General features: G+C 30.0%; 54 protein-coding genes, 3 tRNA genes and 1 pseudogene (2 of these 58 cut by a window edge). 20 read left to right on the top strand and 38 right to left on the bottom strand.

All coding sequences use genetic code 11. The features are described 5' to 3' along the window. The 3 genes in view from AT682_RS04170 to AT682_RS04180 are tightly spaced (at most 8 nt apart) and all read right to left on the bottom strand, a layout consistent with a single transcriptional unit that may run on beyond the window. Positions 1 to 991: the 5' portion of a DHH family phosphoesterase gene (locus AT682_RS04170; protein WP_002882855.1), read on the bottom strand. It extends 56 nt beyond the left edge of the window; the window shows 991 of its 1,047 coding nt (coding positions 1-991); it begins with the start codon at positions 989 to 991; its stop codon lies beyond the left edge, outside the window. A gap of 8 nt (positions 992 to 999) precedes the next feature. Beyond that, positions 1,000 to 3,174, bottom strand: coding sequence for a flagellar biosynthesis protein FlhA (gene flhA / locus AT682_RS04175; RefSeq protein ID WP_002882857.1), 2,175 nt, complete (start codon positions 3,172 to 3,174; stop codon positions 1,000 to 1,002). Next, entirely contained in the window at positions 3,161 to 3,571 is a 411-nt protein-coding gene (locus AT682_RS04180; RefSeq protein WP_002852609.1) for an Rrf2 family transcriptional regulator, read from the bottom strand. The genes flhA and AT682_RS04180 overlap by 14 nt, the downstream gene beginning before the upstream one ends. Positions 3,572 to 3,746: 175 nt before the next feature. Between AT682_RS04180 and rpsO the strand changes: the two genes are divergently transcribed. After that, entirely contained in the window at positions 3,747 to 4,019 is a 273-nt protein-coding gene (gene rpsO, locus AT682_RS04185; RefSeq protein ID WP_002852579.1) for a 30S ribosomal protein S15, read from the top strand. Positions 4,020 to 4,104: 85 nt separating this feature from the next. On the opposite strand, the gene ftsK is transcribed toward rpsO, so the two are convergent. Together ftsK and flgL are read right to left on the bottom strand one after the other, a co-directional pair. Further along, positions 4,105 to 6,945, bottom strand: coding sequence for a DNA translocase FtsK (ftsK, locus tag AT682_RS04190; protein WP_032595338.1), 2,841 nt, complete (start codon positions 6,943 to 6,945; stop codon positions 4,105 to 4,107). Between the two features lie 109 nt (positions 6,946 to 7,054). After that, positions 7,055 to 9,307 (bottom strand): flagellar hook-associated protein FlgL, encoded by a 2,253-nt coding sequence (gene flgL, locus AT682_RS04195; protein WP_002882860.1) that lies wholly within the window; start codon positions 9,305 to 9,307, stop codon positions 7,055 to 7,057. 181 nt (positions 9,308 to 9,488) lie between these two features. On the opposite strand from flgL, the gene AT682_RS04200 reads away from it, so the two are divergent. Next, a tRNA-Leu gene (locus tag AT682_RS04200) sits at positions 9,489 to 9,575 on the top strand. Between the two features lie 10 nt (positions 9,576 to 9,585). Further along, a tRNA-Gly gene (locus AT682_RS04205) sits at positions 9,586 to 9,660 on the top strand. A gap of 29 nt (positions 9,661 to 9,689) precedes the next feature. Here AT682_RS04205 and abc-f read toward each other — a convergent pair. From abc-f to pheS, 10 genes are all read right to left on the bottom strand, one after another. Then, on the bottom strand, positions 9,690 to 11,621 hold the full coding sequence (gene abc-f, locus AT682_RS04210; RefSeq protein WP_002883715.1) for a ribosomal protection-like ABC-F family protein: 1,932 nt from the start codon (positions 11,619 to 11,621) through the stop codon (positions 9,690 to 9,692). 3 nt (positions 11,622 to 11,624) lie between these two features. Continuing rightward, positions 11,625 to 12,914 carry a sensor histidine kinase gene (locus AT682_RS04215; RefSeq protein WP_016818238.1) on the bottom strand — a complete coding sequence of 430 codons (1,290 nt, stop codon included), beginning with the start codon at positions 12,912 to 12,914 and terminating at the stop codon, positions 11,625 to 11,627. Beyond that, positions 12,908 to 13,570: a response regulator transcription factor gene (locus AT682_RS04220; protein ID WP_002883730.1), complete on the bottom strand. Its 663-nt coding sequence runs from the start codon at positions 13,568 to 13,570 to the stop codon at positions 12,908 to 12,910. The genes AT682_RS04215 and AT682_RS04220 overlap by 7 nt, the downstream gene beginning before the upstream one ends. Continuing rightward, positions 13,557 to 15,140 (bottom strand): phosphoglycerate dehydrogenase, encoded by a 1,584-nt coding sequence (gene serA / locus AT682_RS04225; protein WP_002883732.1) that lies wholly within the window; start codon positions 15,138 to 15,140, stop codon positions 13,557 to 13,559. Before serA ends, AT682_RS04220 begins: the two co-directional genes overlap by 14 nt. Then, positions 15,137 to 15,625 carry a hypothetical protein gene (locus tag AT682_RS04230; protein ID WP_002883733.1) on the bottom strand — a complete coding sequence of 163 codons (489 nt, stop codon included), beginning with the start codon at positions 15,623 to 15,625 and terminating at the stop codon, positions 15,137 to 15,139. The genes serA and AT682_RS04230 overlap by 4 nt, the downstream gene beginning before the upstream one ends. Beyond that, positions 15,625 to 17,295 carry a 30S ribosomal protein S1 gene (gene rpsA / locus AT682_RS04235; RefSeq protein ID WP_002883734.1) on the bottom strand — a complete coding sequence of 557 codons (1,671 nt, stop codon included), beginning with the start codon at positions 17,293 to 17,295 and terminating at the stop codon, positions 15,625 to 15,627. Before rpsA ends, AT682_RS04230 begins: the two co-directional genes overlap by 1 nt. 131 nt (positions 17,296 to 17,426) lie before the next feature. Further along, a complete protein-coding gene (gene ispH / locus AT682_RS04240) occupies positions 17,427 to 18,260 on the bottom strand; it encodes a 4-hydroxy-3-methylbut-2-enyl diphosphate reductase (protein ID WP_002857098.1) in 834 nt (277 codons plus the stop codon). Beyond that, positions 18,250 to 19,536 carry a 3-phosphoshikimate 1-carboxyvinyltransferase gene (gene aroA, locus AT682_RS04245; RefSeq protein ID WP_002883257.1) on the bottom strand — a complete coding sequence of 429 codons (1,287 nt, stop codon included), beginning with the start codon at positions 19,534 to 19,536 and terminating at the stop codon, positions 18,250 to 18,252. The genes ispH and aroA overlap by 11 nt, the downstream gene beginning before the upstream one ends. Next, positions 19,533 to 21,854, bottom strand: coding sequence for a phenylalanine--tRNA ligase subunit beta (pheT, locus tag AT682_RS04250; RefSeq protein WP_002883256.1), 2,322 nt, complete (start codon positions 21,852 to 21,854; stop codon positions 19,533 to 19,535). Before pheT ends, aroA begins: the two co-directional genes overlap by 4 nt. Further along, a complete protein-coding gene (gene pheS / locus AT682_RS04255) occupies positions 21,851 to 22,843 on the bottom strand; it encodes a phenylalanine--tRNA ligase subunit alpha (protein WP_002883255.1) in 993 nt (330 codons plus the stop codon). Before pheS ends, pheT begins: the two co-directional genes overlap by 4 nt. Before the next feature lie 122 nt (positions 22,844 to 22,965). On the opposite strand from pheS, the gene AT682_RS04260 reads away from it, so the two are divergent. Continuing rightward, the gene (locus tag AT682_RS04260; RefSeq protein WP_002857192.1) at positions 22,966 to 23,331 is read left to right on the top strand and encodes a histidine triad nucleotide-binding protein; all 366 of its coding nucleotides are present in this window, start codon (positions 22,966 to 22,968) and stop codon (positions 23,329 to 23,331) included. Positions 23,332 to 23,360: 29 nt separating this feature from the next. Here AT682_RS04260 and thiJ read toward each other — a convergent pair whose 3' ends face one another. Beyond that, a complete protein-coding gene (gene thiJ, locus AT682_RS04265) occupies positions 23,361 to 23,930 on the bottom strand; it encodes a DJ-1 family glyoxalase III (RefSeq protein ID WP_002852508.1) in 570 nt (189 codons plus the stop codon). After that, positions 23,923 to 24,102 carry a hypothetical protein gene (locus tag AT682_RS04270; RefSeq protein ID WP_011812746.1) on the bottom strand — a complete coding sequence of 60 codons (180 nt, stop codon included), beginning with the start codon at positions 24,100 to 24,102 and terminating at the stop codon, positions 23,923 to 23,925. Before AT682_RS04270 ends, thiJ begins: the two co-directional genes overlap by 8 nt. An 82-nt stretch (positions 24,103 to 24,184) precedes the next feature. Between AT682_RS04270 and AT682_RS04275 the strand changes: the two genes are divergently transcribed. Next, on the top strand, positions 24,185 to 24,928 hold the full coding sequence (locus AT682_RS04275; RefSeq protein WP_002852595.1) for an amino acid ABC transporter permease: 744 nt from the start codon (positions 24,185 to 24,187) through the stop codon (positions 24,926 to 24,928). Continuing rightward, the gene (gene glnQ, locus AT682_RS04280) at positions 24,921 to 25,649 is read left to right on the top strand and encodes an amino acid ABC transporter ATP-binding protein (protein ID WP_002883253.1); all 729 of its coding nucleotides are present in this window, start codon (positions 24,921 to 24,923) and stop codon (positions 25,647 to 25,649) included. Before AT682_RS04275 ends, glnQ begins: the two co-directional genes overlap by 8 nt. Positions 25,650 to 25,676: 27 nt before the next feature. Here the strand turns inward: glnQ and AT682_RS04285 are convergent, their stop codons facing one another. From AT682_RS04285 to pgp2, 4 genes are all read right to left on the bottom strand, one after another. Continuing rightward, positions 25,677 to 27,143: an alanine/glycine:cation symporter family protein gene (locus tag AT682_RS04285; RefSeq protein ID WP_002865337.1), complete on the bottom strand. Its 1,467-nt coding sequence runs from the start codon at positions 27,141 to 27,143 to the stop codon at positions 25,677 to 25,679. A gap of 103 nt (positions 27,144 to 27,246) precedes the next feature. After that, positions 27,247 to 27,714: a tRNA (cytidine(34)-2'-O)-methyltransferase gene (locus AT682_RS04290; RefSeq protein ID WP_002883252.1), complete on the bottom strand. Its 468-nt coding sequence runs from the start codon at positions 27,712 to 27,714 to the stop codon at positions 27,247 to 27,249. 2 nt (positions 27,715 to 27,716) lie between these two features. After that, positions 27,717 to 28,703 carry an alanine racemase gene (alr, locus tag AT682_RS04295; RefSeq protein ID WP_002867456.1) on the bottom strand — a complete coding sequence of 329 codons (987 nt, stop codon included), beginning with the start codon at positions 28,701 to 28,703 and terminating at the stop codon, positions 27,717 to 27,719. Continuing rightward, a complete protein-coding gene (gene pgp2 / locus AT682_RS04300) occupies positions 28,704 to 29,681 on the bottom strand; it encodes a cell shape-determining L,D-carboxypeptidase Pgp2 (RefSeq protein WP_002883251.1) in 978 nt (325 codons plus the stop codon). A 155-nt stretch (positions 29,682 to 29,836) separates the two neighbouring features. Between pgp2 and AT682_RS04305 the strand changes: the two genes are divergently transcribed. From AT682_RS04305 to AT682_RS04320, 4 genes are all read left to right on the top strand, one after another. Then, a complete protein-coding gene (locus AT682_RS04305) occupies positions 29,837 to 30,307 on the top strand; it encodes a hypothetical protein (RefSeq protein WP_002867455.1) in 471 nt (156 codons plus the stop codon). Positions 30,308 to 30,392: 85 nt separating this feature from the next. Next, positions 30,393 to 30,812: a copper chaperone PCu(A)C gene (locus AT682_RS04310; RefSeq protein WP_002856967.1), complete on the top strand. Its 420-nt coding sequence runs from the start codon at positions 30,393 to 30,395 to the stop codon at positions 30,810 to 30,812. A 3-nt stretch (positions 30,813 to 30,815) separates the two neighbouring features. Beyond that, positions 30,816 to 31,268: a hypothetical protein gene (locus tag AT682_RS04315; RefSeq protein ID WP_002882819.1), complete on the top strand. Its 453-nt coding sequence runs from the start codon at positions 30,816 to 30,818 to the stop codon at positions 31,266 to 31,268. After that, positions 31,265 to 31,825, top strand: a complete 561-nt coding sequence (locus AT682_RS04320; protein ID WP_002882820.1) for an SCO family protein — start codon at positions 31,265 to 31,267, stop codon at positions 31,823 to 31,825. Before AT682_RS04315 ends, AT682_RS04320 begins: the two co-directional genes overlap by 4 nt. 6 nt (positions 31,826 to 31,831) lie before the next feature. On the opposite strand, the gene cysM is transcribed toward AT682_RS04320, so the two are convergent. The 3 genes from cysM to ciaB form a co-directional block, all read right to left on the bottom strand. Continuing rightward, entirely contained in the window at positions 31,832 to 32,731 is a 900-nt protein-coding gene (cysM, locus tag AT682_RS04325) for a cysteine synthase B (RefSeq protein WP_002882821.1), read from the bottom strand. A gap of 126 nt (positions 32,732 to 32,857) precedes the next feature. Next, the gene (hupB, locus tag AT682_RS04330; protein WP_002859562.1) at positions 32,858 to 33,154 is read right to left on the bottom strand and encodes an HU family DNA-binding protein; all 297 of its coding nucleotides are present in this window, start codon (positions 33,152 to 33,154) and stop codon (positions 32,858 to 32,860) included. Positions 33,155 to 33,255: 101 nt separating this feature from the next. Then, a complete protein-coding gene (gene ciaB, locus AT682_RS04335) occupies positions 33,256 to 35,088 on the bottom strand; it encodes an invasion protein CiaB (RefSeq protein WP_002882825.1) in 1,833 nt (610 codons plus the stop codon). A gap of 61 nt (positions 35,089 to 35,149) precedes the next feature. Here ciaB and AT682_RS04340 point away from each other — a divergent pair, with 61 nt between their 5' ends. Continuing rightward, positions 35,150 to 35,563 carry an acyl-CoA thioesterase gene (locus AT682_RS04340; RefSeq protein ID WP_002853544.1) on the top strand — a complete coding sequence of 138 codons (414 nt, stop codon included), beginning with the start codon at positions 35,150 to 35,152 and terminating at the stop codon, positions 35,561 to 35,563. A gap of 39 nt (positions 35,564 to 35,602) precedes the next feature. Here the strand turns inward: AT682_RS04340 and kcuS are convergent, their stop codons facing one another. The 9 genes from kcuS to cheB' form a co-directional block, all read right to left on the bottom strand. Then, positions 35,603 to 35,800 carry a KCU-star family selenoprotein gene (kcuS, locus tag AT682_RS04345; protein ID WP_002867452.1) on the bottom strand — a complete coding sequence of 66 codons (198 nt, stop codon included), beginning with the start codon at positions 35,798 to 35,800 and terminating at the stop codon, positions 35,603 to 35,605. After that, positions 35,781 to 37,892: a carbon starvation CstA family protein gene (gene cstA / locus AT682_RS04350; RefSeq protein WP_002882826.1), complete on the bottom strand. Its 2,112-nt coding sequence runs from the start codon at positions 37,890 to 37,892 to the stop codon at positions 35,781 to 35,783. Before cstA ends, kcuS begins: the two co-directional genes overlap by 20 nt. Positions 37,893 to 38,059: 167 nt before the next feature. Further along, positions 38,060 to 38,989, bottom strand: a complete 930-nt coding sequence (gene prsA / locus AT682_RS04355) for a ribose-phosphate pyrophosphokinase (protein ID WP_002856539.1) — start codon at positions 38,987 to 38,989, stop codon at positions 38,060 to 38,062. 107 nt (positions 38,990 to 39,096) lie between these two features. After that, positions 39,097 to 39,756, bottom strand: coding sequence for an amino acid ABC transporter permease (locus AT682_RS04360; RefSeq protein ID WP_002853290.1), 660 nt, complete (start codon positions 39,754 to 39,756; stop codon positions 39,097 to 39,099). Between the two features lie 10 nt (positions 39,757 to 39,766). Further along, positions 39,767 to 40,519, bottom strand: a complete 753-nt coding sequence (locus AT682_RS04365) for an amino acid ABC transporter permease (protein ID WP_002853332.1) — start codon at positions 40,517 to 40,519, stop codon at positions 39,767 to 39,769. 1 nt (position 40,520) lies between these two features. Next, positions 40,521 to 41,300: a bifunctional adhesin/ABC transporter aspartate/glutamate-binding protein PEB1a gene (peb1A, locus tag AT682_RS04370; RefSeq protein ID WP_002865903.1), complete on the bottom strand. Its 780-nt coding sequence runs from the start codon at positions 41,298 to 41,300 to the stop codon at positions 40,521 to 40,523. 21 nt (positions 41,301 to 41,321) lie between these two features. Then, a complete protein-coding gene (gene pebC, locus AT682_RS04375) occupies positions 41,322 to 42,050 on the bottom strand; it encodes an amino acid ABC transporter ATP-binding protein (protein ID WP_002865902.1) in 729 nt (242 codons plus the stop codon). Between the two features lie 136 nt (positions 42,051 to 42,186). Then, a complete protein-coding gene (cheR, locus tag AT682_RS04380) occupies positions 42,187 to 42,975 on the bottom strand; it encodes a CheR family methyltransferase (protein ID WP_002865901.1) in 789 nt (262 codons plus the stop codon). 15 nt (positions 42,976 to 42,990) lie between these two features. Next, positions 42,991 to 43,545: a CheB methylesterase domain-containing protein gene (gene cheB' / locus AT682_RS04385; RefSeq protein WP_002853972.1), complete on the bottom strand. Its 555-nt coding sequence runs from the start codon at positions 43,543 to 43,545 to the stop codon at positions 42,991 to 42,993. Positions 43,546 to 43,710: 165 nt separating this feature from the next. Here cheB' and rpiB point away from each other — a divergent pair, with 165 nt between their 5' ends. Genes rpiB through ychF form a run of 6 tightly spaced genes read left to right on the top strand, consistent with a single transcriptional unit; the run spans position 43,711 to position 48,188 of the window. Continuing rightward, a complete protein-coding gene (gene rpiB / locus AT682_RS04390) occupies positions 43,711 to 44,148 on the top strand; it encodes a ribose 5-phosphate isomerase B (protein WP_002853618.1) in 438 nt (145 codons plus the stop codon). After that, positions 44,148 to 44,480, top strand: coding sequence for a membrane protein (locus AT682_RS04395; RefSeq protein WP_002853247.1), 333 nt, complete (start codon positions 44,148 to 44,150; stop codon positions 44,478 to 44,480). The genes rpiB and AT682_RS04395 overlap by 1 nt, the downstream gene beginning before the upstream one ends. After that, the gene (gene apt, locus AT682_RS04400) at positions 44,477 to 45,025 is read left to right on the top strand and encodes an adenine phosphoribosyltransferase (protein ID WP_002882505.1); all 549 of its coding nucleotides are present in this window, start codon (positions 44,477 to 44,479) and stop codon (positions 45,023 to 45,025) included. Before AT682_RS04395 ends, apt begins: the two co-directional genes overlap by 4 nt. Positions 45,026 to 45,043: 18 nt before the next feature. Next, on the top strand, positions 45,044 to 45,640 hold the full coding sequence (locus AT682_RS04405) for a DedA family protein (RefSeq protein ID WP_002882504.1): 597 nt from the start codon (positions 45,044 to 45,046) through the stop codon (positions 45,638 to 45,640). Then, positions 45,637 to 47,088 carry a leucyl aminopeptidase gene (locus AT682_RS04410; RefSeq protein ID WP_002882503.1) on the top strand — a complete coding sequence of 484 codons (1,452 nt, stop codon included), beginning with the start codon at positions 45,637 to 45,639 and terminating at the stop codon, positions 47,086 to 47,088. Before AT682_RS04405 ends, AT682_RS04410 begins: the two co-directional genes overlap by 4 nt. After that, on the top strand, positions 47,085 to 48,188 hold the full coding sequence (ychF, locus tag AT682_RS04415) for a redox-regulated ATPase YchF (RefSeq protein WP_002854108.1): 1,104 nt from the start codon (positions 47,085 to 47,087) through the stop codon (positions 48,186 to 48,188). The genes AT682_RS04410 and ychF overlap by 4 nt, the downstream gene beginning before the upstream one ends. A 21-nt stretch (positions 48,189 to 48,209) precedes the next feature. On the opposite strand, the gene argH is transcribed toward ychF, so the two are convergent. The 5 genes from argH to AT682_RS04440 are packed head-to-tail and all read right to left on the bottom strand — an operon-like array spanning position 48,210 to position 55,707. Continuing rightward, positions 48,210 to 49,592, bottom strand: coding sequence for an argininosuccinate lyase (gene argH, locus AT682_RS04420; protein ID WP_002853598.1), 1,383 nt, complete (start codon positions 49,590 to 49,592; stop codon positions 48,210 to 48,212). A 9-nt stretch (positions 49,593 to 49,601) separates the two neighbouring features. Then, a complete protein-coding gene (pckA, locus tag AT682_RS04425) occupies positions 49,602 to 51,176 on the bottom strand; it encodes a phosphoenolpyruvate carboxykinase (ATP) (RefSeq protein ID WP_002882501.1) in 1,575 nt (524 codons plus the stop codon). Between the two features lie 12 nt (positions 51,177 to 51,188). Next, positions 51,189 to 52,988, bottom strand: coding sequence for a biotin/lipoyl-containing protein (gene pycB / locus AT682_RS04430; RefSeq protein WP_002882499.1), 1,800 nt, complete (start codon positions 52,986 to 52,988; stop codon positions 51,189 to 51,191). A gap of 31 nt (positions 52,989 to 53,019) precedes the next feature. Beyond that, positions 53,020 to 54,360 carry a sodium-dependent transporter gene (locus AT682_RS04435; RefSeq protein WP_058207851.1) on the bottom strand — a complete coding sequence of 447 codons (1,341 nt, stop codon included), beginning with the start codon at positions 54,358 to 54,360 and terminating at the stop codon, positions 53,020 to 53,022. A gap of 12 nt (positions 54,361 to 54,372) precedes the next feature. Then, a complete protein-coding gene (locus tag AT682_RS04440; RefSeq protein ID WP_016818236.1) occupies positions 54,373 to 55,707 on the bottom strand; it encodes a sodium-dependent transporter in 1,335 nt (444 codons plus the stop codon). A gap of 231 nt (positions 55,708 to 55,938) precedes the next feature. On the opposite strand from AT682_RS04440, the gene atpE reads away from it, so the two are divergent. From atpE to AT682_RS04460, 3 genes and pseudogenes are all read left to right on the top strand, one after another. After that, positions 55,939 to 56,277, top strand: coding sequence for a F0F1 ATP synthase subunit C (gene atpE / locus AT682_RS04445; protein ID WP_002882516.1), 339 nt, complete (start codon positions 55,939 to 55,941; stop codon positions 56,275 to 56,277). A 35-nt stretch (positions 56,278 to 56,312) separates the two neighbouring features. Then, positions 56,313 to 56,398: transfer RNA gene (locus AT682_RS04450), tRNA-Leu, on the top strand. 1,044 nt (positions 56,399 to 57,442) lie between these two features. Next, positions 57,443 to 57,671: pseudogene (locus AT682_RS04460) on the top strand (type II toxin-antitoxin system HicA family toxin) (it continues 1 nt past the right edge of the window).

Here is a 57,671-nt window from a genome sequence, read left to right on the forward strand (position 1 = left end):
TAATTTGAGCCTTAATATAATTATAATTTATTCCATCTTTAAATGTCGCAAAAAGTCCACCACTAGCATTTTTATGTCCACCGCCACCTACTAAATTTTTAGCCATTAAACTTACATCTATTTTTCCATTTGCACGAAAACTTAAGGTTTTTCTAGAACTAATATCAATAAAAAAGTCATAATCAGGATTTTTTACTAAAAAATCATTTCCAATAACAGAAGTATTGCCTATATTTGAAGTTAAGATGCCTTTATGGCCTTCATATTCTATACTGAAATTTTCTTTTAGCTCACTTAGTTTTTCAACTACAAAATAAGAAATTAAATTAGAAAGAGTATCATCATTTTTTCTGGCAAAATAATCCTTTTTTATAAAATGAGTAGCATTATCGAGTAAAATATTTGCATTTTCTTTTCCTATAAATTTCCAAGCCTTATCAAGCAAGAAAAACATATAATCAATTTGAGATTCTTTAAACATCACACGATTTATTTCTTTTGCATTGGCAATCAAGCCTAAAAAAACCTTTCCAAGTTCAAAATTTTCATCCTCGCTTAGCCAAATATCAACAGCATTAACCACATCAACAAAGTTTGAAAGTTCTAAAACAGGGGTGCAGATTTTAGAGAAAAAATCATAAACGATTTTAGTTGCACATCTTTTAGAATCAAGTAAATACCAAGAATATTTTTGAGCACATTCTTCGCCACTCTGATGATGATCAAGAAGAAAAATTTTAATATTTTTCTCTTTGCAAATTTTTTCAAATTCTTCGCATTGATTTAAATTTAAATTTAAATCTGTTATTAGAATAATAGCTTTTCCGAAATTTTCATCTTTTTCTATATCGCTTATAATAGAGTTAAAATTTTCATTAATTTCTTTACCATAATTAGAATTATAAAATCTCACATTTTTAAAATAAAAATTTACTATAAATTGACAAGCATAACCATCAAGATCTGTATGCGAAAGATGATAAATTTTCATTATATTCCTTAAAGTTCTATCCTAATAATACCCTCGGTATTAAAATTTGTATTTTCTGCAATTTCTGCAAAACTTAACACTACTATATTAATGCTAAAATTATAACAAATATCAGCAATGAATTTTCTAAGCTGCGGTTCAACGCAAAGTATAAAAGGCTTGATACGACCATTTGCTACTGCGGCAACTTCAGCCCTTAGAGTATCTACTAAAGTACCTGTTTGAGCTACACTTAAAGGCAAGTGATAACTTCCATCTCTAAATTGTACATTTTCCAATAAAACCGCAGAACTAGCAGAGTCTAAGATAAAAATATCCAAATTTCCTTTATCATCTAAATACATATTTGTAATCATCCTAGCTAAGGACGCCCTTACATGTTCAATAATCATATCAAAACTCTTGCTTACTTCTGCTATATCACTTACAGATTCTAAAATAGTAAGCATATCTTTAATTGGTATGTGATGCTTAAGCAAGTCTTTGAGAATTTTTTGAATAAGACTTACAGGTGCGACACCTAAAGCACCTTCTACGATGATTGGATAATCATTTTTAACCTTATCAAGAAGATTTTGCACCTCTTGGCGTGTGAGAAGTTCGCTTGCGTGCGCTTTGATAAGTTCGCTCATATGTGTTGAAATAACACTTGCAGGATCTATTACTATATAGCCATTTAATGTTGCTTCATCTTTTAAATTCGCATCAATCCAAAGTGCATCAGAGTTAAAAGCGGGTTCTTTTGTAGCAATCCCTTCTATCTCTTCTGTGATAAAACCACTATCCATGGCTAAATATTTATCCGGATAAATTTCAGCACTTGCTATAGACACGCCCTTGAGTTTAAAACTATACTCATTTGGTTTAAGTCTTAAATTATCTCTTATTCTTATTTTTGGCATTAAAAATCCTAAACTTTCAGCAATACTTCTTCTCATTGAGCGAATTCTTTCTGTAAGTTCGTTTTCAGCAAGCTTAATAAGTCCGTATCCAAGTTCAAGTTCTAAAATTTCAACTTTGAGGATATCGTTAATCTTGTGCTCTTCTTCTTTGAGAATTTCTTCTTCGCTTTTCTTAGCAGGCGTTGCCGTTGTCCCACCTGCTCCACTTTGAGATGCAGCTGCGGCACTTGGTTTGCTTTTTTTAACTGTAGTTATATCAATTTTACCTTCCTTAACCTGCTTGGTAAGATAGCCAAGGCTTAAAAATACTAAAGCCATAAAGCCCAAGGATAAAGTTGGCAAACCAGGCACTAACGCAAAGATAAAAAGTACAAAACCTACTATTAAAAGCGTGCGATATTCGCTTAAAAGTTGAGTTAAAGTTCCTTCTGCAAAATTTTCCTCATCTTTGCTTGCACGAGTGATAATTATAGCGGTTGCAGTAGAAGTAATAAGCCCTGGAATTTGAGATACAAGTCCATCACCTATGGTTAAAATAGTATAGGTAGAAGCAGCATCGCTTAAAGCCATATCGTGCTGAAAAGATCCTATTAAAAAACCACCTATGATATTTATAATAGTTATGATAATTCCTGCAACAGCATCTCCTTTGATAAATTTAGAAGAACCATCCATTGCACCATAGAAGTTTGCCTCAGCAATAACTTCTTGACGTCTTGCTCTAGCGGTTTGTTCATCAATAAGTCCTGCATTTAAATCCGCATCAATAGCCATTTGTTTACCCGGCATCGCATCAAGTGTAAATCTTGCTTGTACTTCAGAAACCCTTGTACTACCTTTTGTTACAACCATGAAATTAATCAATACCAAGATACAAAATACAATCACGCCAATGACCATATTTCCACCAACAACAAATTCTCCAAATGCTGCTATAATCTCACTCACAGCTTCAGGGCCGTTTTGCCCTTCGCTTAAAATCATCCTTGTGGTAGCTATATTTAATGAAAGCCTAAATAAAGTGATAATCAAGATTAAAGTTGGAAAAGTTGTTAAATCTGTCGGTTTGGGTATATAAATAGAAATTAAAATAATTAATACCGATAAAGCTATACTTAAAGCCAAGAAAAAGTCCAAAATAGGACTTGGTAAAGGAACTATAATAATAGCTAAAATACAAACTAAAAAACCAACAATAGTCAAGCTTTTAGCTTTTAAAACAGGAGCGATTAAAGGCCCCAAGAAAGGAAAAACTAAATCGACTATTTTATTTTTTGCCATTATTTTTCATAATATCTTCTAAAGTAATAGAATCTAAAAATTCATCTACTTTATTTTGTAAATTTACTAACATAGGCATTAAGGTGCAATTTTCTTCTTTATTATTTGGACAAGTGCCACCACTGCATTCAAATACACTGATATCCTTTTTTTCAGCACTATTAACAATTTCTTTTATAGTATATTGACTTGGTTCTTTGATTAAAACAAAACCACCTTTTGCCCCTTTAAAGGATTTTAACAAGCCATCTTTAGCTAAAGTTTGTAAAATTTTAGCTAAAAAACTTTTAGGAATATCAAGCTCTAAAGCTAAAGAATCTACATCTTGAGGTGTTTCTTTTTGAGAAATATAAATTAAAGAAAGTAAAGCGTATTCGCTAGCTTTGGTAAATAGCACAGATTCTCCTTGTTATAACTACAGAAATAGCTGTAATTATAATAAATAATTCTTAGAAAAAGACTTAAATTTTGACAAAACCTTCTAAAAAAGATAAATTCAGTTTATTTTTTGCTTTTTTAAGATAAAATTACAGTTCTTTAATTTTATTATTTTACCAATCAGGAGGTCTATCATGGCTTTGGATTCGGCCAAAAAAGCAGAAATAGTTGCGAAATTCGCTAAAAAACCAGGTGATACTGGTTCAACAGAAGTTCAAGTAGCTCTTTTAACTGCAAGAATTGCAGAACTTACAGAACATTTAAAAATCTACAAAAAAGACTTTTCATCAAGATTAGGACTTCTAAAACTTGTAGGTCAAAGAAAAAGACTTTTATCTTATCTTAAAAGAAAAGATTATAATTCTTATAGTAAGTTAATTACTGAATTAAATCTTAGAGATAAATAATTTTTAAGCCCTTTTTACGGGGCTTTTGCCTTTTAAATTTCTTCTTTTGTAATCAGTTTTATATATCAAAAACACAAGAAAAATCTTACAAGATTTCCCTTTGTCCTTTGGCATCAGGTTCGCTTAAAATCCCGTTTTGCGTAAGTTGTTCAATAATATTTGCAGAGCGGTTATAGCCGATTTTTAAACGGCGTTGTAAATAAGAAATGCTTGTTTTTCCATCTTCTAAGATTACTCTTTTAGCTTCTTCGTAAAGCTCATCTACTTCCCCATCAAAGCTTTCATTTGTTGTAACACCTACGCTTTGTTGATCCTTTAAAAAGCTTTCATCATATTCTACGCTTTGTTGATCCTTTAGAAAATCCACGATTTTTTCTATTTCAAATTCGCTTGCAAAAGGCGCATGCAAACGCACTATAGAGCTTGTTCCAGGAGGAGTAAATAAACAATCCCCTCTTCCAAGTAAACTTTCAGCACCCATAGCATCTAAAATAACTTTAGAGTCAATTTTTTGCCCTACTTTATAAGAAATTCTACTTGGTAAATTCGCTTTAATTAGTCCTGTTACAACATCAACAGAAGGTCGTTGTGTAGCTACAATCAAGTGGATTCCACTTGCTCTTGCCATTTGCGCAAGTCTTCCTATATAAAATTCTACATCTTTACCCGCAGTCATCATCAAATCAGCAAGTTCATCGATAATTACTACAATAAAAGGAAGCTCTTCTCCTCCTAATTCTTTCATTTTTTCATTGTAATTTTCTATATTTTTGGTTTTTGCATCAGCCATTAAGCGATAGCGTCTTTCCATTTCAGCTACCATATTTGAAAGCGCATTGACTGCTTTTTTTGGATCTGTGATAACAGGAGTTAAAAGATGAGGAATGTCATTATAAATGCTAAATTCAAGCATCTTAGGATCTATCATCATCAAACGTAAGGTTTTTGGAGAGTTGCGATATAAAAGACTTAAAAGCATAGAATTTATCCCCACACTTTTACCACTACCTGTCGTTCCTGCGATGAGTAAATGCGGAAGTTTTTTAAGATCGGTTACAAAAGCATTGCCTACTATATCTTTACCTAAGGCTATGGTTAAAGGACTTTTAGCGTTTTTAAAAACTTCACTTTGTAAAATTTCTCTTAAATAAATGGTTTGAATTTCATCATTTGGAACTTCTATACCTACAACATCTTTTCCTGGTATTGGAGCTTGAATGCGGATTGATTTTGCCATTAAAGCCATAGTTAAATCATCTTGTAAATTTAAAATACGACTTACTTTTACATCTGCACTAGGACGAAATTCAAAAGTAGTTACCACAGGACCAACATAAGTGCTTATAACATCACCGCCTATTTTAAAACGACGCAACTTTTCAAGAAGATTGTAAATTTTTTTATCTATTTCACTTTCATTGATTTCTTGTCTATGCTCTTTTGGATTAGCCAAAAAATCTAATGGTGGCAAGGTGAAATCTTTTGGTTTTTCTACTTCGCCCTGCTCTATTTCACGCAATAAAGCTTGGTTAATAGCAATTTCTTTGGCTAAAACTGCTTTTTGAAGTTTAATTTCTTGATCATTTGTTTTTTCATCATCAATTTTAGTTTTTGTATTTTGGATAAAATCGAGTGTATTTTTTTCTTCTATAACTATTTCATTTATATTTTTTATAGGAGTAGGTTCTATATAAGGATGATTTAACTCTTCTACAATGGGAGTAAATTCAAAGATATTGTCTGTTTTATCTAGATTTTTATTTTCATTTATTTTGTCTGATTCTTCTGTTTCTGTTTTAATTGTTTTTGGGCTATTAAAACTATATTTATTCCCTTCTATAATATCACTTGAATTTATCGCATCATATTCTTCTAATTTTTTAATTTCTTGTTTTACTTTATTTTCTAAAATTTCATTTTGATAGGCTTTGTATTCTTGTTCTAGTTTTTCTTTTTTTATCAAATTCTCTCTAAGTTCAAGCTCTTTTGTAAAAATTTTTGGTTTAACTTCTTGATTAGAAACTGGAATTTCAATATTTTTACGTTTATAACTTGGCTCATCTAAATTTTTATTTGTATCTATTTGCTTTATATCTTCAAGTTTTTTAGGTTTTAAAAAACGTTCAGGGATCATATCTACCTCTTCTTCTGAAATAAAATTAAAATCTTCATCAAGACTAATGCTCATTTTACTCGCTTTTTGTGCAAAATTTCGCACCTGTTGAGAATGTTCATAAACAAAACTTCTCGATTCTTTTAAGCTTTGTTTATCAATCTCTATGGTTTCATCTAAAATTTGATTTTTTAGTTTTTCAAAGTTTTCTTTGGCGGTGGTAATTGAATTTTTACTCGCATTGATATTGCTATCTTTAATTATCTGTTCTAAGTTATTGGTTTTTTCTTTTTTGTTTATTTGTGAATTTTCGTATATGTTGCCTTGTAAAATATTTAATTTTGGCACCATAAGTTCTGATTTACCTACATCTTCTTTCTCATTTTCTCCGCCAAATACACGCATAAGTAAAGATTTAAAAGCTTGCTCTACTTTTAATAAATAAGTAAAATCTAATTCTATTTTTAAAATTTCTTTTGCAAATTTTGGAAACAATAAAACCAAAGAAAATAGTAAAAGCAAAAGAGCAAAAATTCCACTCCCTGTATGCCCTAAGATTGCAGAAGAAAATCCATATACAATTTCTAAAATATACCCAAACCCTCTATAAAAGACAGAAAATAAAAGCAAGGTAGAAAAAAAGGCTAAAGAAAAACCAAAAAGTTCTCTACGCTTAAAATTTTCTATTTTATAATTTTTTTTATAGTAGAGATAATTTAATATAAGCAAAGAAAATGGATAGTAATACCCAAATTCTCCAAATAAAAATAAATTAGCCTTGTAAACCCATTCTCCCATGCTAGGTGCTAGCATACAAAGACAAAGATAAAAAATAACAAGTGTAGAGCTGGTAAAAATGGCTTCTTTTTTAATATTCTTTCCTTGAAAATAAAATCAAAGCCAAATTATACCATAAAAAATTTTACATATAATTTAATAAGCTAAGTTGAGAAATTGTTGTACTAGCTTTAAGAGAAGCTTGATATGCAAGTTGAACTTGCATTAAATTCATCATTGCCTCACCATAATCTACATCAATCACATTTGATTTTATACTTTGGACATTAACGCTTAAAAAGGATGTGCGTGTATTAACACCTTCGATAGTATTATGATATGCTCCCATAGTTGTATTAAGCTTGCTAACATGATCTGCTAAATGATCAAGTCTTTCTAAAGCTCCTTGTATACCTGTATTTCTAGGGTTTTCACTTTCGGAGTCTGCTCTCATATTGCCTTTTAAAACAGCATCAATCATTAAATCTAAATCTTTAATAATATCCACATTTGGCTCATCTATAGTTAAAGAATTATTCGCACTAAAACTAAAATTTGGACCATTTGTTACTGAAGAAGTTGTGTTAAATGGTGGTTGTGGAAAGTGGCCACTTTGAGAATCACTAAGAGAAATTTCTATATTAGTGCCTGAAGAAAGTTTATCAGTAATACTAATACGACCTTTATAATCCATACTTACATCGACAGTAGCTTGAGAATCTTTCATGAGTTGTTGTATTTGGGTATAATTTGCATTATTAATTTGACCATTATTGGCTTGTATGGTTGTTGTAGGAATTTTATCTGCAGCAAACATACCTATAATATCATTAAGCTGTTTATAGGTAATATCATTTGATCCTGTAACAACTCCACTATTTCCAGTTGCAGGATTAGTATGCATAATAGGAAAGCTTATGGTTTGACCTGGATTATTAGGATCAGGATAGCTTACAGTTGAAGTTTGTAAATTTATAGTAACATCGTAAGTATTTCCACCTTTGGAATTGACTTTTAAATTTAAAGTAGTACCATTTAGGCTATCTCCTGCCATTACCTCGCTAAGTTTGGTTGAATCAGTTGCATAAGCATTGCTTCCTTTGATAACTTGAGAAACATTACCATAAACAGTATTTCCATTTTTTTCAAAATACACATTATCGTAATCAGCTCCATTAGTAGCATTTCCATCTGTATCTGTCATTTTACTTTTGATAAAATCAGTTTGTTTTAAATCGATTTCAAAGCCTTGTCCGTTGATTTGAATGGTTACAGGATTATTTAAATTTGTAATATCTCCATTACTAGGAGCAGCTGTAGCAGCTTGCATAACCCTATTTGTAACTTCATTCATTGAAATACCCTCTTGATTAGCAGCTTCAATAATATTTTTAAGTTCATCTTTGGTATCAGCTTGTGGTGTGAAAGCTACAGCATGAAAATCGAGTTTATTATTACCTTGCTTTAGATCTGTAATTTGAATTTGACCACTATCATTCATACTTATTTCTACTACTTTATTATTTGGAGTATTACCATAAAGAGCTCCAATATTTTCCATTACATCTTCTAAAGTATCTTCGGGTTTTACAAGTACAGCGCTTTTAAAACTTGTTCCATCGGGTCTTGTACCTTGAACATAAAGAGTTGTTGGAGGAAAATCTAGTTTGCTATCATCATACTCAAAATCTTTATCAGCATCTAAGCTATTATCTTTTACATAACCTTGCCCGATAAGTTGTTGCCATTTAGAATCTCCTGTGAGATATTTAGTTTTATCAGGGTCTTTATTTAAATCCCAACGATTATCTGTAAAACTAACATTGGTGCTTATTTGTTTTTTATAGTCTCCATCTGCTTTAAAAAATAAATCCCAACCTGGTATATTGTATGGGCTTTCAGTTCCAGCTCCAGTTACTACATTAATATTATTTTTATCTCCATAATAATTTCCATTAGAATCAAAAGGTTTGTTTGCAACTTGAGAACCTGCAAAAAGATACTGACCATTAACGCTAGTATTTGCAAGCTGAACTATACTTTCTTTTATGCGTTCTAGTTCTTTTGCTATAGCCTCTCTTGAAGTTTGAGAATTGCTATCGCTTGCAGCTTGAGTTACTTTAACTTTAAAATCTTCAAGAAGTTTAACCATGTCTTGTAAAGCTTTCATGCTATTTTGAGTCATTTCTTGAGCTCTACTAGTTGATTCTTTTACTTGCTCTAATGTTTTAATTTCATATTCAAGACGCGTATTATCTATATAAGTGCTTGCATCTTCATATGAATTTTGAATTTTTAAACCTGAAGCAAGTTGTTGAGATATCTGATATAAAGCACTTTGACCACCCATAGAATTATTCACACTATTTGTGAAGTTAAGTTTATTTGTAATTCTCATTTTTTTTCCTCTAAAGTATTAAAGTTAAAATCTTTTCAAACATTGCTAATAAACAAAAGCAATAACTGTTCCAAAAATTTAAATTATATAATTTTATATCGTCTTTTTGAAAATACTTTTTATTTTTAAAGTATTTTTTAGCCTAAAAAAGTATAATTTTAGCTTTAAATCTTAAAAATGAGCCCGAGTGGTGAAACTGGTAGACGCGCCAGACTCAAAATCTGGTAAGGGCAACCTTGTGTCGGTTCGAGTCCGACCTCGGGCACCACTTATTTTTTGCGGGAATAGCTCAGGGGTAGAGCACAACCTTGCCAAGGTTGGGGTCGCGAGTTCGAATCTCGTTTCCCGCTCCATAGAGTAAAAAAATATAAAATCTTTTTAATTATAAATTCTCGCTTTTCTCTAATACTAAAAAATACTCATTTTCTAGAATTTCAAGTTCTTTTTGCATTACTTCAAGTTCTTGATAAAGCTTGTTAATACCTATTTCTTGATATACATTTGGATCGGATAAATCTTGATTTAATTTAGCTATCTTTTGCTCTAAAAAATCTATTTTTTCAGGATGGTTTTTTAATATCCCATTTTCTTTGTAGCTCAATTTTTTAGAGCTTTTTTCTTTTTGGTTATTATTTTGCTCTTGGGTTTGAAGCTCTAAAGCAAAATTATCCAATTCTTCAATTTCTTTTTCATTTTCAAGATATTCAGTATAAAGAGTGTGTAAAATATTTATATATCCATTTCCCTCAAAAGTATAAAGTTTTGTTGCGATTTTATCAACAAAATATCTATCGTGTGATACTAGCAAAATAGCCCCTTCAAAACTAAGTAAATATTCTTCTAATATATTAATCGTAGCTATATCAAGATCATTAGTTGGCTCATCTAAAATCAAAACATCATATTCTTTAGTAAAAAGCAAGGCTAAAGCAACGCGATTTTTCTCTCCGCCACTTAAAAGAGCTACGCTTTTATCTAAAAATTCCTTAGGAAATAAAAAATTTTTCAAATATCCATAAACATGCATATTTTTACCACGAACTTCAACCCTATCTCCACCATTGGGGCAAAAAATTTCAAGTAAGCTTTTATCAGAATTTACCAAGCTTCTAGCCTGATCAAAATATCCTATCTTAAGCTCTCCGCGTTTTATTTCACCGCAATCTTGTTTTATTTGCCCTAGAAGAATTTTTAACAATGTTGATTTCCCACAACCATTTCTTCCTACGATAGCTATGCGTTCACCTTGTAAAATACGCGTTGAAAAATCTTTAAAAAGATTTTTATCGTTTATATTTTTGCTTATATTTTTAAGCTCAAAAAGCATTTTTTTACGATTGATCGTTTTTTCTCCATTAAAATTTAAAGCCGCTCTTGAAATTTCAAGTTTTAAGCGTTTGATTGCTCCAGGATTTTTTTTCGCTTCTTCACGCATTTTAAAAATACGTTCTTTTCGTCCTTCATTTCTTTTAAGTCTTGCTTTAACCCCTCTTCTAAGCCATTCTTCTTCACTTTTTAATTGCTTTAAAAGAGTTTCATGGCTCTTAGCAAGGCTTTGCAAAATTTGTGTTTTTTTCTCTAAATAGTTTGCATATCCGCCTTTAAAAATACTAAGTTTACCCTGCTCTACTTCTACACACTTGTGTGCTATAGCGTCAATAAAATATCTATCATGAGAAATAAAAATCACACACATCTTTGAATTTTTTAGCAATTCTTCCAAAAAGCTTGTCATATATACATCTAAATGATTAGTTGGTTCATCAAGCAATAAAATATCAGGATTTTTTAGTAAAAGTATGCAAAGTCCAACGCGGCGTATCTCTCCACCACTTAAAGTAGATATAATGCGACTTTCATACTCAAGCAAACTAAATTCTTTTAAAACGCGTATTATTTTAGATTCTATATTCCAAGCATCTTTACTATCAATCAAAGTCATAAGTGTATCTATTTTTTTAAGATAATCTTTATTACTAGGATCTTCTTCTAATTTTTTATGCAGTATTTCATATTCTTCTAAGGCATTGTAAATTTCTGCAAGCTCTTGCTTGATAGCTTCTTTTACACTTAAATTTGCATTAAAATCAACGGTTTGTGAAAGCATGGCTATGCTTTTTCCATTTTGTCTTATTACTCTACCACTATCTAAAGGAAGTGTGCCTAAAAGCGTTTTTAAAAAAGTAGATTTTCCTTCTCCATTTTTGCCTATAATGGCAATCTTTTCTCCCTCGTTTGCACTAAAATTTGCTTCATTTAAAACTATTTTGTCTCCAAATTTTTTTGAAGCTTCGATTAAATCTATAAGAGCCATTTTTTATCCTTGACTGAGTTTAAAGCTAAAACTAGAACCATGGCCTAAAGTGCTAGAAATTTCAAGATAACTTTTATGTATATTTAAAATTTTCTTTACTAAAAAAAGTCCTAAACCAAAAGAATTATCACTTTTTACATCAATTTTATAAAATTTTTTTGTAATCAATTTTATTTTATCTTCTTCTATGCCTTTTCCAAAATCTTGCACTATTATTTTTTGATCTCTTGCTGTTAAAATGACTTCTTTTTGGCTATATTTTAAAGCATTAGAAAGCAAATTTATAATCACTTGCTCGATTAAAAATTCATCAGCCTTAACTTTCGTGCTTTTACCTTGCAATACAACTCTTTCAAAGCCTGGGTTTTTAGTGATTTTTTCACATAGAAAAAAAAGATCAAATTCTTGCATTTGCAAGGCTCCACTATTAAGATTAAAAACAAAATTAAGCTTATGGGTCAAAGCATTAAGCTTAATGCTTTGACGCGAAATTTTTTCTAGTAATTCCTTTTTTAATTTTTTATCTTCCAATTTCTCGTCTTTTAGCATCTCTAAGCTAAGATCAATCACGCTTAATGGATTTTTAAGCTCATGAGAAATAGCAGAAATCACACTAGCAAGCTGAGTATTTTTTAAAGTAATTTTATCGCTTTGTTTTTTATTTTTTTGAGTATTCTTTAGAATTTTATCCTTAGTTTTTAAAAGTTTCTCATTTAGCAAATTAAATTCTTTAAACATTCCTTTTTCTAATATAACAACTTTATGATTGCCTATAGAATCCAAAAAATCCAAAATTTTATTAAAATTTTTCTCTATTCTTCTACCTAGCAACAACATTAAAATAAAAACAAACAGCAAGCACACTCCAAAACCGATTGCTATTTTTGTCCAAAAAAGTTCTAAATCTAAAAAACGAGGATAAACAATAATAATATATTTATATCCTTTGTAAATAAAGCTTTTAGTAAGAATTTTTTTTGAATTGAAATTTAAAATTTCTCCTTCTTTAAGATTAGAAAAAAAATCAGGATTTTTTACAGAACTTATTTTCATATCATTGTTTAGGATAATAAAATCAGCCCTAGTATCTTTAGCAAAATCCTTGATATTAGCATCATTTAAATGCTCTAAGAGAGAAAATTTTAAAACATCATCAAGGCTTTTGATTTTTTGCTTATATTGTTTTATAAGCAAGAAATTAAGATAAGAATTAGTAAAAGTATAAAAAATAAACCCAAAAATCAAAGCCAATACAACAAAAAAAACTATAAAAATATTTTTAGTTTTTAGCATAATTTATAGCCAACACCTCTAACGCTTATAATATGATCTTTTAGTTTTGGAAATTTATTTCTAAGTCTTGTTAGAGCTATATTGATTGTTTTATCACTTGTAGTATCATCTTTCCAAACACTTTCGCTTAAAAATTGTCTAGTAAGCAAGGTATTTGGATTTTCAAAAAAACATTTTAAAAGCTCATAGTCAAGATTTGAGATTTCTAATTTTTGATTTTTGTAAAAGAATTCATAATTAGCCAAATCCAAAATAAAATCACCAAAAAATAATTTTTCTTCTTCTTTTTTATGGCGTTTTAAAATTGCTTTAATGCGAAGCAAAAGCTCATTAAAATCAAAAGGTTTGCAAACATAATCATCACAACCACTTTCAAAACCTTCGAGTAAATCTTGATGTAAAGCTTTGGCTGTAAGAAAAATAACTGCTTCTTTGTATCCTTGCTCTCTTAAATCTTGAATTTTTTCTAAAGAATCCCCACTTGGCAAATTTCTATCAACTATTAAAAGATCGATTTGCTCATTATCGAGCAAATCTTCAACTCCAAAAAAATCCACCAAAGATATAACTTCATAATCACTAGATTTTAACTTTAAGACAAGTAGTTCGTTCAAATCTACATCATCTTCTATAATTAAAATTTTAAATTTCAACATATTGGACAAATACACACGCCTCTAATTGTTTTAACTCATCTAATACTTCTTTTTGAACTTTTTCATCAATCAAAACAACAGCCAAAGCATACCCAAAACTATCTCTACCAAGTCTAAAATCAGCTATATTGATATTTTTAGCTGCCAAAACAGAACTGATTTTAGCTATAACTCCTGGTATGTCTTTGTTTTTAAAAATAATCATTTTTCCCTTTGGCTTAAAATCAGTTTTAAAGCCATTTAATCCAACTATGCGTTGTTCATTTTCATTAAACACTGTTCCTGAAACACTGATATTTGAATTTTCGGTGATAATTTTAACGCTAAGTTTATTATTATAACCACTATTTGGAAGAGTTTCACAAGATAACTCAACTCCTTTTTCTTTGGCAACAAATTCTGCATTAACATAATTAATTTTTTCTCCTAAAATTCCACCCAAAGCACCAACAGCTGCAAAGGTTAACATAGAATTTACATACTCGCCAATAATTCCTTCAGCCTCTAATTTAATACTTTTTATAGGATTTTTATCAATTTGAACAGCTAAAAAAGCCATTTTAGAAACAAGTTCTATATAAGGAGCTACAAAAGGTGGTAAATCTTCAGTTTTAATTGGTAAATTTAAGGCATTAGGATAAGCCACGCCTCGTGCTGCACTTAATGCTTGCTCACAAGCTTCTCTTGCGATATTATCTTGACTTTCTAAAGTATTTGCTCCTAGGTGAGAAGTAACTGAAATATTTTCAAAGTCTAAAAGAGGATGATTAGTCGCGGGTTCTTTATCGAACACATCTATACCAAGCCATGCTATTTTACCACTTTTTAAACCTTCATATAAAGCCTCTTCTGTGTACAATCCTCCACGAGCACAATTTATTAATCTTATTCCATCTTTCATTTTTGCAATTTCTTGCTTTCCTATCATACCATTGGTTTCTTTGGTTTTTGGTGTGTGAATGGTAATAAAATCACTTTTTTCTAAAATTTCATCTAAATTTTTTGCTTGCTCCATATCTAAATCTGTAATCTTAGAAGCAGAAATATACGGATCATAGGCTAAAATTTTCATACCAAATGCTTTAGCGCGGATAGCCACTCTTGAACCTATATTTCCAAAACCTATAATCCCTAGCGTTTTGTTCATCAATTCAATGCCATACCATTTTTCTCTTTCCCATTTTCTTTCAATTTTTAAAAAATTATGAGCATTGACAAAGCTTCTAGCCGATGTTAAAAGATGTGCCATTGTTAGTTCAACTGCGGCAATAGTATTTGCAGTTGGGACATTCATCACAATCACTCCTCTTTTAGAACACTCTGGAATATCAACATTATCTACGCCCACCCCAGCACGCACAAGCGCTTTTAATTTTTTGGCATGATTTAAGAAATTTATATCTACATCTGTAGAACTTCTAGTAATAGCAACTTCAACATCGCTTAGCATTTGCATAAGTTCATCTTTTGGAACTTTTGTAGCTTCTATAAGCTCAATATCTTCAGCTCTTCTTAGAATATCGACACCTTTATCCAAAATAGCATCACATACTATAATCTTTTTTTTCATAACCAAATTTCCTTTACTTCTGTATTTATTTTATATTTTTTTAATTCTTTGATAATATCATCTATAAGTTTTTCATTACCTGTATCCAAGAAGATTTCTGGACTATCGCCCGATTTAAGAAGAAAATACTTCACATTAAAAGAATTTAAAGTCTGTCTTAAGCAAAACATAGAATAAATATCATATTTTCCAACTATAAGTTGATAATATTTATTTTTCTCCTTAAGCTCGCTAGTATCCGCATCAAAATATAAGGTAAATTTTTCTGCTGCTGGGGTAAAATCTCTTGTAGGCCATTTTGCTAATTCTTCTTGCCATGAAAGATCTTGATTTTGGGTTTGAATGCCTGGCTGCGTATTTGTATCTTTAGCAAATTGTGGAATGAAATTTACATTAGCTTTAAATTGCCAAAGCAATGTAAAAACAACAGCAAGCAAAATGAGTAATAAAATACTCAAAATGCTTATTGTAATGTATTTTTTCATTAAGCTAGCTGATCTTTAATGATATCACCTAAAGTTACTTTATCATCATTATTGATTTCATTAAGAACTTCTCTTTCTTTCATTCTAACAAGATTTTTAACACTTAGGCGAATTCTATTTTTCTTTTCATCAATAAAAACTATAGCAGCTTCAATATCGTCGCCAATTTTTAAATTTTCAAGCATAGAAGTGCTTATATCTTCTTTATGAATTAAAGCATCAACATTTTTACTTAGCTCTACAAAAACACCAAAATCTTTAATATCACGGATAGCGCCTTTTACAATATCGCCGACTTTATGAATTTTAGCATATTCTTGCACTGGAGAACTGCTTAATTCTTTTGTACTTAATGATATTTTTTGGTTTTCTTTGTCTATTTTGATAATTTTTACCTTGATTTTATCCCCTTGAGAGAATTTATCTTTGCATTTATCGTTTCTATCCCAAGAAGCATCTTCATTATGCAATAAACCTTCAATACCACCAAGTTTAACAAATGCACCAAAAGAAGTTACTGATGTAATTTCTCCTTCAACCACATCTGCAATTTTATAAGATTTCATAAATTCATCAAAAGGTCTAGAAAGTAAATTTCTTAAAGAAACCCTTAAGCGTCTTTCATTTGGATTGATTTCAATTACTTCAACATCAATTTCTTGACCTTTATTGATATAATCTTTTGGATTTTTAATATTTTTATCCCAAGAAATTTCACTGATATGTAAAAATCCTTCTATATCATTTCCTAAATCCACAAAAGCACCATAAGGCTCTATATTTGATACTATTACTTTAATGGTATCACCTACATCAAGAGTATCTTTTATCTCGCTCCATGGATCAGGTAAAGCCGCTTTTATAGATAAGGATAAATGTTTGCGTTCTTTATCATACTTTATAACTTTAACTGGAACTTTATCGCCCTCTTTATAAAGTGTTCCAGGATTTACAGGTCCTTTGTAAGAAATTTCGCTGTAATGAACAAGACCATCAACACCTCCTACATCTACAAACATACCATAAGTGGTAATTTTTTTTACAATACCTTCAATTAAATCTTCTTGTTGTGCTACATTATTGATCAATTCTTTTCGTTTTCTTCTCTCATCATCTAAAGTTTTTTTACGAGAAACAATGATACTTTGCTCATCTTTGTCGATTTTAATAATTTTAACTTTAAACGTTTTGCCTATAATATTATTTGTTTCTTTAAAGCCATATTGAGATTTTGGTAAGAAAAATTCAACATCATTTTCATCAATAACTATCAATCCGCCTTTATTTTTTCCAACTACTTTTACGGTAAAAATATCATCTTGATTTTCTTGATAGTTTTTAATAAATTCAATAACTTTTTCTTTTCTCAAAGCTTTTTTATGAGAAAGTAAAGATCTGCCACCACGAGAACCCATAACAGCAACTTTAATACTATCGCCTACATTAAACAATAGCTTAGAATTGTCACCTTGTATTTCGCTAAGAGCTAAAATACCTTCAGATTTTTTACCTATATCTACATAAACTTCATCATTTTTGATCTCTACAATCACACCCTCTGTTGTAGCCTCTTCTCTTGATTTATCGAAAGCCTCCAAAAGCTGTCCAAAATCTTCTTCCTCAAGATAATCATCTACGCCGTCTTGAACTTTTTTGTTCACCTCGCTCATTATGGTCCTTTAAAATAATTTTTAGAAATTGATTGATTTTACCTTATTTTTCTTTAATTAGTGTTAAGTTTTTTTATTTTTGTTAATTTTTTTTAAATTTTTGACTTTTTTATTCTATTTAAAAACATTTTTTAATTAATTTTAAAATTTTCTATTTTGGCGATAACTTTTTGTATAATCCAATCAGGAGTACTAGCACCTGCACTAATGCCACAATGTTTTTTATCTAAAAACCATTCTTTTTTTAACTCTTCTTCGGTTTCAATTAGATAGCTATCTTCACAATTGGTTTTTGCAATCAAAAAAAGTTGTTTTGTATTGGCTGAGTTTTTACCCCCTACAACAACCATAACATCACTTTTAAGCGAGAGTTCTTTAATGGCATCTTGATTTTTAAAGGTTGCATCACATATAGTATTAAAAACCCTTACTTCTTTGGTTTTAAGTATTAAAAAATTTACTATCTCCATAAAATGCTCAGGCTTCTTAGTTGTTTGGCTTACTACAGCTATTTTATTAGGAAGTTTTATATTTTGAAGTTCTTTTTTATCCAAAACCACATAAGCTTTTGTACTTACATAACTTTTTACTCCTTTAACTTCGGGATGATTTTCATCTCCAAAAATAACAACTTCATAACCCTCCTTGCTCATTTGCTCGCAAATTTGTTGTGGTTTTGTAACAAAAGGACAAGTGGCATCAAAAATTTCTATATCTTTTTTTCTCAATTCTTCTAAATCTTGCTTTGTAATACCATGAGTTCTTATAATAGCCTTTTTTTCATTGCTTAAAGCTTGTATATTTTCCAAAGTTTTGACATTAAAATTTTTTTGTAAACGAGAAATTTCTTCGTTATTATGAATAAGAGGGCCTATAGTTGCGGCATCTTTTATTTGTTCTGCTTTTTTAATAGCTCTTTTAACACCAAAACAAAAACCATAGTTTTTTGCTAATTCAATAATCAATCCTAGCTCCTAAATTTGATAAAATCTCTATAAAATTTGGAAAAGAAGTTTTTATACAATCACTATCATCAATCTCAATTCCACAAAGCAAACCTAAAATAGCAAAACTCATAGCAATACGGTGATCTCCATAGCTTTTAATTTTTGAAGATTTTAGTTCGCATTCACCTTCTATTTCAAAACCATCATCAAGTTCTCTAGCTTCAACACCACAAAGCTTTAGATTTTCAACCATCACAGCAATCCTATCGCTTTCTTTAACGCGTAATTCTTTAGCATTTATTAAACTAGATTTACCCTTAGCCAAAGCAAAAGCTATAGCCAAAGCAGGTGCTTCATCTATCAACCAAGCGATATTATCTTTAACTTCTATGCCATTAAGCTTGCTAGACTCCACCCTGATCTCACCAATAGTTTCAAAATCATTTTGAGTTATTGTCATTTCAAGTTTGGCACCCATTTTTTGCAAAATTTTATACGCCTCTATACGAGTAGGATTAAGTAAAATATTTTTTAAAATAATTTGAGATTTAGGCAAAATAATAGCTGCTAAAGCAAAATAAAAAGCCGAAGAAGGATCATTAGGAATGATTATATTTTGAGCTTTTAAAGGTTTTTTTAAAGGACTTATTTCAAGACTTAAGCCATCATTACTAACCCTTATTGGAGCTTTCATAGCCTTTAACATGTTTTCACTATGATTTCGACTAAGAGAAATTTCACTAAAAGTGCATACATTATCAGCTCTAAAAGCAGATAAAATCATAGCTGTTTTAACTTGAGCCGAAGAAATTTCGCTTTTATAGTTAAAAGCTTTTAAATTTTGACCTTCTATGCAAAGTGGAGCTAAATTTGCCTCATTTCTTCCATAAATTCTAGCGCCTATTTGAGTAAGTGGTTTGCTTATCCTTCTCATAGGACGATTGTTTAAATACTTATCTCCACTTAAAACAAAAAAACCAGAAATTCCTGCTAAAAATCCTATCATCAAACGCATAGCAGTTCCTGAATTTCCACAGTCTAAAATACAATTTGGAGATAAAATTTCTTTAGGGGGTATAATTTTGACGCAAGAATCTTTTTGTTCAATTTTAGCTCCAAGATTTTTTATAATTTCAAGAGTGTTTAAAGTATCTTGAGCTAAGAGATAATTTTGAGCCTTATTTTCTTCTTGTGTTAAAAGCGAAAATATAGCAAAACGATGAGATATGCTTTTATCTGCTGCTATATTTTCAAGTATAGCATTTACAGGGGTTTGCAATTTGTAAATTTTCATCTTAAATCAAGACCCAAATTTTTAAGAGTATTTAAAATTTTATCCATACATTCATTTACTTGATTATCTTCTAGAGTTTTATTTATATCCCTAAAAGAAAAACTTATAGTAATGCTATAAAATTCTTTAAGGTTTTCATCACTATAAATATCAACTAAACGAAAATTTTCAAGTATTTCTAAATTCAATTCTTCGATACAATTTTTAATCTGATTGTATTCAAAACCTTTAGGTATTAACACACTAAGATCTCTAGTGATAGCTGGGAATTTGGAGTAAGGCTTAGCTATTTTAAAATCTTGCCTGATTAAATCTAAATCAAGTTCGCAAATATATGTTTTTGGTAAATCTCTCTCATTTTCTATTTTTAAATGCAAACGGCCTATAAAACCTACTTTAATATCTGATAGATAAATATCTGCTTGTTCATAAGGGCTTAAAATATTATATTTTGATGATTTTAGTTTAAAATCACCTATAATATTTTTAATGTCTAAAAGAAAATCATAAAATTGCACCGATTCAGGTTTTGCCTTGTTGGAAATTTTAGCTTCTTCTTTTAAGCCAGAATGGATAAATGCGATATGGTTTAATTCTTGATTATTAACATTGAAAACAGCCCCTAGTTCAAAAAGTTTAATAATTTTTTTAGAATTTTTTGCATTTAAACTTGCTGCATTTAACAAATGATTTAAAAGGGTTGTTCTTAAAGTATTAAGTTCTGCTGTAATTGGATTGATTAGTTTTAGTTTAACAGAGTCAAAACCCAATCTTTTAAGTTCTTCTTCATTATCCAAAACGTAATGTAAGCTTTCAAAATAACCACTAGCTACTGCTCTTTTTCTTAAATTTAAAAACTCAATATAATTTTTATATGCAGAATTTAAACGATTTTTTTCTATAAATTCTAAACCCTTGGAAGCAATATTATCAATACCTATAATTCTTACAACTTCCTCGCAAATATCTGATAAATTTTTAATATCAGGACGATGTAAAGGTGCTTTAACATTTATAAGCCCTTCACCTGAAAGTATAAGCTCAAAACCTAATTTCTTTAATATTTTTAATACTTCATCTTTATCAACATTTTGCCCTATTATATCGCCAATACTTTCAATACTTATTGGTATGATTGGTAATTCTTTGTCGGTTAAAATTTGTTGAGAAGAACTATAAATAACAAGATTTGGAATCTGCTCAAAAATACCAAGCAAAAAATCCATTCCTAAATTTAATTTAGGTTCACTTCCCCTAAAACTTCTATAAAGCATTTTTTCATCTTGATCTTTATGATATATTTTAGCATCTGCAATTACCAATGGATCGGTATAATTAGCCTCAATAATAATTATTTTAGAATCATCTTTACATCTACTTTCATTATTTTGGAAAATTCCGCTAAAGCTTAAAAGTTTATCTTTGCAAGATACTTTTGTTTCTCCATGCACTTGCTTGCTTAAATTAATGGTAAATTCTTCATCTTTTTCAGAAAAACTACTTAAATCATAAGCATTAAAAAGAACACCAGTTGAATGCGTTGCATAATTTAATAAATTTTCTATGGAATTTTTTCCCAAACCTTCAATTTGAGCAAGTCTTAAACTAAGTAATAAGTTTGTTTGAATTTCTTCTTTTAGCTCTATAGCTCGATAATTATAAAGTCCATTAAGTTCTTTCTCAGCTGCTAAGCGCAAAATTCTACCGATACCTAAAACATTTTCACTTTCTTTAAATGGTTTTGGTTCTTTTAAATTTAAATTTAAAGCTGCGGCTAAATCACGAGCTATACCATAAATACTTAAACAATCACCTCTATTAGGAGTAAGTTCTACTTCTATTAGCTCATCATTAAAAATTTCATAAGTATTTAAAGCTCTCCCAAGTTCTAATTTCCCTATGCTCTCATCTAAAAGCATAATTCCTTCATTGATTTTTTCAAAACCCAGTTCTAAACTAGAACAAAGCATACCACAAGAATCCACTCCTCGTAATTTTGCTTCTTTTATTTCCATACCGTTTGGCATGATAGCACCTTTAGTTGCAACAGCTACAAATTGTCCTGCATCAACATTCGCAGCACCGCAGACAATTTGCAAGGTTTCACTTCCGATATCAACTTGACAAATGCTTAATTTATCTGAATTTTCATGTTTAATTTTTTCCTTAACATAGCCTACAACAACTTTATCTGGAGCCTTTAAAGCGCCAACCCTATCAACTTCTATACCTATAGAGTTTAAAGTTTTAGCTATTTTATCTGAACTTATTTCTTCAAGTTCTAACCAATCATTCAACCAACTTTTAGTAATTATCATCTAAACTGCTCCAATAATCTCAAATCACCTTCAAATAAAGATCTTAAATCTGGAATTTGATGCAAAAGCATTGCAAAACGTTCTACTCCCAATCCAAAGGCATAACCACTTACATTTTCATAGCCAACAAAATTATAAACATTAGGATCAACTATTCCACATCCTAAAACTTCAAGCCAACCTGTATGTTTGCAAACTCTACAACCCTTTCCTTTGCAAAATACACAAGAAATATCAACTTCAGCAGAAGGTTCTGTAAATGGAAAAAAACTTGGACGAAAACGAACTTTCACATCCCCAAACATATAACGCAAAAAATCTTCCAATACACTTTTTAAATTTGCAAAGCTAACCTTTTGCCCTTCTTCCACCACAAGGCCTTCAACTTGATGAAACATAGGAGTATGCGTAATATCAAAATCTCTTCTAAATACAGCACCAGGGGCTATCATCCTAATAGGAGGTTTTTGTGCAAGCATTGTCCGTATTTGCACTGGCGAAGTTTGTGTTCTTAAAAGCCTTTTATCATCAAAATAAAAGGTATCTTGCATATCTCTTGCAGGGTGAGATTTAGGTAAATTTAACGCTTCAAAATTATGAAAGTCATCTTCTATTAAAGGCCCTTTTTCTATGCTAAAATTCAAAGCTATAAAATACTCTATGATTTTATCCATGGTGCTCATAACAGGATGCAAGGCACCTGTTGTAATACTTTCATCAAAATAGTTAAAATTTAAAGCATCTTGTTTCATTCTTTCTTCTAAAGCAAGATTTTCCAAATCTTTAAATTTGGCTAAATAAGCCTCATTAAATATTTCTTTTTGTGCATTTAATTTAGCAGCAAATTCTTTTTTCGCCCTATCTTCTAACTCTTTAAGCTTTGTAAAGCCTTCTGTTAAAATACCTTTTTTTCCAAGAACGGAAATCCTAATGGCTTCCAAATCATTTAAATTCTCACATTTTTGAATCTGTTCTATAAAATTTTGCAATTTTCTTACCTTAAATAAAATATTTCAAGTTCTAATTCTATTAAAAACTATTTTAAATTCAGCATAAAAACCAAACTTTAAAGATATAATTGTATCAAACCAACAGTAAAAAAGGATAAATAATGCAAGAAAAAACAATTTTTGAACTCATAGTTGAAGGTAAACTTCCATGCAATAAAGTGCTTGAAAGTGACGATTTTCTAGCATTTCATGATATTGCACCCAAAGCACCCATACATATACTTATAATCCCTAAAAAACATTTTAAAGACTTTCAAGAATTTGATCCTGAACTTATGGCCAAAATGACAAGTTTCATACAAGAATTAGCTGTTCTTTTAGGTGTAGATAAAAGTGGATATCGCTTGGTAACAAACTGTGGAAAAAATAGTGGACAAGAAGTTTTTCATTTGCATTTTCATATGCTTGGAGGTTTTGAACTGCCTAAGGAAAAAACAAAAAAAGAAAATCCTCAAGCTTTATTTTAGTTTAAATGGTAGAAAAACTACCATTTAAACTATTTTGTCAAAGGTAGCAACATTCCCTCATATAATTTTTGATAAATTTCATCACCGCATAACTTTTTAGCTAGTTCTAAACCAAAAAGAATTGCCGTAGCTGGACCTGCTGAAGTTATAACATTTTTATTTACAACTACAGCCTTGTTAACACGATTTCCATTAAGTCCAACTTCACAACTAGGATAACAAGCAAACTCGCCCTCTAAAACACCTGCTTCATTTAAAACTATAGGAGAAGCACAGATTGCGGCAACAATTTTATTTTTGCTATGAAGTTGTTTAATGATATTTAAAATAACATTTGAATTCTTAAGATTCATCATACCTTCAAAGCCACCCGCCAAAGCAATAGCATCTAAATTTTCTATATCAACATCCTCTATAGAACAATCTGCTTTTATACTAATGCTATTAGCACCTTTTACCAATAACTCACTGTTTAACGAAGCTATAACAACTTCCAAATCTGGATTTAATTCTTTTGCTCGTTTTAAAACATCCGCAATTCCTATAAATTCAGCTTCTTCAAAACCTTGAGCCAATGGAATTAATACTTTTTTACTCATTTTGTTCTCCTTTTTTATATTTTTTAAATCTTTCTTCTCTTTCTTTGTTTTTTTGCATCATTTGACGATTAAAACCTATGACCAAAACAATCATTAAAAACACAAAGATAACTATTAGAATGAAATCTAAAATTTCCATAAATACAACCTTATTTTTGGGAAATTCTAACACATTTTTTTAAATCTTTAGAGAAAATTCAAAGATATTTCTATAAAATCTTTTTTTAAATAATTTCTCTGAAAAGGTTTACAAATTGAATCAGAAAAATATAAGAATTTTTGTTTTTTTTGTTATTATTATTTTATGGGGCTATTTTTCTTTCCCAATAGAAATATTAAAAATTCAAGATCCTAGTGGAGTTGTAAGCTATGGCTATACAGAAAATGCAAAAGCTTATTTAAAAAGTTATCTTATTACACTTTTATTAACTGCTTGCGCTGTTATTATCGGAGTGATTATTGGTTTTAGTTTAGCTATTTTACACTTCTCTAAATTTAAAACGCTTAATTTTATTATAGATGAATATATAGACATTATACGAGGAACACCAGTAATTTTACAATTGATGATTTTTGCTTTTGTAATTTTTACTTTTATAGATAACCTTTATGCAGCCATTCTTGCACTAGGACTTAATAGCTCGGCTTATATAGCAGAAATTGTAAGAAGCGGCATTAATAGTGTAGATAAGGGACAAATGGAAGCTGCAAGAGCAATGGGACTTGATTACAAAACTTCAATGAAAGAAATTATTCTTCCACAGGCTACTAAAAACATTCTACCTGCATTAGCTAATGAATTTATTTCTTTATTTAAGGAAACTTCTGTTGTAGGATTTATTAGTGTTATTGATATTACCATGCAAAGTCAAAGCTTGCAAGCCGTACTTTACAATCCAAAACCTATTATTTTCACTGGACTTGTTTATTATGTAAGTGTAAAAATTTTTAGCTATTTTGCAAAAAAACTTGAACTTAGGATGAATAAAAATGATTGAAGTTAAAAATTTACAAAAAAAATATGGAGAATTAGAAGTTTTAAAAAATATTAACACTACAATCTCAAAAGGCGATGTAATAGCTATCATAGGTCCAAGTGGAGGCGGAAAAAGTACATTTTTACGCTGCATCAATCGCTTAGAACTAGCTGATAGCGGGGAAATTTTAATCAATAAGCAAAACATACTTGATAAAGAAATTGATATTAATAAGATCAGGCAAAAAGTTAGCATGGTATTTCAGCATTTTAATCTTTTTGCTAATAAAAATGTTATGGAAAATTTATGTTTAACACCCATTAAAACAGAAATTTTAAGTCAAGAAGAAGCCATAAAAAAAGCAAAAATACTTCTTGCTAAGGTGGGTTTAGCAGACAAAGAAAATATAATGCCCCATAAGCTCTCTGGCGGACAAAAACAACGCATAGCTATTGCTAGAAGCTTGATGATGAATCCTGATGTTATTTTATTTGATGAGCCTACTTCAGCTCTAGATCCTGAAATGATAGGCGAGGTTCTAAGCATTATGAAAGATGTTGCAAAAGAAGGTTTAACTATGCTTGTAGTAACTCATGAAATGGGCTTTGCTAGAAATGTTGCCAATCGTATATTTTTTATGGATAAAGGAAAAATTGCTGTTGATGCAAGCCCTAAAGAAGTATTTGAAAATCCTAGCAATGAAAGATTGAGAGAATTTTTAAACAAGGTTTTAAATCATTAATTCATAAGCCATTAAGGCTTATGAATTTTAATCCCAACATTCAGCGTTTTTAATTCCAAGTTTACTAGCATTAAATTTAGGATCTATACCAGATTTTTGTTGCGTATTAAAATCTTTTAAAACTTTATTTACTATACCACCTAAAAGCAATAAAGATATAATATTTGTCGTTGCCATGAAAGCCATAGTCAAATCAGCCAAATTCCAAGCAAGTTTTAAATTCATTTGCGAGCCTATAAAAATCATAGCCACAGCTGTAATTCTAAACAAATTCATTACAAATTTGGAATTTGTTAAATATTTAACATTAGCTTGAGCATAATAATAATTTCCTATTAAAGAAGTTATTGCAAAAAGAACAATAGCTATAGTAATAAAATGGATTCCAAAGCTACCATAATACTCACGCATAGCTTCTTGAACTAAAGGCATTCCACCATCAATTTTACTTTCTCCAAGTCCTAAATATGCCATAGAAAAAAGAACTAAAAATCCAGAACTTGTACAAACAACAACATCAATTAAAACTGAAAAGGCTTGTATAACACCTTGTTTAGCTGGATGACTTGTCAAAGCTGCTGCAGCTGCATTAGGTGCCGAGCCCATACCTGCTTCATTTGAAAAAAGTCCTCTTTTAATCCCTATAACTAAAGCAGAACCAGCAAAACCACCAAAAATCGCTTTAAAATCAAAAGCACTTTGTAAAATCATATGAACCACAGAAGGAATTTTATCAAAATTCATTAAAACAGCAATCACAGCAAGTAAAACATAAGCTAAAGCCATAAAAGGAACAATTAAAGAACTAATTTTACCTATTTTAGTATGGTGAGAAAAAAACATCCATGCACCAAAAATAGTTAAAACAATACCAATAATCATTGGCCAAGAACTTGATGCAAAATCTACAGCAGCATTTGGATTAAACATATCATAATAAACTTTAAAAGACGAAGTCATTGTTTGACTTTGAAGTCCGTTAAATCCATAAGCATAAGTAATAATAAGAATAAAAGCAAAAAAAGCTCCAAAAAAATGTGAGCCTAAGGCTTTTTTTATATAATAAGCTGGCCCACCTTTAAATCCACCTGTATCATCTTTTGATTTGTAAACTTGAGCTAAGGTACTTTCAGCAAATGCTGAGGCACCACCAAAAAATGCCATAACCCACATCCAAAATAAAGCACCAGCTCCACCTGTGGCCAATGCCAAAGAAATTCCAGCGATATTTCCTATACCAACTCTAGAAGCAGTTGAGATCATCAATGCTTGAAAAGGTGAAATATGTTCTTTAGTGTGTCCTTCGTTTTTTTCTGTAAGAATTTTAAATACAGAACTCAACATACGAAACTGAACAAAGCGAGTTAAAAAACTATAATAAAGCCCACAAACAATAAGTAAAACCACCATAATAATGTCTGTATTTGGGACAATCTTATTAGCTATAATATCAGACGCTTTATTGGCAAAATCTAGCATAATATCTAAATTCATCCAAACTCCTCAAAAAATAATCTAAATTTTACTTTAACATAATTTTTATAAAAAGGACTTTATGATTTTATTTGTTTTAAGTTATTGTGTAAATTTGAAACTTTTAAGAAACAAAATTGCTAAAATTTTGTCTTAAAGCTTCATAAGAGATTATACCAACGCTTGTAGCTAAATTTAAACTTCTTCCATAAGATTTCATAGGTATAGTTATAGCATTTTCCCAATTTAATTGCATTAATTCCATAGGTAAGCCATAACTCTCACTTCCAAAGAATAAGAAATCATTTTTTTGAAATTCTGCATCAAAATAAGCTTTTTGACTCTTAGTTGTTGCGAAAAAAAAGCGATTTTTATAAATAATATTTTCATTTAAAAATTCTTCAAGATTCTCCCAAATAATAGGCTCTAATTTATCCCAGTAATCAAGCCCTGCTCTTCTAACAGCCTTTTGAGAAATATCAAAAACAGTTGGTTTAACGATATGAAGTTTAAAACCGGCATTAAAACACATTCTACCTATACTACCTGTATTTTGTGGTATTCTAGGGTGAACTAAAACTATATTAAACATATTTATACTAGAACTCTTTGAATATTAGGATTTAATTTTACTAAAATTTCATAGTTAATAGTATGAAAAAAATCAGCCCAAATATCAGCATCTTTAAACACGCAAATTTCCTCACCAGAATTTTCACAAGAAAAACTATCCATTGACATCTTTCCAAGCATTACTTTTCCATTTCCAAGCACTAACTCCCCTTTTCCATTGTATCGGAAAAGACCATCAGCATAACCCAAATCATAAGTCGCTACTTCCATATCCTTTGCAGCAGTAAAAATGCCTCCATATCCTATACTCTGTCCTTTTTGTAAAATCCTTTGACTTAATCTATGAGCATACAAGCTTAAAACTCTTTTTAAATTTGAATCCCCATATCCAAATTGAACAAGCCCAACTCTACAATATTCATCTTCGGGAATTTTCCCTCTAAATAATGCTGCAGAATTATGCGAATGAAATAATAAATTTGAAAAATATTTTTTTACTATCTTTTTAGCTTTTTGAAAATTTTCTTTTTGAACAAAAAAACTTCCATCCATTTCATCTGCACTAGCAAAATGTGTAAACATTCCAGTAAGTTTTAAATCACTACTTTGAATAAGATCTATAGCATGCTCTAAATTTTCTACACAAATTCCATTGCGATGCATGCCTGTATCTATTTTTAGATGTATTTTTATATCTTGCTTGTATTTTTTTGCTTGGGAAATATCATTTAAAGCATAAATAAATCGAGAATTTTCATTACCATGAGGACGATGTGATAGTATTAATATATTCTCAAAAAATTCTTCGATTTCTTGAGCTTCTTCTTCACTCTTAACAGCAACAAAAGAAACTCCTAAATTTTTGGCTAATGGAGCTAAAAGCTTAGCTCCATGTCCATATGCATTATCTTTAAAAACGCAAATTAATCTTTGAAAACTCCCTATTTTTTTAGCAATATGTCTTAAATTATATTCATAAGCTTTTTGATCAATTTTTATTAAAGACATTTATTGCTCTGCTAAAATTTTCATTTTACCTTTACTATCTATCTTAACGTATAAAATTTTATCGCCTCTAAACTGATAGTTTTTAGTGTAATAATCCTCATAAAATGAAATTCTATACATAGTTTCATTTTCTAAATTTGGATAAGGGCTGATATTAATATCTGAAAATTTAATCTTTTTATCTTCTTTACGAGAAAAAATAGATTTTTTCATGGAAGCAAACTGTTCAAATTTCATTTTATCAAAACGTTTAAATTCTTGCTCATCATAAAAACTTAAATAAGTATTAGTATTACTATTTGTCCAAGCTAGTTTCCATGTAAAAAGATCAGCCAATAAACTAGCTATTTGATCCTTTTTAGCTCTAATTTTTTCTTTTTCTTCTGTCATAACAAAAACTTTTTTATCTTGTACAACTTGTGCAAATTTCTCCAAATTATTGTTAAATAAAGCAATACATCCTCTTGTTTTAAATTCATCAAGTCTAGAACCATCTAAAGGATAGCCATGGATCCAAATACCACCACCTGTTTTTCCTTGTACTTTATCAAGTAAATTTGGATAAGTTGTAGCAAAAGCAAAGGGACCATAATAAGGATCACCTGGATTAAACTTACGGCCTAACTCATAAAAACCTACTGGCGTTTTCAAATCTCCTTCTATTTTTTTATCGCCCATTAATCCAGTTATTATTTCTTTTTGTTCAAAATCTTTTCTTATTTTTCCATCCTCGTAAGAATAAACACGGAGAATTTTATCTGTTTTATTTGTAAGTACGATAGCAACATTATCATCATAGTATCCAAGTGAAATATTTTTATCTCCTATTTCACTTAACCAAAAATCCTTTTGAGTTAATTCTTTTTCAATCGCTACACCAACAGCATCTAACCCTTGATTAAGATAAATTTTAACAAGATCTGAGGCATGTAACATCAATGAAGAAAGTGTAATTAATAAAGCAAGTCGTTTTAACAATGTTTTTCCTTAGGTATTTCAAAATTTTTTAAGTCAAAAATGTTTGTGATTATAATATTTTTTTTCTTAAAAAATATTAATTATATTAACATGCGGCCTTATTTATGATATAATTTTTATAAATCATAAAGGCTTGTTTTAAAAGGTTGTCTATAATGATAAGAAATTTTTTTATAGGAATGTCTTTTTTAGGCATTTTGTTTTTAGCTTTTTATGCATTATATGATAAAAAGAAAGAAAGTGTATTTAGCTTAAATACATGCCAACCTCTAACTTGTGACTTAAATTTACAAGATTGTGTTTTTTCTTTTAATAAAAAAAATATTGAAGTTTCAGCCTACCCAAAACCTATAAAAATTTTCAATAAAACTACTATAAAAATTAAAAATTTTCCTCATTATTCTAATTTAAAGATTAAAATTTATAGTTTAAATTCCTATATAGGCGATATCATTCCTAAATTTAATATAGTTAATGGTGATATTCTTATAAATTTTATAGGTAGAAGCATTACCGATGATTCTAGATTTAGGGTTGAATTTTTAAACAATAATGCTCCAACTGGTTTTTTCTTTGATTTTGATGTTACTATGCAAAAAAATTTTCAAACAGGTAACACACATTGAAAAATTTTCAAAATTTTATATTCAAATAAAAATATTTTTTGATATAATGAACAAATATTTAATATTATAAAAATAAGGATACAATATGAAAAAAATTCTTCTCTTAGGTGCTCTTTTTGCTGTAAATCTTTGGGCTGTTAATGATATAGAGGTAAAAAACGCCTTTGTAAAACAAACTCCACCTCATGCGCAAAATAGTGCTATTTTTCTTACCATTTTTAATAATACCGATAAGGATATTGCTCTAATAAGCGCCAAAAGCGATATCAGTGAAGTCAGTGAACTGCATACACATATACATAAAGATGGAAAAATGATGATGCAAAAAATTCCTGAAATTATTATAAAAGCTCATTCAAGCACAGAGCTTAAATCAGGAGGTTACCATATAATGCTTTTAAAACTAAAAAAACCTATTATTAAAGACACGAAGGTAAATTTAGATTTAAAATTTAATAATCATAAAATCATAGAGTTAAAAAATATTGATTCTAAAGAATTTTAATTAATGAAAAAAATTATTTTTATCCTAGCTTTTGCTTTTGTTATTGTTATTTTATATATTATTTTTGATTTTTATATAATAAAAGATTCTAAAAAAATAACAAAAGCTGATTTTTCTACCCCATTGACTTGCGATCTTAATGTTAAAGACTGCACATATAGTTTTAATAATAAAGAAGTCTTAATTTCCCTAAATCCCAAACCCTTACAATCTTTAGATGTTACAAATCTAAAGATTGTAAATCTAGGAAATTATAACAACTTAGGAATTAAAATTTATGGATTAAATATGTATATGGGCGAAATTAAACCTAAAATACATCGATTAAATTCAACAGACTATGAAAGTAAAATAGTTCTTGCTGCTTGCGTTTTAGATGCTATGCGTTTTAGGGTAGAATTTATGGATAATAATAAACCCATAGGGTTTTATTTTGATTTTGAGCTAAAAAAATGAAAAAAAATATTATTTTGTTTATAGTTATAGTTGCTATTATTTTAGGTGTAATATTTTTTCTTAAAAATCATCAAAATTCTTATGATTTTATCTTAAAATCAGACTTAAAAGAGGAAATCACTCTAAAAGATTTTAAAGGAGATAAGCTTATTATCTATTTTGGATACACTTATTGCCCTGATGTTTGTCCAGCAACTCTTAGTTTAGTAGGCAAAGCCTTAAAGCAAATCAATAATCCTAAGGCTCACCTTCTTTTTATTTCTTTAGATCCAAATAGAGATAATAACTTAAGTAATATAAACGAATGGTTACGATACTTTTATCCAAAAGCAGATGCTTTAATTGCAAAAGATGAAAAAACTCTTCAAAAAATAACAAAACAATATAATGTTCAATATCAAAAAATAGATCTAAATGATTCTTTTATGGGTTATTCTATAGCACATAGCAATATGCTTTATCTTATTGATGAAAAAGGTCATTTTTATAAAGAAATTAGCGATTTAAATCCACAAGAAATTTTAAGAGAACTTAGAATTTTTCTAAATTCTCAATAATTATACTTAAGCAAAAAGATCAGTTGAGAGGTATCTTTCAGCCGTATCGTTTAGCATAGTTAAAATTCTTTTATCTGGAAATTTCTTTGCTAGCATACTTGCGGCAAATACATTTGCTCCACTTGATATACCTACCATTAAACCACTTTTGGCAAGTTCTTTGGCTGTATTTATAGCATCTTCATTACTTACCGTGATCACTTCATCTATAATTTCTTTATTTAAAATAGCAGGTATAAAATTCGCGCCTATTCCTTGTATTTTATGGCTTCCCGCTTCACCTTTGCTAAGCAATGGAGAATTTAGAGGCTCGACTCCAACAATATGCACTTTTTCTAATTTTTCTTTTAGTATTTCCCCAACTCCACTAATAGTACCGCCAGTTCCAAAACCAGCTACAAAAATATCAAGTTCATTATCCAAATCTCTTAAAATTTCTAAAGCCGTATTCTTACGATGCGCGTTTTTATTTGAGATATTTTCAAATTGAGAAACCATAAAAGAATTTGGAGCATTTAATAATATTTCATTTGCTTTATCAACCGCTCCTTTCATTCCTAAATTTGCAGGAGTTAATTCTAACCTAGCACCAAAGAGTGTTATCATTTGTCTTCTTTCCAAACTCATAGATTCAGGCATTACAGCAATAAATTTAAGCCCCAAATCTGCACAAATCATAGCCAAAGAAATTCCAGTATTTCCACTAGTTGCTTCAACTATTGTAGTATCTTGATTAATTTTTTTACTATCTAAAGCATCTTTAATCATTTCAAAAGCTGCTCTATCTTTTATAGAATGACTAGGATTTAAAAATTCACATTTAGCAAAAACATTGATACCAAATTTTTTCAAATGTATAATAGGAGTATTTCCTATAAGCTCACTTACTTTTTCATGTACTTTCATAATTTTAATATCCTTTTTTGTTTAATAATGATAGTTTTATAAAAGTTTAAAAAAATAAAGTAAATAAAAGATACAAAATATCTGAATTAATTAAGAAAGAAGGCTAGAATTTATCTAGCCGAAGTTTTATTTTTTCTTTTTGCCACTTGCTTTTGCAACAGCTTCTTTAAGGTTTTTACCTACCTTAAATTTTGCAACTCTTGTAGCAGGAACTTTGATTGTTTTTCCTGTGCTTGGTACTCTAGCTTCTCTAGCAGCTCTTTCTTGAGTTGAAAAAGTACCAAAACCAATAAAACTGATGCTATCACCTTTAGCTAAAACATCAGTAATAGTAGAAATAACTGCATCAGTAGCAGTAGTAGCGTCTTTTTTTGTTAGCCCAGCTGTTTGAGCAACTAATGAAATGAAATCTGCTTTAGTCATAAAAGCTCCTTTGTTTTAATTGAAACGCCTAATTTTAGCATATTTAAAAAACAATATCAAGTAAAAAACAGCTTTTTTTAAGTTTTTTTCAAAAAACTTTATTATTTTTTCTTATATCTTTCAAATTCTCCGCTATTATCAATTTCATTGCCAATTTTCTCGTATAAATCATAATAAAATTTAACAAATTCTTTACACTTAGACATAATAGGAAGAAAAATATTATCTTCAATTTCACAAAATCTACTTAAAAACTCTTTTGCATCAAGTCTTAAAGCATAGTGTTTTGCCAATTCATGATAATTTTTTAAAGTTAGTTCTTTAAATTTTTCATAATGCCCTAAATCAAAATTTATCTTCAAATTATTATTTTCAAAAATCAATACTTCGCTTTCAAAAAGCAAGCTAAGATGAATAAGTGCTTCTGTATAATAAGGTCTAACTTCATCAACCCTTTGCCAAGAAATAAGTCCAATAGCTCTTTTTATAAGTTCATGAAAAACAGGCATTATCAAGTCATCTTGTTCATGATAAAAGAAATTTATAAGTCCACCTGTAGTAGCTTTATATTCTTCTATATTTTTAAAAAAACCATTCTGATTCATTGTTTTTTCGGTATCATTAGCAATAAAAAATATATGACCAAATTCATGGCCTATAGTTGATACTTCATAAACCCTTTTCCAAATTTTTTCCTGATAAAATAAAATATTTCTTCCAAAATCCAAAAATTCTTTATCAAAAATCTCGCTAGAAATTTTCATAAAAGGCTTTGTTTTAGCATTTTCATATACAAAATTTATAAAGGCAAATATTTTTTTGCCCGCCTTAGAACTTACAAACTCATCATTTGGAACGACTTGGGCTGAGAATAAACCTTTAAGTTCAGCACCATAAAATATCATCGGAGTGCAAATATAAAGTTGAGTTTTTTCTATATTAGATAAAACTTCTTTTTCTAATTCACAATCTTCAAGTCCTATATTTTTATAAACATGTTCAAAACTTTCCTTAATTTCATTACCAAATTTCAAAACATCAAAATCATTCTCATCTTCTATTCTTATATCCCATTCTAATGCCACCGCATGAGTATAATTATCTTCATAATATTCTAAAGGATGTCCCACTTGTAAAGGTGATTTTACTTTCATCCAAGCAAATTCAGCTTCTTGCCAAGCTTTTATAACTCTATCTTCGTCTTTTTCACAAAATGCCAATTTTAATTTTTCAAAATATTCTATATAAGCTTTTTCCTCTTCGTTGCTAGCAAATATTTTAAGCTGATCAATCATATTTTCAAAAGCAAATTCTAATTTTAAAATTTCATTCTCGAAAAATCTCGCATAAGGAACAAATTTCCATAAATTTCCTATTCTAACTAAAACACCATAGCTTCGCTCACAAATTTCTCCTTCTGGAGTTTTTTGATATAAATGATTTTTACGTAAAAATTCCATTGCATCATCTAAATTTGGAAATTGAGTAGATAAAATTTTGTTATTTTTTTCTATAATTTCTTTAGTCCAAGAAATTTCAAAAATATTCATAATTAAACCTATATTATGCACTCCTTGTATTAAGGACAGATAAAAATTATTTAAAAGTTTTTTCTCTTTTATTTCATTAATTAAATTTTGATGTTCTTTTTCATAAAACTTTCTAATCTCTTCATAGAACTTATGTTTTAACTCTATAATCTTATCTTCCTTAAAGTTGTTTTTTTTCCATTCTTGAACTAAATTTTCTTCTTTTAAATCAACCAAACGCCTAAGTATGGTTAGCATAGTTGTTGTATCTTGTTTTAACTCACTTAAAGAAATCAAAGATCTAAAATACTCGCCCACATCTTCTTTGTCTAAAAACTCATATAACGCATTATTTCTTTCTTTGTATTTTCTAACCAATTTAGCTATTTCTTTAAAATTATTCATACTTTTATTCTCCTTTTTAACTTTTTTAATTATAATTCATTTTTTAAAATAAGGAGTAAAAATGAGAGATATGGGAGAACCAAAATTAAAAATTGTAGCCATGCCAAGTGACACAAATCCAGCGGGAAATATTTTTGGCGGATGGATACTTTCACAAATCGATTTAGCAGGAGCTATCGCAGCAAGAGAACTTTCTCCTGAACGCGTTGTAACCATCTCTATGGATAAAGTAGTTTTTAAAGAACCTGTTTTTATAGGCGATATAATTTCTTGTTACTCTAAAGTTGTAAATGTGGGCAACACTTCAATCAGCGTTGAAGTAGAAGTCACAGCTCAAAGAGTGGATTCTCAAGGTTGTACTTCTTGCATTAATGTAACTTCGGCTTTAGTAACTTATGTAAGTGTTACAAGAGATGGAAAGAAAAAGCCTATTAGTGAAGAACTTAAAAGAATTCATGGCTTTTTAAATGCTTAAAGCTTATTTTGTATGATAAAACTTTATCCTTTAAGCTTATCAGCATTTATTTAAACCGCCACTATTGTATTTTTTATCTAGACATTCTTTGAAAAATTCCCCTCTGGTTTTTGGAATTTTTCCTGGATGTTTTTGTTTCATGTGTTCTAAATACTTATCATAACTAGAAAGTCCCACCAAGGGATGAAAAAACCTTTCGGCTTTTTCATAATAATATTTAAATTTTTTGAAATTCATCAATCTTAATATACTTAGTTTCTTTAAGAGGAATTTTAATTTTACCTAAACAAATTCCTATACAAGAAATTATAACAAGCAAGGTAGCTATCATAAAGAACACACAAAGAATTGCATTAAGCAAATTTCCAACTTTACTTTGAGTGGCTATTGAAATTTCTTTTTTAATTACAGAAATTTCTTTTTCATCTTTAGTATTATTTAATTTAAATTCTAAATCTTTAATTTTTTGACTTTGTATGTTAACGGCGGCTACATGACTTACCGCATTTGCTACTTTATTGCCTTCTTCATAAGGCATAATTTTTTGAATTCCTCCATACAGAGTTGCCACTAAGACAAATACCGCAGGTACTAAAGTAACCCAAGTATATCTTGCCTTGCCCATTTTTACAAGTATAGTTGTAGCAAGAAGTAAAGCCATACCCGCAAGCATTTGATTACTCACGCCAAAAAGAGGCCAAAGCGTATAAATTCCTCCCTTAGGATCAATGGCACCTTGATAAAGAAAATATCCCCAACCTGCAACACTTAAAGCCGTAGCCAAAAGTCCAGCTGGATAATTATGAATATCTCCTAAAGGTTTATAAACATTACCCAATATATCTTGCACCATAAAACGACAAGCCCTTGTCCCAGCATCCACCGCTGTTAAAATAAATAAAGCTTCAAACAATATAGCAAAATGATACCAAAAAGCCATCAAATCCACGCCGCCAAAAAGTTCATGCAAGATCAAAGCTACACCTATAGCAAAAGTCGGGGCTCCCCCTGTTCTTGAAAGTATAGTATGCTCTCCTATATTTGTGGTTAAAGTAGTAATTTCTTCAGGAGTAATACTAAATCCCCAACTTGAAATAGTTTGTGCTACATTTACAACATCTGTTCCTATCAAAGCAGAGCTTGAATTTATAGCAAAATAAAGACCTGGATGTAAAATACAAGCACAAATTAAAGCCATAATCGCCACAGCACTCTCAGCAAGCATAGAGCCATATCCAACAGCCAAAGCATGAGTTTCGTTTTCAAGCATTTTAGGAGTAGTTCCACTAGAAATCAAAGCATGAAAACCACTGATCGCACCACAAGCAATGGTAATAAATAAAAATGGAAACACTCCACCTGCAAATACTGGACCTGTTCCATCAAAATACTGAGTATTTGCTTTTGGCATTTGTAAATCAGGAGCAACCAAAACAATAGCTACAGCCATTACCACAATAACACCGATTTTCAAAAAAGTTGAAAGATAATCTCTTGGAGCAAGTAAAAACCACACAGGTAAAACAGAAGCAATAAAACCATAAGCCATCATAACAATTGCCAAAGTTGGAGCTTCTAAAGTAAATATTTTAGCCCAATAAGGATCAGCAGCTATAACGCTACCATAATGAATAGCCAAAATTAAAAGCACAAAACCTATTATAGAAGCCTCCCCTACTCTACCTGGACGGATAAAACGCATATAAATTCCCATAAATATTGCTATAGGAATAGTCATTGCGATAGTAAATAAACCCCATGGAGATTCTGCTAAAGCTTTTACAACCACCATAGCTAAAATGGCAATAATAATAAGCATAATGCCAAAAATCGCCACCATAGCAACTCCACCTGTAAATTTACCCATCTCATCCTTAATCATCTCGCCAAGACTTCTACCTTTTCTACGAGTAGATATAAAAAGAACAACAAAATCATGCACAGCACCCGCTAAAACTCCTCCTACTAAAATCCAAAGCATAGAAGGCAAATATCCCATTTGAGCAGCCAAGATAGGTCCTACTAATGGACCTGCTCCTGCAATAGCAGCAAAATGATGTCCAAATAATACAGCTTTATTTGTAGGCACAAAATCACGCCCATCATTTTCTACAAGTGCTGGTGTTGCACGATTTTTATCAAGTTCTAAAACCTTATAAGCTACAAAACGCCCATAAAATCTATATCCTATCATATAAATACATACAGCAGCAACCACCAAATAAATCGCTGATACACTTTCGCCATTTTGTAAAGCTAAATAACCAAAACAAATAGCGCCTAAAGTTGCAACAAACAACCATAAAATTTTAGCACTTAACTGAGTCATAATTTCTCCTAAGAAAATAAAATATTTTCAAAGAATAGCAGATTTATAGATTAAATTGTATAGAAAGATGTTTAGTTTTTTCACATTTTTAAAAAAATATATGTTTTTTGTTTCTTTAAGTAGCATAAAAATGAAAAGCTTAAAAATAATCTTTAAGCTTTTTTAATCTAAATAAAGAGAGAATTTACACTTTCGTTATGATAAACACGACGTATTACTTCAGCAAAAACAGGTGTAACGCTTAATACTTTAATATTTGGTAATTGCTCTTTTAAAGGTATAGTATCTGTTACCACAAGCTCATCTAAAGCTCCACTTGCTATTCTCTCATAGGCTTTTCCACTTAAAACTGCATGAGTGCAGCAAGCCATAACAGATTTTGCACCTTTTTCTTTCAAAGCTTCTGCGGCTTTAACTATAGTACCAGCAGTATCAATAATATCATCCACTAAGATAACTTCTTTATCTTTTACATCTCCAATGATATTCATTACTTCACTTTCATTGGCTTTTTCACGACGCTTATCAACTATAACTATATCAAGTCCTAAATGCTTTGCAACACTCCTAGCTCTTGCAACACCTCCTATATCTGGACTTCCTATAATAGCATTTTTAAAATGTTTGGCTTTAATGTAATCATTAAAAACTATACTTCCATAAAGATTATCTACTGGAATATCAAAAAAACCCTGAATTTGTCCTGCATGCAAATCTATCGTAGCTACGCGATCAATCCCAGCTGCTTGAATCAAATTAGCCACAAGTTTAGCAGTAATTGGCACTCTAGGATTTGCTTTTCTATCTTGTCTCGCATAGCCAAAATATGGGATAATAGCCGTAATTGAATTTGCACTTGAGCGACGCAAAGCATCTGTAAGAATTAAAAGTTCCATTAAATTATCGTTTGTAGGAGCGCAAGTACTTTGAATAATAAAAACATCCTTTCCGCGTACACTCTCATCAATTTGAACGCTAATCTCTCCATCACTAAACCGCTTTACTCCAGCATCACTTAAAGGCAGGGAGAGATATTTAGAAACTTGTCTTGCAAATTCGACATTAGCTGAGCCTGAAAAAATTTTATAACCTCGCATAAAAAACCTTAATCAATAAAATTATGAATTAATACAAAAGATTTTAATAAAAAAAATGTTAAAAACTGCTGTAAATTTAAAAAGCTTATATAAAAATATAAGCTTTTTTAAGAAATGTAAGCTGTCTTTTTGGCATAATATCTTACCAACATAGAAAGCGAAAAACATATTATAAAATAAATTCCCGCAACAACACCTATCATCGCTAAAATTTCTTCAAAACTTGTTAGTTTTGCCAATATAGTTTTTGAATTATAAGTAAGTTCAGCTATACCTAAGCCCGCTAAATAAGCTGTATCCTTTACAGTGGTTACAATTTGAGATAATAAAGCAGGTATTATTTTTCTAAAAGTTTGTGGTAAAATAATATAAAAAAGAGTAAAAAATTTACCAAAACCTTGAGAATAAGCTGCTTCAAACTGACCTTTTGGTATAGAATTTAATCCACCTCTAATAATTTCAGCCATAACCGAACTCGTATAAAGTGAAAATCCTATAGTACCCCAAAAAGCTTGAGGAAATTGTCCAAAAAATACAGGTAGAACAAAACAAGCTGCAAGCATCCATAATAATAAAGGAGTATTTCTAAAAATATCTATATAGCAAGCTGCTAAAAATTTACTTAATCTATCCCCATAATTTTTAGTTATAGCTAAAAAAGTTCCAAAAACAATCGAAATAATACAAGTTGCTAAGGCTATTTTTAATGTCAGAAATAAACCTTGCATTAAAAATTCAATATTTTGTGCATTAAAAACATTTTCCATTAACAACCCTTTATCTCGTTAAATGTGCTTTTTTTAATTTATTTTCATAAGCCTTTGCAAAATAAGCCAAAGGATAACAAATTATAAAATATAAAACCGCTGCAAATATATAAGCTGGCGCATAATTTCCATAATCAGCTGCATAGCTATCAGCAGAATGCATTAACTCAGCTCCACCTACAATAAGCAATACAGAGGTATTTTTGATTAAATTTACCATTTGATTTGTCATCGGTGGTAAAATAATTCTAATGGTTTGAGGTACTATAATATAACGCATTTGTTGAATATAAGTAAACCCTTGAGAAGCAGAAGCTTCAAACTGACCTCTTGGCACAGCCAAAATTCCACTTCTAACCACCTCGCTTACATAAGCTCCGTGATAAGCTCCAACACCCAATACACCAATAGTAAATATATCAAGTCTTATACCTAAAACAGGCAAGGCATAAAACAAAAAGAAAATTTGTATTACCAAAGGAACATTTTGAAAAAGCTCTACGTAAATTCTAGTGTAGGCTCTGATAATTTTAAATCTACTTGTAGCCATAACTCCGCCTATAGTTCCAAAAATTGTAGCTATAAGCAAAGCAAGAATGCTTACTTCTAAAGTATAAATAAAACCATTAATAAAAGCATCTTTATTATCCAAAGCATCTAAAAATTTCCATACCGCAAAAGGGCTTATACTATTTTCATCATATAAACCCCAAGAAGTAAGAATTTGTCTTAAATGTTCAACAAAACCTACACTTTCATTCATATTATAAACCCCATTTTTTCGCTAAAGCATCAATTTCATTTTTATGTTCTTTTACAAAATCATCAACATATTTTGCAAAAGCTGGATCATCTTTTTTGGTTACAATACCATAACTTTGTGGTTCAAAACTATCTGGCAAAATTTCACTTTTATCATCCACATAGCCTAACAATATTGATTTGTCTACAGAAAACGCATCAACTCTTTTAGCATCTAAAGCAGCTTTTATACTTGGATAATCAGGAAATTCACTAAATTTAACATCAATGCCAATTTTTTTAGCAGCTTCACCTATAGCTTTTTTTGTAGTTGCAGCTTGAGCCACTCCAATATTTGCACCTTTCATATCAGCTAAAGATTTATAATTTTTTTCTTTTAAGACTAAAAGCCCTATAGCATCTTGATAATAAGGCTCTGAGAAATTATAAATTCTTTTTCTCTCTGGAGTAATAGTAAAAGTTGCTATCACTGCATCTACACTACCATTATCAAGCAAAGGGCCTCTTGTTTTAGCATTAACTGCAACTAGTTTTATTTTTTTATCATCACCCAATATACTTTTAGCTAGCAATTTGGCAACATCTACTTCGAAACCTTTAATTTCACCTGTTGCTTGATCAAGTAAAGCATAATGCGGAACATCATTTTTAACACCAACTATTAATTGTCCTTTAGATTTAATAGACTCAAGTTTACCTTCTGCTGCATTAGCATTGCTAAATGCAACACAAGCACCTAGAGCAAAAACTGCCAACTTTAACAAAGATTTTCTAAAAACCATTTTTTCTCCTTTCAATTTTGGTTAATTTTTAAGAATTTTCCCTAAAAAGAGTCGCGCTCTTTCAGTTTTTGGATTTGAGAAAAATTCACTAGGAATATTTTCTTCCACAATAGCACCATCTTCCATAAAAATAATCCTATCTGCTACTTCTTTTGCAAAACCCATTTCGTGTGTAACAACCACCATGGTAGTATTGCTTTGATGTGAAATTTCTTTCATTACATCTAAAACCTCTTGTATGGTTTCTGGATCAAGGGCTGAAGTAGGTTCATCAAATAAAATATAGGGTTTTTTAGTACAAAGTGATCTTGCTATAGCAACGCGTTGTTGTTGTCCGCCTGAAAGGGTTGCTGGATAAACATTTGCTTTATCCACTAAACCTACGACTTTTAAATACTTAAAAGCTGTTTCTTCAGCTTCTTTTTTAGATTTTTTTTGAAGTTTCATTGGAGCTAAGGTCAAATTTTGCAAAACCGTCATATGTGGATATAAATTAAAATGCTGAAAAACCATTGCACAATATTTTCGGCAAATTTCAATTTTATTTTTATGATTTAAAACAAGATTGTTAACTACGACCTCTCCTGAACTAACTTCTTCAAGCCCATTCATGCAACGGATAGTTGTACTTTTTCCACTTCCACTTGGACCTATAATAACAAGCTTCTCACCTTCTTTAACAGAAAGATTAATATTCTTTAGAACATGATGAGTTCCGTAGTATTTGTTTACATTTTTTAATTCAATCAAGTTTTTTCCTTATATTTTTAACTAAATATAAAATTAATTAAAATTATTTTATCATTAAATAAAGAAAACTACTTCAAAATGTAACTTATTTTTACTAATAAATTTCCAAAGTGTAACTTTTAGTAATTTTTAGAATTTATACTTTTTCATAGTAAACACCTCTTGGAGAGAAAATCTTTTTAAAATAAATAGTCTCTGGAATTAAATCAGCATTGCCAACATAAAGCCTTCCTTTATCATTTAAAATTCTATGAAATCTCTCCATAAGTTTTAGTTTTGATTCATGATCAAAATAAATAATCATATTTCTAGAAGCTATAATATCAAATTTTCCCAATCTTGAAAATTTTTCTTCAAAAACATTGCAAAGTTCAAATTTACAAGTACAAAGCTCATTTTTATTAATAGTATAAAATTTATCTTCGCTTTCTAAAAAAAACCTTCTTTTTTCACTCTCGCTCAATCGCTGTAAAGTTCTTCCTTGATATTTTCCAAGTTTTGCTTTTTCAATCACGCTTGAATTAATATCAATGCCTAAAATATACATATCTTTAATAAAATTCTGTGCAGCCAATAATGCCAAAGAATATACTTCTTCTCCACTTGAACAAGGGGCGCTTAGGATATTTACTCTCTTTTCTAAGCTTTTGGCATAATAAATTATTTCTTTCAATTGAGCCAATTCTCTTAAAAAATAAGTTTCACCTATGGTTACAAAATCTAAAGTTTCTTGTTTAAGTTGTCTATTGCTTTTTAATTTTCCCAAAAATTCGGAAAAATTTTTAGTATTAGTTCCTTCAAGAAATTTATTCAACTTTAAAGCTAGTATATTTTTTTTATCGGTTAAATCAATACCGCTCATTTCGTTGATAATTTTTATAAATTCATTAAGTTCTAATTCGCTAGGAGTTATTTTTTTTTCCATGCAATTTTCCTTTTATTAATCCTGATCAATAAAATTTACAATTTCTTTTTTAATTTCTTTTAAGCTCATAGGTTTTAAATGCGGATTCATATCTTTTGCTCTTTTTGGCATACCATAAACGACGCTATCTGCTTTATTCTCGCATAAACATCTAACTCCTATTTTATAAAGCTCAAATAAACCTTTTGCGCCATCATCTCCCATGCCCGTTAAAATAATAGCAAGTATTTTATTTGTTTTTGCCAAAGAAACAGCAGAATGAAAAAGTAAATCTACACTCGGTTTAAAGCTTGAAGCCACATCTTGCCAAGCGGCTACAATATTTAAATTTCCAGATAAAATAGTATTTTTAGGGCAAATATAAATTTTATTGCTTAATATCTCTTTATCGTTTAATAAACACACTTCATTAAAAGCTTCTTTATTAAATTGCCCCACAAAAGATGGAATAAAACTGGCACTCATGTGCTGAGCTATAACTACACAAGCATTTTTTATATCAATATCCTTTAAAAGAAATTTAAGCTGATTAGGACCACCTGTTGAAGATCCTATGAGTATGAGCTTCATTTTCTTCTCCTCTTAATTTATTGAAATTTTATTTTTCTTGTCACTTAATTCTAACATATATAAAGAAAAATAAAACTTATTTTTAAAAAAAGAAAAGCTGTTTTTATGATTTAATATGATAAGATTAGGTTTTTATCTTATTTTATATAGTAATTTAGGAAACCAATGCTTAGGGAAAAAATTTATATTGCTAGTGATCATGCTGGTTTTGAATTAAAAGAAAAAATTTGCGTATTTTTAAAAGAAAAAAATATAATTTTTAACGATTTAGGAACAAACACTTGCACAAGCTGCGATTATCCTGATTATGCACATTTACTTGCCGAAAAAATAGACGAACGAAGCTTTGGCATTCTTATTTGTGGAAGTGGAATTGGAATTTCTATTGCAGCAAATCGTCATAAAAACATTCGTTGTGCATTATGCCATGAAAGCTTAAGTGCAGAACTTGCAAGAAGGCATAATGATGCCAATGTTTTGGCATTAGGCGGAAGATTAATCGGGGTTGAATTAGCTATAGATATTATAGAAAAATTCATTCAAACTCCTTTTGAAGAAGGGAGACATATGCAAAGAATTCAAAAAATTGAGGTAAAAATATAATGTTTACAAACTGGCTTGTTTTAACTATATTGATTTGTGCAACTATCTATCTTATTGTAATGTTGTTTTACTATAAAACTCTACTTAATAAAGAAAAAACATCAAAAGATTTTATCAAAAACAATCTTGATGATACTGAGATTGTCATTAGAAAACTACAAATTCAACTTCAAAGAAGTCTTGGAAATATAGATATACTCACAGAAGAACTTAATAAAATCAAAGCAGACCTTACATCTTTAAGAACTAGAAATTCTCAATATCGTTTAGAAAATGACAAACTAAGACAAAGAATTAAAGAATTAGAAGCAAAAATCGAGGCATTATTATGATAAAACTAACACAAGAAGAACAAAAATACCTGCTTGATAGCATTAGAATTATTCCTGATTTTCCAAAAAAAGGAATTATTTTTAGAGATATTACCACTCTACTAAATAACAAAGAGGCTTTAAATTTTCTACTTAAACATTTAAAAGAACGCTACAAAGATTACAATCTAGACTTCATAGCAGGAACAGAAAGCAGAGGATTTATCTTTGCATCTATGATTTGTGCAAAACTTAATCTTCCTTTTGTGCCTATTAGAAAACCTGGAAAACTCCCTTTTGAAACCTTTAGCTGCGAATACGATCTTGAATATGGCAGCGATAAAGTAGAACTTCATAAAGATGCATTTAAAAATATTCAAAATGCAAGAGTTTTACTTGTAGATGATTTAATAGCAACTGGCGGAACAGCTATAGCTTCATATGAACTCATTCAAAAAGCTGGAGCAAAATGTGTTGAAGCTTGTTTTTTAATGAATCTTAAAGATTTAAATGGAGCACATAAACTTGAAAAACTTACTTCAGTTTATAGTGTTTTAGAAATTTAAAACTATAGAAAGGTACAAATGGAAGAATTTTTAAAAAATTTACTTTACCAATACAAAGATCTAGCTTATATTATTATTTTTTTATGGTGTATTTTAGAAGGAGAGTTAGCTTTAATTTTAGCAGGTATTTTTGCCCATCAAGGACATGTAAATTTAGGCTTTGTTATATTTATAGCAGGTCTTGGCGGTTTTGTAGGCGATCAAATTTATTTTTATATAGGAAGATATAATAAACGCTACATACAAAAAAAATTAAAAACTCAAAGGCGTAAATTTGCAGTAGCACACCTACTTTTACAACGTTTTGGTTGGCCTATTATTTTTATACAACGCTATATGTATGGCTTTAGAACTATTATACCTATGAGTATAGGAATCACGCGTTATAGTGCAAAAAAATTTGCTATTATCAATCTTTTTAGTGCTTGGGTTTGGGCATCAATCACTATACTTTTAGCTTGGTATTTTGGAGAACAAATTTGGAAGATGGTGACTTGGGCTGAAGAACATTGGTATTATGCAGCCATTATTATTATAGCTTTTTTATCCCTTTTATTATTTGGTTTTAAACAAATGGAAAAAGCTATACTTAAAAATAAAAGGAAAAAATCATGAAATTTGAATTAAACGATAAAAAACTAGATGCTATAAAAGCAGACTTTGAACTTGTTTTTATACAGGATAAAAATTTAAAAATTTTTAACAAAGAAAAAGATTTTTTTAAACTTAATAATTACAAAGGCGAAGGTGTATTATTAGACTTAAACAATAAAAAGCTTTATTTAGAGCTTAAAAGTCTTGCTTATGAGGATATAAGATTAAGTCTTTACACAGCATATAAAACTCTTGAAAAGCTTAATATTAAAAGCGTAAAACTTCCTAGCATAATAGGAGATTGTGTAGTTAGAAGTTTTGCATCTTTAGTTGAAGGCGTACTTTTTGGAGCTTATAAATTTGACAAATATAAAAGCGAGAAAAAAACAAGAACTTTAGAAAGATTTATTATTTCAAGTGGAGAATTAAATGGTAAGAAATTTAATAAAGATGAAGCTAAGATAGGTTTAGAGCGTGGAGAAATTTTAGCCAATGCTACAAATTTTACCAAAAATATAGTCAATGAAATTCCTGAAATTTACACCCCTTTAAAAATGGCAGAAGATGCACAAAATTTAGCTAAAGAAAATAAAAACATCACTTGTAAAATTTATGATGAAAAATTTTTAGCCAAAGAAAAAATGAATGCCTTTTTAGCGGTAAATCGTGCCTCGGTACACCCACCACGCCTCATTCATCTAAGCTATAAAGCCAAAAATGCAAAAAAACGTGTTGTATTTGTTGGAAAAGGCTTAACTTACGATAGCGGTGGATTAAGCATAAAACCAGCTGATTTTATGCTTACAATGAAAGCTGATAAAAGCGGTGCAGCAGCAGCAATGGGAATCATAAAAGCCGTAGCTGAACTTGCTTTAGATTTAGAAGTACATTGCATTTTAGGTGCAACTGAAAATATGATAGGCGGCAATGCTTATAAGCCTGATGATGTGTTAATCAGTCGTGAAGGTGTAAGCATAGAGGTAAGAAATACAGATGCAGAAGGACGCTTGGTTTTAGCTGATTGTCTTTCTTTTGCACAGGATTTAAAACCTGATTTACTTATCGATATGGCAACTCTTACTGGAGCTTGTATTGTAGGACTTGGAGAATTTACAAGTGCTATTATGGGAAATAATGAGGAATTGCAAAATGATTTTTATCTAAGCTCTAAAAAAAGCGGAGAATATACCACAATCTTACATTTCAACCCTCACTTAAGAGAACTTATAAAATCAAATATTGCCGATGTTAGTAATACTGCCTCTAGTCGCTACGGAGGTGCAATTACCGCAGGGTTATTTTTAGATAAATTTATTCGTAAAGAATATAAAGATAAATGGCTACATCTTGACATAGCAGGACCTGCTTATACAGAAAAATCTTGGGGATATTCTAGTTTTGGCGCAGGTGGAGCTGGAGTTAGAATGTGTGTTAATTATTTAATTCAAATTTTAAGGAAAGCTAAATGAGTTTAAGCGTAGGTATAGTAGGACTTCCAAATGTTGGGAAATCAACAACTTTTAATGCTTTAACTAAAGCACAAAATGCGCAAAGCGCAAACTATCCTTTTTGCACTATAGAGCCTAATAAAGCCATGGTTGAAGTTCCTGATTTAAGACTTAATGAACTTGCCAAAATCGTAAAACCTGAAAGAATTATGCATTCTTTAATAGAATTTGTAGATATCGCTGGACTTGTTAAAGGTGCAAGTAAAGGTGAAGGCTTGGGAAATAAATTTCTTTCAAATATACGTGAAACTGAGGTTATTTTACATATAGTACGTTGTTTTGATGAAGAAAATATCACCCATGTTGAAGGTGGAGTTGATCCTTTACGTGATGTAGAAATTATCAATACAGAGCTTATTTTAGCAGATATTGAACAACTTAGTAAAAAAATAGAAAAACTCACCAAAGAGGCCAAAGCCAATCAAAAGGGTGCTAAAGAAAGTCTCGAACTTGCAAATTCCTTACTTGATCATTTAAACAAAGGCCTAGCTGCAAGCTCTTATCCTGAAAAGGAAAGTGAAATTTATCAAGCCTTAATCAAAGAATTAAGACTACTTTCTGCTAAAGAAGTGATTTATGGTGCAAATGTTGATGAAAATGGTATTAGTGAAGATAATGATTATGTAAAAGCCTTAAAAGAATACGCTAAAAAAAATGATCATGAAGTTATCAAGCTTTGTGCAAAAATTGAAGAAGAATTAGTAGGATTAAGCGATGAAGAAAGTCATGAATTTTTAAGCTCTCTAGGAGTTAACGAAAGCGGCCTTGATCAAATCATACGCACTGCTTTTGCTAAGCTTGGACTGATTAGCTATTTTACCGCTGGTGTAGTTGAAGTGCGTTCTTGGACAATCAAAAAAGGCTGGAAAGCACCAAAAGCAGCAAGCGTGATTCATAATGACTTTGAAAAAGGCTTTATAAAAGCTGAAGTTATTTCCTATGAAGACTATATCCAATACAAAGGCGAAAATGGCACCAAAGAAGCAGGAAAGCTACGCCTTGAAGGAAAAGACTATATCGTTTTAGACGGCGATGTAATGCACTTTAGATTCAATGTTTAGGCAAAATAGCCTAAACAATATTTATAAATTTTGAATAAAACCTTCCAAAATTTGAATTTGCTTTTCTACGCTTGCAATAGAACTTGAGCCTTCACTTTGCTTAGAATTTAAAGAAAATTCAAAATTTAAAAGTTCCATAGCTTTTTCATCAAATACAGGATCTATTTTTGAAACATCTTTAATTTCACTTATATCAATACCTTGTGCTTCAGCTTGTGCAACAACATTTCCCACTATAAAATGTGCTTTTCTAAAAGGAATATTTTTTTCACGCACCAAATAATCTGCCAAATCGGTAGCCAACAAATGACCTTTTTTACAAGCATTAAGCATATTTTCTTTGTTGATTTGTATTTCTTTTAACATTGCATTTAAGATAATTAAGCTATCTTTAGCCGTTTTTACACTATCAAAAAGCCCCTCTTTATCTTCTTGCATATCTTTATTATAAGCTAAAGGTAAAGCTTTCATTATAGTTAAAAGAGAAATCAAATTTCCATAAACACGCCCTGTTTTTCCACGTATAAGCTCACAAACATCGGGGTTTTTTTTCTGAGGCATAATAGAGCTCCCTGTTGAAAAACTATCACTTATAGTTATAAAAGAAAACTCCGAACTTGAGAATAAAATCATTTCTTCACAAAGTCTTGAAGTGTGTGTAAAAATAACTGCTATATCATAAAGTAAATCAAGAGCAAAATCCCTATCACTCACTCCATCCATAGCATTTGGCATAATATCTTTAAATCCTAAAATTTTAGTGCTCAACTCACGATTGGTTCTATAGCTAGTTCCTGCACATGCACAAGATCCAAGTGGTGAAAAGTCTGCAAGTTCTAGGCTATTTTGCAAACGCTTAACATCTCGCATTAACATAAAAGCATAAGCTAAAATATAAAAAGAAAAACTCACAGGCTGAGCGTGTTGTAAATGTGTAAAACTTGGCATAATGGTTTTTTTGTGCGCTTTAGCATGTTCGAGCATGGTTTGAATCAATTCTTTTAAAAGCTTTATGAGTTCTATGTGAGATTTTTTGACAAAAAGTTTAAAATCAGTAGCCACTTGGTCATTTCTACTTCTTGCAGTATGGAGTTTTCCGCCAATTTCGCTACCTATAATCTCGCTTAAACGCTTTTCTATAGCCATATGAATATCTTCATCTTTGATATCAAAAACAAATTTACCTTGCTCTATTTCACTTTTAACTTGTTCTAGGCCTTTTATAATAGCATCTAATTCTTCTTTTTTTAAAATATCACAACTTTCAAGCATTGTAGCATGTGCTATGGATCCTTGTATATCTTCATTAAACAAAGTTTTATCTACATTTAAACTCGCATTAAATTTCTTTAAAAGCTCGTCGCTTGCACCACTAAAGCGTCCTGACCACATTTCATTTTTCATTTAAACGCCTTAAATTTTTGGTCCAAATTTGCTAAATTCAATGCCTTCTTTGACATCTTCATAGCGTTTGAAATTTTGTATAAACATATGTGCTAATTTATCTCTTGTTGCAATATAATCATTTTTATCTGACCAAGTATTTATAGGATTTAAAAGCATGCTTTCTACACCCTCTAAAGCTTTTGGAATAGCTAAATCAAACACTTCAAAATTTTCAAATTCGCATTTTGCAATACTTCCATCTAGAATAGCATTAATGCAAGCCCTAGTAGCCTTAATGCTCATTCTTTTACCCACACCGTAGCTTCCACCGCTCCAGCCTGTATTAACAAGATAAACATTAGCTTCATGCTTTTCAATCTTTTCACCAAGTAATCTCGCATAAACCGTTGGATGCAAAGGCATAAAAGGTTCTCCAAAACAAGCTGAAAAAGTTGCTTGAGGTTCTAAAATACCACGCTCAGTTCCAGCTACTTTTGCTGTATAACCACTTAAAAAATAATACATAGCCTGCTCTTTGCTTAGTTTACTCACCGGAGGCAAAATTCCAAAAGCATCTGCACTTAAAAATATAATATTTTTTGGATGACCTGCTTTTAAACTAGGCTCATGATTTTCAATATGCTCTATAGGATAAGAAACTCTTGTATTTTCTGTTTTTGAAGCATCAGCATAATCAATACTCTTATCAGCTCTTAAAACTACATTTTCTAAAAGTGCATTTCTTTTAATGGCACCATAAATTTCAGGCTCATGTTCAGGATCAAGATTGATTGTTTTTGCGTAACAGCCACCCTCAAAATTAAACACACCTTCATCATCCCAGCCATGCTCATCATCACCTATGAGTCTTCTTTTTGGATCGGTTGAAAGCGTAGTTTTTCCTGTACCGCTAAGTCCAAAGAAAAGTGCCACATCGTCTTTTTCTCCGACATTTGCACTACAATGCATAGAAAGTTTATTTTCTAGTGGCAACCAATAATTCATCATAGAAAAAATACCTTTTTTCATTTCTCCACCATACCAAGTTCCACCAATAACCGCTATATTTTCTTCAACATTAAAGATCACAAAAACCTCTGAATTTAAACCATCTTGTTTGTAATCTTCATTAATACATTTGCAAGCATTATAAACAATAAAATCTGCTTTAAAATTCTCAAGTTCCTCTTGACTTGGGCGAATAAACATATTTTTAACAAAATGCGCTTGCCATGCAATTTCAGTAACAAATCTTACTGCTTTGCGACTTTGCAAAGAAGCACCGCAAAAAGCATCTTGAACATAAATTTTCTTTCCACTTAACTCTTGCTTTGCTTTAGTTAAAAGTTTATCAAATAATTCTTTTGTAATAGGCTGATTTACCTTCCCCCAAGCTATATATTTACTAGATGGATCTTGTTTTACAAAATATTTATCTTTAGGACTTCTACCTGTAAAAATCCCCGTATCTACACAAAAAGTATCATTATCCGTGCTTAAACCTTCATTATTTGCTTTTTCATGAGCATTTAATTCATCATAACTTAAATTATGAAAAATTTCCTTTATGTTATCTAAATCTAAATTATCAAATTTTTTCATTTTTCCCTCACTTTAATTCTTGTAAATAGCTAATACTTCACCTTCATTAACAGTATCGCCTATTTTAATACAAAGCTCTGAAATAATTCCATCTTTTGGGGCATTAACCTCAATCTCCATTTTCATTGCTTCTAAAACCATGATAGCTTGACCTGATTTTACTTCTTCGCCTTCGTTAACATAAATTTTAAAGACATTACCTGAAATACCTGCTAAAACTTCATTTTCAGCATCTACAGAACTTGTTGAATTTGAAGAAATAATATTTTTATTTTCTTCTACTTTTTTCACACTTTTAACATTAACATCTTTATCAAAGCCATAGCTTACTTCTACATGATATTTATTACCATTTACAGCTACGGTAAATTTGTTTTCATCTGCACTCATAGGTTTTGGCATACTGGCTAATTTGCGTATATTTACCTTTGCCTCTCCTTTTAAAAATGCTATACCTTTTTCTTTGCAAGCTGCTGCAACAAATATATTTTCTTCACTCGTTTCTATACCCTCTTTTTCAAGCAAGGTTTTGGTATAAGCTATACTTTTACTCTCATCTTTATCAGCTATATTTATAGCAAGCTCTGTAGTAGGTTCTAAATTAAGTTGTTTTGAAGCAAGCTCAATAATGTTTGCATCGGGTGCAACTGGAGTTTTTCCAAAATAACCAAGCACCATTTTTCCATAACCTTCTGCGATTTTTTTCCAAGACCCAAACATAACATTATTAAATGCTTGTTGAAAATAAAATTGAGAAACTGGAGTAACCGAAGTACCAAATCCACCTTTTTCTACAACTTCTCTCATAGCATGAATGACCTGTGGAAATTTATCTAAAATATTATTATCCCTCATCATTTGTGTATTTGCTGTTAAAGCTCCTCCTGGCATAGGAGAAAAAGGAATAAGTGGATTTACCATAGTAGCTTCAGGGGGTAAAAAATACTCTTTTAAACAATCTTTTAAAACTTCTTCGTATTTTAGAATTTTTTCTTCTTCAAGTCCACCTAAATCATAATCTTTACCTTTTAAGGCATGCATCATGGTTAAAATATCAGGCTGAGAAGTTCCACCACTTACAGGAGCTGCAGCCAAATCGATACCATCAACACCTGCTTCAAGTGCTGCAAGATAGCAGGCTATACTCACCCCTGCAGTTTCATGCGTATGAAGTCTAATATGCATATCTTGAGGTAAAATTTTTCTTGCCATTTTAATGGTTTCATAAATTTTATTTGGATTTGAAGTTCCACTTGCATCTTTAAAACAAATGCTGTGAAAAGGAATTTCTGCTGCTAAAATTTCTTTCAAAATTTTTTCATAAAAAGGCACATCATGAGCACCTTTGCAATTTGGCGGTAGATCCATTAAGGTAATAGCGATTTCATGTTTTAATCCATGTTTTGCTATACATTCACCACTAAATTTTAAATTATTTATATCATTAAGAGCATCAAAATTTCTTATCGTTGTGGTACCGTGTTTTGCAAAAAGTTTTGCATGCAAATCAATAAGCTCACTACTTCCAGTATCTAAAGTAACAGTATTAACCCCTCTTGCTAAAGTTTGAAGATTGGAATCTTTTCCTACAATAGCTCTAAATCTATCCATCATGGTAAAAGCATCTTCATTAAGATAAAAATACAAGCTTTGAAATCTAGCACCACCACCAAATTCAAAATGAGTAATACCCGCTTCTTTTGCTGCTTCTACTGCAGGAAAAAAATCATCCATTAAAACCCTAGCTCCATAAACAGACTGAAAACCGTCCCTAAAGCTTGTATCCATTACATCGATGAATTTTTTAGCCATTATTTTTCCTTAAAAAAATATTTTTTCATTATTATACAAAAATTTGATAACACATTACCAAAATTATTGCTATAGGCGATATAAAACGAATAAAAAACAACCAAATTAAGAAAATTTTTCGACTTATAAATTTAGAAAAAATTTTATAAATTTGTTTTTTATTCATAAAAAAACCTACAAATATAGAGCATACTATAGCACCAAGTGGAAGTAAAAAATTTGAAGTTAATTTATCTAATAAAGTAAAAAAATCTTTACCAAAAAAACTAAACATAGAAAAAAAATTTAAATTTAATGACAAGATACAACAAATTCCAAAAACAAAAACAAATAAACCTATTAAAAATAGAGCTTTAACACGAGAAATTTGATAGTTATTAATCATATAAAAAGTTAAAGGCTCTATCATTGAAACAGCTGAAGTAATACCAGCAAAAAAAAGTGCTAAGAAAAAACAAAATGCAAAAATATAGCCTAAAGCTCCAAGTTGATTAAACAAACTCATCAAGGATATAAAAACAATTCCTGCTCCTTGAGTATGCGGATCGGCTCCAAATTCAAAGATAAAAGTAAAAACAATAAGTCCCATGATAAAAGAAATCAATAAGTTAATCAAAACAATATACACTGAACTTTTTATAAAATTTGTTTTTTTATCCAAGGCTGATGAATATGTAACTATACAACCTATTCCCAAGCATAAGGTAAAAAATGCAAGCCCTAAAGCTTCGGCAATAGAGCTAAATTTAAAATGTGAAAAATCGGGATAAAATAAATAAGAAAAAGCATTTGCAAAACCTTGCTTAAATCCCATGCAATAAAACAACATAAAAACAAGCATTAAAAATAAGCTAGGCATTATAACAACGTTTAATTTTTCAATCCCTTTGATTAAACCTTTAGATACTATTAATAAAGTAAGAAAAAAAGATAAAGTGAAGAAAAAAACAGAACTTGTCAAATTTGTAGTAATTAAATTCTGAAAATTACTTGCTGCTTCATCTAAGGTTTTAGGAAGATAATAAAGACTAACTACAGTATATTTTAAAACCCATCCCATAATAACTAGATAAAAAGAGAGAACAAAAATACCACCTAACATAAAAACGCCGCCATATCGCCATCTATTGCCATATTTTATGGCAAGATTTGAATAAGCATTTGCAAGATCACTTTTACTTAAACGTCCCATAGCCACTTCAGCCAAAAAAATACTAAATCCTATGGTTAAAGTAAAAAACAAATATAAAAGCACAAAAACAAAACCACCATTTTCTGCACTTAAAGTTGGAAATTTCCAAGCATTACCTAAACCAACGGCTCCACCAGCAACAGCCAATACAAAACCGATTTTTGAAAAATATGTTCTCATTATTTTTCAAACTCACTTTAAAAAAGCGGCTATCATAACTATAACAACAGCCAAAGGGGAAATAAATCTCAAAAACACATACCAAAGTTCAAAAAATATACCCCTCATATAAGGTTTAAATAAAATTTTTAAAGCTTCTTTTTTCATCACAAATCCCACAAAAATAGCTGCCAAAATTCCACCTAAAGGCATAATAACCTTGCTTGAAACACTATCAAGCAAATCAAAAAAACTCATTCCAAAAAATCCAAACTGAGTACTTTTTAAAGAAGATAAAATACACAACATTCCTAAAATATAAACAACAATTCCTATTAAAATCAAAGCTTTTTTACGGCTCATGCCAAAAGTATTAATAAGATAAAAAGCAAAAGGCTCTATCATTGAAACAGCTGAAGTAATACCAGCAAAGATTAAAGAAATAAAAAATGCTGCTCCAAAAATACAACCAATCACTCCAATCTTTTCAAATAAAGTAGCTAAGGAAATAAAAACAAGTCCTGGTCCTTGCTGATTAGGATTGTAGCCAAATTCAAAGATAAAAGTAAAAACAACCAAACCCATTAATAAACCAACTAAAAGATTGATAAAAATAATATTTAAAGTACTGGTAATAAAATTAGTTTTATCAGACAGACTAGCAGAATAAGTAATAATCGTTCCAACGCCCAAAGAAAGACTAAAAAAAGCAAGTCCTAACGCTTCAAGAACATTTGAAGTGTTGATTTTGGAAAAATCAGGTACAAAAAGAAATTTAACCGCCATTATAAAACCATCTTTGCTAATAGCATAAACAAGCATCAAAATAAGTAAAATAAACAATGAAGGCATCATCCAAACATTTAACTTTTCAATCCCATTCTTAACACCTTTAGAAACAATATAAAAAACACATAAAAAAACCAAAGTAAAACAAATAAACTGACTTAAAAAATCCTCACTTGTAAAAAATCCAAACTGTGCTTTACTTACTTCTAGATCCATAGGCAAATTTCCAGTGATACTTAAAAACACATATTTAACTATCCAGCCAATCACCAAGGTATAAAAAGAAACTATTAAAATCGCCCCCACCATAGTAAAACCAACATAAGACCAAGCTTTTTTATTTGAAGGTGCTAACTTTTCATAGGCATTAACCGGATCTTTTTCACTAATTTTTCCTATGCTAAGCTCAGCTAAAAATATCACAAAACCTACACCTAAAGTAAGAATTATATAAAGCAAGATAAAAGCAGATCCACCACTTTGACCTACTAGTGTTGGAAATTTCCAAGCATTACCCAAGCCCACCGCTGAACCTGCTACCGCTAAAATGAAACCTATTTTTGAAAATTTAGAACTCAATGTTGCAACCTTAACTTAAAAATTATTTTAAAATATTATTAAAGCAAAAAAACTTTTAAGCTTTATTGAAAACAATCAAATTTAAATCAAAAATGTGAATTTTTGTAAATTTCAATAAAAATAAAGATACCTTTGGTTATAATTCGGCTTTATTTTTAAGTCTTAAGTAGGGATACGCAAGCCGAACTGATTTAAAAATTGAAAAAAATTTTTTATAGAAAGGTTAAGATAATGAAAAAAGTTCTTTTTTTATTATTAGCATGTGCAGTAGTAGCTTTTGCAGCTGAAACTAATGCTCCAGTAGAGCAAGAAGCTATTAATGTATGGATTAAAGCATTTTCAGTTCTTGCAGCAGGCTTAGGTCTTGGTGTTGCAGCACTTGGTGGTGCTATCGGTATGGGTAATACTGCAGCGGCAACAATTGCAGGAACAGCTAGAAACCCTGGTCTTGGGCCAAAATTAATGACAACTATGTTTATCGCTTTAGCGATGATTGAAGCACAAGTTATCTATGCTCTTGTTATCGCGCTAATAGCACTTTATGCAAATCCTTTTATAGTTTTACAATAAAACTTATTAAAGCCCTTTTTTGGGCTTTTTTCTATGCGGTTATGGTGGAATTGGTAGACACGCCATCTTGAGGGGGTGGTGCGCTCCGCGTGTGCGAGTTCAAATCTCGCTAACCGCACCATTTATACTGCTAACTACATAAATTAACATAAATATAAAACTTAAAAAATATCTATAAAATAGGACTTTAAAACTATCTAAAATCTAAATTAAATTTTTCCGTTAAAATCCATTTTAAAAATTTTTCCCTAACTTTTCTCCTAACTTTTTATTTTTTGTTTTAAAAAGTTAGGAGAAATTAGCTTAAGGAGTTTATTTTAAATGCTTACACAAAAAGACATAATAAAAAAGATAAAAACTATTTTTATAAGAAGTTTTTTGTATTTGATTATAAAGATATCCAAAAATAAGAAAATTAACAAGAGACTAAAAGTATTAAGGTACATTGATTTGCGGAAAGGAAATTCTATCACACAAATAATCAATAAGATGATAAAACATTTATTCAAAAATATTATAATTAAAGCATATTAGGCATGGCTACTCTTTCGGTTGCAAGAAAGAGACATGATGAGTAAGATCATTGAATTTTTAGTTCTTGTCTTAGAATTAATTAATGAGATAATCAAGCTCATTTGATATAACCATTGAAAAATTTTATAAAAACCACGCTTAGTCTAAGCTTAATACATTTATACTAAAAAACATTTAACCGAAAGAGACGTGGCTTTCGGTTATGAGAAATTCATAGCAAAAATACTTTTACAAAAAAATAGAAAAGATTGGCAAAAAATTAGAAAAGCAAAAAACAAGATTCGCTATAATAAAAAATCCGCTTTAGAGTTGCAGCTCTAGCGGAAAATTACTATGAAACGACATAGTAAGCGTTTTGTGAGATTATATCTAAATTTTAGGTTTTTTAAGCTTAAAGTTGAAGTATTTTTCTAACAAAACCGCAGGACAGAGAAGCCCCTTGCCTTTGTTAGTACATGAAACTACAAATTCTCATTCATTTTTCCAAGTCAAATAAAAAAGAAATCCGTTTCAAAATGCAGCTCAATAATCTTCAATTAAACATACAAAGAGAGTAAGATTAAAAGAATTGCGATCGGTTTATAAGTGATACTTAAAAAAAGTGTGTATAATACATACTCATAAGGATATCATAGCGAGTAAAAAAGATAAAATTATTAAGATTTAAAAAATAATCCTAACAATGTGCGCTTTGAAACGCTTAAGATTTTATTAGAAAGCGAAGGTTATGAATGTTTTAATAAAGGCGGATCACATTATCAATTCAGAAAAAAAGAATGTGATCTTATTACTATTCCATTTAAACGCCCTATAAAGGCTATATATGTCAAAATGGTTTTAAAAGCTATAACAGGAGAATG

The organism is Campylobacter jejuni, from assembly GCF_001457695.1.
GTDB lineage: Bacteria > Campylobacterota > Campylobacteria > Campylobacterales > Campylobacteraceae > Campylobacter_D > Campylobacter_D jejuni.

Excerpts from the sequence above, each read along its gene's own strand:
- AT682_RS04315 (WP_002882819.1), top strand. The coding sequence starts at position 30,816 with ATGAAAAAAATTATTTTTATCCTAGCTTTTGCTTTTGTTATTGTTATT.
- ychF (WP_002854108.1), top strand. The coding sequence starts at position 47,085 with ATGAGTTTAAGCGTAGGTATAGTAGGACTTCCAAATGTTGGGAAATCA.
- AT682_RS04285 (WP_002865337.1), bottom strand. The coding sequence starts at position 27,143 with ATGAATTTAGATATTATGCTAGATTTTGCCAATAAAGCGTCTGATATT.
- abc-f (WP_002883715.1), bottom strand. The coding sequence starts at position 11,621 with ATGGCTCTTATAGATTTAATCGAAGCTTCAAAAAAATTTGGAGACAAA.
- ftsK (WP_032595338.1), bottom strand. The coding sequence starts at position 6,945 with ATGCTAGCACCTAGCATGGGAGAATGGGTTTACAAGGCTAATTTATTT.
- AT682_RS04320 (WP_002882820.1), top strand. The coding sequence starts at position 31,265 with ATGAAAAAAAATATTATTTTGTTTATAGTTATAGTTGCTATTATTTTA.
- cstA (WP_002882826.1), bottom strand. The coding sequence starts at position 37,892 with ATGACTCAGTTAAGTGCTAAAATTTTATGGTTGTTTGTTGCAACTTTA.
- alr (WP_002867456.1), bottom strand. The coding sequence starts at position 28,703 with ATGTCTTTAATAAAAATTGATCAAAAAGCTTATGAATATAATTTAAGA.
- flhA (WP_002882857.1), bottom strand. The coding sequence starts at position 3,174 with ATGGCAAAAAATAAAATAGTCGATTTAGTTTTTCCTTTCTTGGGGCCT.
- AT682_RS04310 (WP_002856967.1), top strand. The coding sequence starts at position 30,393 with ATGAAAAAAATTCTTCTCTTAGGTGCTCTTTTTGCTGTAAATCTTTGG.
- AT682_RS04360 (WP_002853290.1), bottom strand. The coding sequence starts at position 39,756 with ATGGAAAATGTTTTTAATGCACAAAATATTGAATTTTTAATGCAAGGT.
- glnQ (WP_002883253.1), top strand. The coding sequence starts at position 24,921 with ATGATTGAAGTTAAAAATTTACAAAAAAAATATGGAGAATTAGAAGTT.
- rpiB (WP_002853618.1), top strand. The coding sequence starts at position 43,711 with ATGCTTAGGGAAAAAATTTATATTGCTAGTGATCATGCTGGTTTTGAA.
- ciaB (WP_002882825.1), bottom strand. The coding sequence starts at position 35,088 with ATGAATAATTTTAAAGAAATAGCTAAATTGGTTAGAAAATACAAAGAA.
- AT682_RS04395 (WP_002853247.1), top strand. The coding sequence starts at position 44,148 with ATGTTTACAAACTGGCTTGTTTTAACTATATTGATTTGTGCAACTATC.
- pckA (WP_002882501.1), bottom strand. The coding sequence starts at position 51,176 with ATGAAAAAATTTGATAATTTAGATTTAGATAACATAAAGGAAATTTTT.
- AT682_RS04340 (WP_002853544.1), top strand. The coding sequence starts at position 35,150 with ATGAGAGATATGGGAGAACCAAAATTAAAAATTGTAGCCATGCCAAGT.
- AT682_RS04290 (WP_002883252.1), bottom strand. The coding sequence starts at position 27,714 with ATGTTTAATATAGTTTTAGTTCACCCTAGAATACCACAAAATACAGGT.
- pheT (WP_002883256.1), bottom strand. The coding sequence starts at position 21,854 with ATGATAATTACTAAAAGTTGGTTGAATGATTGGTTAGAACTTGAAGAA.
- cheB' (WP_002853972.1), bottom strand. The coding sequence starts at position 43,545 with ATGAAGCTCATACTCATAGGATCTTCAACAGGTGGTCCTAATCAGCTT.
- pycB (WP_002882499.1), bottom strand. The coding sequence starts at position 52,988 with ATGGCTAAAAAATTCATCGATGTAATGGATACAAGCTTTAGGGACGGT.
- aroA (WP_002883257.1), bottom strand. The coding sequence starts at position 19,536 with ATGAAAATTTACAAATTGCAAACCCCTGTAAATGCTATACTTGAAAAT.
- AT682_RS04435 (WP_058207851.1), bottom strand. The coding sequence starts at position 54,360 with ATGAGAACATATTTTTCAAAAATCGGTTTTGTATTGGCTGTTGCTGGT.
- AT682_RS04215 (WP_016818238.1), bottom strand. The coding sequence starts at position 12,914 with ATGCTAAAAACTAAAAATATTTTTATAGTTTTTTTTGTTGTATTGGCT.
- prsA (WP_002856539.1), bottom strand. The coding sequence starts at position 38,989 with ATGCGAGGTTATAAAATTTTTTCAGGCTCAGCTAATGTCGAATTTGCA.
- argH (WP_002853598.1), bottom strand. The coding sequence starts at position 49,592 with ATGAAAAATGAAATGTGGTCAGGACGCTTTAGTGGTGCAAGCGACGAG.
- AT682_RS04260 (WP_002857192.1), top strand. The coding sequence starts at position 22,966 with ATGCAAGAAAAAACAATTTTTGAACTCATAGTTGAAGGTAAACTTCCA.
- cysM (WP_002882821.1), bottom strand. The coding sequence starts at position 32,731 with ATGAAAGTACATGAAAAAGTAAGTGAGCTTATAGGAAATACTCCTATT.
- kcuS (WP_002867452.1), bottom strand. The coding sequence starts at position 35,800 with ATGAATTTCAAAAAATTTAAATATTATTATGAAAAAGCCGAAAGGTTT.
- thiJ (WP_002852508.1), bottom strand. The coding sequence starts at position 23,930 with ATGAGTAAAAAAGTATTAATTCCATTGGCTCAAGGTTTTGAAGAAGCT.
- cheR (WP_002865901.1), bottom strand. The coding sequence starts at position 42,975 with ATGGAAAAAAAAATAACTCCTAGCGAATTAGAACTTAATGAATTTATA.
- AT682_RS04305 (WP_002867455.1), top strand. The coding sequence starts at position 29,837 with ATGATAAGAAATTTTTTTATAGGAATGTCTTTTTTAGGCATTTTGTTT.
- rpsO (WP_002852579.1), top strand. The coding sequence starts at position 3,747 with ATGGCTTTGGATTCGGCCAAAAAAGCAGAAATAGTTGCGAAATTCGCT.
- flgL (WP_002882860.1), bottom strand. The coding sequence starts at position 9,307 with ATGAGAATTACAAATAAACTTAACTTCACAAATAGTGTGAATAATTCT.
- AT682_RS04230 (WP_002883733.1), bottom strand. The coding sequence starts at position 15,625 with ATGAAAAAATACATTACAATAAGCATTTTGAGTATTTTATTACTCATT.
- hupB (WP_002859562.1), bottom strand. The coding sequence starts at position 33,154 with ATGACTAAAGCAGATTTCATTTCATTAGTTGCTCAAACAGCTGGGCTA.
- serA (WP_002883732.1), bottom strand. The coding sequence starts at position 15,140 with ATGAAAAAAAAGATTATAGTATGTGATGCTATTTTGGATAAAGGTGTC.
- atpE (WP_002882516.1), top strand. The coding sequence starts at position 55,939 with ATGAAAAAAGTTCTTTTTTTATTATTAGCATGTGCAGTAGTAGCTTTT.
- AT682_RS04410 (WP_002882503.1), top strand. The coding sequence starts at position 45,637 with ATGAAATTTGAATTAAACGATAAAAAACTAGATGCTATAAAAGCAGAC.
- AT682_RS04405 (WP_002882504.1), top strand. The coding sequence starts at position 45,044 with ATGGAAGAATTTTTAAAAAATTTACTTTACCAATACAAAGATCTAGCT.
- rpsA (WP_002883734.1), bottom strand. The coding sequence starts at position 17,295 with ATGAGCGAGGTGAACAAAAAAGTTCAAGACGGCGTAGATGATTATCTT.
- AT682_RS04220 (WP_002883730.1), bottom strand. The coding sequence starts at position 13,570 with ATGTTGAAATTTAAAATTTTAATTATAGAAGATGATGTAGATTTGAAC.
- apt (WP_002882505.1), top strand. The coding sequence starts at position 44,477 with ATGATAAAACTAACACAAGAAGAACAAAAATACCTGCTTGATAGCATT.
- AT682_RS04365 (WP_002853332.1), bottom strand. The coding sequence starts at position 40,519 with ATGAATGAAAGTGTAGGTTTTGTTGAACATTTAAGACAAATTCTTACT.
- peb1A (WP_002865903.1), bottom strand. The coding sequence starts at position 41,300 with ATGGTTTTTAGAAAATCTTTGTTAAAGTTGGCAGTTTTTGCTCTAGGT.